Here is a 56,867-nt window from a genome sequence, read left to right on the forward strand (position 1 = left end):
GTAGCGGCCCTTGCGGAATGCGGCGTCGTCGAGCACCCGCCGGACGAACGGGATGGTGGTGTGCACGCCCGGCCCCGCGATGTCGAACTCGTCGAGGGCGCGCTCCAGCCGGTTGAGGGCCAGCTCCCGGTCGGGCGCCCAGACGATCACCTTCGCCAGCAGCGAGTCGTACCAGGGGCCGACCAGGTAGCCGGCGCTGGCGTGGGTGTCCACCCGGGTGAACGGTCCACCGGGTGGGGTGAAACGCTCCAAGCGGCCGGGAGTGGGAGCGAAACCGCGCTCGGGGTCCTCGGTGTTGACCCGACACTCCACAGCGACACCGTGCAGGCGGATCTCCTCCTGCCGCCAGCGCAGCGGCACCCCGGCGGCGATGTGCAGCTGCTCGTGCACCAGGTCGATCCCGGTGACCATCTCGGTGACCGGATGCTCCACCTGGATCCGGCAGTTGATCTCCAGGAAGTGGAACCGTTCCTCGGCGTCGACCAGGAACTCCAACGTGCCAGCGCCGACGAAGCCGACCTCGAGGGCACCCCGCAGCGCCGTCTCGGCGATGGTGTCGAGAACGGCGGCGGGCAGCGCCGGGGCGGGTGCCTCCTCCACCAGCTTCTGGTGCCGGCGTTGCACCGAGCAGTCCCGGGTGCCCAGGTGCACGCCGTTGCCGTGGGAGTCGCAGAGCACCTGCACCTCGACGTGCCGCGCCTCGGTGAGGTACCGCTCGACGTACACCCGGTCGTCGCCGAAGGCGGCCTGGGCGGCGGCCCGGGTCCGGGTGTAGGCCCGACGCAGCTCGCCCGGGGTGTGCACCACCGTCATCCCCCGGCCACCACCCCCGGCGGCGGCCTTCACGATCACCGGGTAACCGACCGCCTCGGCCACCTCGGCCGCGGCTGCGGCGTTCGGCACCGGCGCGATGCTGCCCGGCGACAGGGGCAGACCGGCGCGGCTCATCAGCGCCCGCGCCGAGGACTTGTCGGCCAATGCGGCCATCACCGCCGGCGGCGGGCCGATGAAGACCAACCCGTTGTCCGCGCAGATCTCGGCAAAGTCGGCGTCCTCGGACAGGAACCCGTAGCCCGGGTGCACGGCCTGCGCGCCCACCTGCCGGGCCGCCTCCACTATCGCCGCGGCGTTGAGGTAGCTGCGTCGACTCGACGCCGGCCCGATCCGGATGGCCTGGTCGGCGAGTCGGACCGCCGCCGAGTCGGCGTCCGCGGCGGAGTAGACCACCGCCGTCCGTACGCCCAGCTCCTTGCAGGCGCGCAGCACCCGCAGCGCGATCTCGCCCCGGTTGGCGATCAGGACGGTCTCGAACATGCTCAACCACCCCGCGCCGTCATGCCGGGTCCAGTTCGACCAGCGGCTGGTCGTACTCCACCGGCTGACCGTCCTCGACGAGGACCGCGACCACCCGGCCGGCGCGGTCGGCGGTCACCTCGTTCATCAGCTTCATCGCCTCGACGATGGCGACCGGCTGGCCCGGGCGGACCAGGTCACCCACCGCGACGAACGGCCTCGCGCCGGGCTCCGGCGAGCGGTAGAAGGTGCCGACGATCGGCGCCCGCACCACGGCGCGCCCGGGCACCGACGGCCGGATCAGGGCCGCCGGTGGGCCGGGTGCCGGCGCGACCGGCAGCGCCGCCGCCTGAACCGGAGCAGGGAGTACGTCCGGTCGGGTCGCCTCTTCGGGGTGCCATTCGATTTCGAGCACCGCCGGCCCGCTGCGCAGCCGGACCCGGCGCACCGGGCCGGCCAACTCGGCGATCAGGTGCTGTGCCTGCCGGCGCAGCCCGGCCAGTGCCTCCTCGCCGCCCACCTCGGTGTCGTCGGGCGCCTCGACTGTCGACACCGCCCCGTCGCCGGCGGTCACCGGACACCTGCCCGGTTGACGCCACGGGTGGTCCCGAACCGTCGGAAGCGCTGCCGACGGAGGCGGACCAGCATGGCGGGCGGCACGTCCAGCAGCGGCAGCAGGTTGGCCAGCAGGGCGGCCCGCAACCGGTGGGCGGTCTCCGCCGGGTCGTCGTGCGCGGCGGCCGACGGCTCCGGCACGACCTCGTCGACCACGCCGAGCCGGCACAGGTCGGGCGCGGTCAGTCGCAGCGCGCGGGCGGCCTGCGGCGCCGCGGACCGGTCCGGCCAGAGGATGGCGGCGCAGCCCTCGGGGCTGATCACCGAGTAGACGGCGTTCTCCAGCATCAGCACCCGGTCGGCGACCGCCAACGCCAGGGCGCCGCCACTGCCGCCCTCTCCCGTGATGACCGCCAGCACGGGGGTGGGCAGCACGGTGAGGGTCAGGATGTTCTCCGCGATGGCCGCTGCCTGGCCCTGCTCCTCGGCGCTCACGCCGGGGTCGGCGCCGGGGGTGTCCACGAGGGTCACCACGGGCAGGCCGAGTCGGGCGGCCAGGCGCATCAGCCGCAACGCCTTGCGGTGCCCGGCCGGGCTGGCCATGCCGAAGTTGCGGGCGACCAGTTCGGCGGTGGTGTGCCCCTTCTGGTGGCCGATGACCATGACGTGCCGGCCGGCCAGCCGGGCCACACCGCCCACGATGGCCGGGCAGTCCCCGCCGAGGCGGTCACCGTGCAGTTCCACGAACCCGTCGAAGACCGAGTCGAGGTAGTCCAGTGTGGTCGGTCGAGCGGGGTGACGCGCCATCCGGACGGTGTCCCAGGCGTCGCGTACCGCCGGCGTCTGGCCCGCCCCCGGAGTGGGTGACGGCGCCACGGCCGCCGGCGGGCCCGCTGGCCGCGCCAGGGCGGCATCGTCGTCGGCGAGGCGCTCGCGGCGCGACGCCGGCTCTTGCCGGGGTACGGGCGGGTGGCCGGCGCGGGCCGCACGTCCGGCGCGGGTCGCGGCCAGCAGCGCCACCAGCCGCCCGCGCAGCGACCGACGTTGCACCACCATGTCGACCTGTCCGTGCCGGAGCAGGAAGTCGGCGGTCTGGAAACCCTCCGGCAGCGCCCGACCGGTGACCTGACGGATCACCCGGGGGCCGGCGAAGCCCATCCGCGCGCCGCTCTCGGCGAGCACCAGGTCGGTGTTGGTGGCGAACGACGCGGCCACCCCACCGTAGGTCGGATCGGTGAGGACGCTCACGGTGAGCAGACCCGCTTCCCGCAGCGCGGCGATGGCCTGGCTGACGGTGGCCATCTGCATCAACGACAGCGCGCCCTCCTGCATCCGCGCCCCGCCCGAGGCGGTGACCAGGACGAGCGGGATGCGGTCGTCCAGCGCCCGCTCGGCGGTCCGGGTGATCAGCTCACCCACCGCGCAGCCCAGGCTGCCACCGAGGAAACGGAAGTCCATCACGGCCAGGGCGACCGGGTGCCCGCCGATGGTGGCCGTGGCACAGACGACCGCCTCGGCCAGGCCGGTGCTGGCCCGCGCGGCGGTGAGCCGGTGCGGGTACGGCAGCACGTCGACGAAGTCGATCGGGTCCGCCTCCGGCAGCAGGTCGGACAGGGGGCGCAACGATCCCGGGTCGACGAGTTGGCGCAGCCGTTCCGGTGCGCCGAGTCGGGCGTGCTCCCCGCACTCGGGGCAGACGTCCAGGTTGCGGCGCAACCGTTTGCGGTAGAGCAGGCTCGCGCAGCCCGCGCAGCGGGACCAGAGCTGCTCCTCGCGGCGCGCGATGGCCGTCACGACCGCCGTCCGGGGTCCGGGGCGTCGAAGCGGTAGAAGCACTGCGCCATGGCGTCGCGCGGCGAACGCCAGGTCGGCAGGTACGGCGAGACGTACGGGCGCAGGCGGTCGCTGACCCGGATGAACTCGGGGTGGCCACGGGCGGACTCCACCGCACCCTCCGCCGGCTGCTCGGTTTCGAGCAGGTGCACGTAGAGGTCGTGCAGGCGGTACAGCGAACGGTGCCGGACGCCGACCAGGCGCGGCAGCTCCGTAGCGTCCGACTCGGCGAAGATCTCGGCGACCCGCTCCTCGGCGGTCGGATCCACCTTCGCGACGATCAGCGATCGGTCCATACTGGGCCTCCCCCCACGGCGTCCGGCCGGCGACGGGTCGCCCCCGGACGCGCTGGACGACTGCCCACACGATGCGGCAATCCTCGTCACGGCGGCGTCACCGTGAAGGGATGATCAGCTACGCATGACGGTGACGCTGCGTTGACGCAACCTGTGTATCAGCTATGCGTCGAGCGCGCCCGGGACGACGGATCGATCAGATGTTTGCCCAGTTCAGAACCGATCTCAGGTTGACTGTCGCGAATAGAAGGCCCACGTCGGCGTTGACTCACCGTGACCGCTATTGATAATCTTCACGGTGGTCAGCCCGGCGGCCTCAGCGGGCGGGGCCGCGCCCGGCCCCGCCGTCAGCGGTGAGGTCGACAGTGGCGTCACGGGCAACCGATCCGGGACACAGCAGACAGTCGGGACATGCGTCCCGCAGGGGGTGCCGCCGTGACCGCTGATCCGTCCGTGCCGACCGCCGGAGAACCGCCCGAGGAGGGCGTCTCACTCCACCTGCTCGGCGGCTTCCGCCTGCTGCGCGACGCCGTACCGGTCGTGGTGCCGCGCGGGCTGCAACGGGTGATCGCGCTGATCGGGCTGCGCCCCGGCGCCACCCGCAGCCAGCTCGCGGGGCTGCTCTGGCCCGACGCCTCCGAGGAACGCGCGCTGTCCTCCCTGCGCACGGCGCTGTGGCGACTCCGTCAGGACCCGTGCTGCCCGATGACGATGGCCAGCGACACCGTACGACTCGGCACGGCGGTCCGGCTCGACGTGGACGACCTGGTCGGCACCGCCGCCCGGGTCCGCGACGGCGACGACCCCCGCACCGCCGCCGGGGCGCTCGCCGCCGGACGACACGACCTGCTCCCCGGATGGTACGACGACTGGGTGTTGCTGGACCGGGAGAGACTGCGCCAACTGCGCCTGCACATGCTCGAACAGGTCGCCGGGCACCACCTGACCGCGGGGCGACACGGCGAGGCCCTCGAAGCCGCGCTGGAGGCGATGGCCGCCGAACCGTTACGCGAGACACCGCACCGGCTGGTCGTCCGCATCCACCTCGCCGAGGGCAACGCCTTCGAAGCCGTCCACGCCTTCTACGTCTACCGGGACCTGCTGCGCAGGGAGTTGCGCCTGGAGCCGAGCCCGGCGATGTGCGCCCTGCTCGACGACACGCTCGCCCCGATCCGCCAGGCCAGCCGGGACGCCGTCACCGATCGCCCGTCACCGGCCGGCAGACGTACGTGACGGTGACGTGACAGGCCCTGCGGCACGGTGGGCGCACAGAGCACGTGGCGCCGGTCCGAGGGTCGGAAAGCCACCGGCGGAAGGGGTCCCATGAGTCGTCTACTGATCGTCAGCCGGATCATCCCGGGCGCGGAGGGGCGGGTCGCGCAGATCTTCGCCGAATCCGACGCCACCGAACTGCCCGGTCTGACCGGCGTCACACACCGATCCCTGTACTGCCTGCACGACCTGTGCGTACACCTGCTGGAGACCTCGGACGTCGACCCGGACGCCCTCGCGGCGGCCCGCAACCACCCGCTCTTCCAGCAGGTCAACGAGCGGCTCTCCGCGCACACGTCGCCGTACCTGCCGACCTGGCGCTCCCCCCGCGACGCCATCGCCAGCTGCTTCTACCGGTGGGACGCCACCGACGCGCCCGCCGCGCGCCCGACCAGCGCAGACGCGCCCGCAGCACGCCCAGCCAGCACCGACGCGCCCGCAGCACGCCCAGCCAGCGCCGGCGCTCCCGCAGCGCGCCCGGCCAGCACCGACACACCTGCCGCGCACCCGGCTGGCTGAGATGTCCGCCGCCCCACCACACGTACTGATCATCGGCGCCGGCACCGGCGGACTGTGCCTGGCGCACGGCCTGCGCCGGGCCGGGATCACCGTCGCCGTCTACGAACGGCACCGCGACCGCACCGACGGGCTGCTCGGTTACCGCGTCGGCATCGGCCCGACCGGTAGCCGGGCACTGCGCGAGTGCCTGCCGCCGGAACTGTTCGCCACCTTCCTGGCCACCTGCGCGCGGCCACCGCACTACTTCAACGTGGTCACCCAGGGACTGCGCCAGACCGCGTCGTTCGCGCTACGGCCCAGCGCCGACCCGGTGCACACCGAACACTCGGTGGCCCGGATGGTGCTGCGCCACGTGCTGCTGACCGGCCTGGACGACGTGGTGCACTTCGACAAGACCTTCACCCGGTACGAGCAGCGCGACGACGGCACGGTCACGGCGTACTTCGCCGACGGCACCAGCGCCACCGGCGACCTGCTGGTCGGGGCGGACGGCACACACTCGGCGGTACGCCGGCAGTACCTGCCGCACGCCGTCACCCGCGACGCCGGCACCATCAACATCGCCACCCGCATCCCACTGACCGCACACACCCGCGACCTCGTCCCGGAACGCGTCCGCCAGGGCATCTCACTGATCTTCGGCATCGGCGGGATAATGGGCGTGCTGCACGTCATGGACTTCAAGTGGGACGCCGAACGGGCGATCAAGCCCGGCGTCAGCGACGCGGACGCCGGGCTGCTGCGGCAGTGGCCCGGCCTGTCCGACGACACCACCACCGACAACATCAACCTGATCATCTGGAGTGCCGCCCGCCGGTTCCCCGCCGACGTGATGGAACGACGAGGCGAGGACCTCGTACGGGTCGCCCTGGAACTCACCACCAACTGGCACCCGAACCTGCGGGAGCTGCTCACCCGCGCGGACCCGGCCAGCGTCCTCCCGATCAACGTGTCGACGTCCGAACCGGTGCCTCCCTGGAAGAGCAGCACCGTCACCATGCTCGGGGACGCCATCCACACCATGACCCCCGGTCGCGGTGTCGGCGCGAACACCGCCCTGCGCGACGCCCGCCTGCTCTGCGAGCAGCTCACCCGGGCGACCACCGGAGACAAGACGCTGCTCCAGGCTGTGGCGGACTACGAGGCCGCCATGGCGCCGTACGGCTTCGCGCGGGTCGCCGAATCGTTGAACCGCAGCGGCACCAGCGGGGACGACCGGATGTACCGACCGGTGGTGGGCCGGCTCGCGCTGCTCGGGGCACGCGGCTACTTCGGAGTGACCAGCCGGGTGCCGCGACTGCGCCGCCGGTTCGTCGACGACTTCCACACCTACGAGGGCGATCAGGACTGACCCGGGCAACAGCCCGGCGACCCGGGTTCGGCGTTCCGCGCCGGGCCCGGGTCTCGTCGTGTCCGTGCTGATCTCGTCGAGTCGCTGGCTTTCGTCGCGGCGCTGGCTTCGTCCGCGTCGCCGGCTCCCGTCGAGCCTGGCTTTTTGTGCTGCTTGAGGCGACGCTGTGTCACTCGGCGGGCACCGGCTGAGGTGGTCGCCCCACGCACAACGCCCCTGGCCGATCCTGTCTGTCGCCCGCAATACGCGTGTGCGAAGCTGCGGCGAGTTTTTCTCGTGACTTATCCAACGAGCTGAGAGGGAGGTTCGCCGTGGCGTGGTCTATCGGACACTCGCTGATAGTGGTACTGGCACTGTTGCTGGGACTGGCCGCCGGATGGTTGCTGCGCGGCCGGCGGGGCGTGCAAGGCAACTCGATTGTGGAAGGTGACCCCGTCGCCGGCCTGGCCGTGATCTCCACGCCGACGCCGGCGGCCACCACCGACGAGGTCCAGCCCGCAGCCGCCGTCGACCCGGCCCCGACCGCCGTCGCGGACGAGCCGGTGCCGGTGGACACGGTCAGCGCACCAGCCGCAGTGACCGCTACGGACGGTCCCACCCCGGTTCCCGTCCCGACCGAAACCCCGAGCACTATCGACCCGGCCGACATGGCGCTGACCGAGCCCCCGCCGCCCGTACCGGCCGCCGAGCAGCCCGACCCGGCCGAGCTGCGGTCGGAGCCCGTTGTGGAGTCGACCCCCGAACCGGTCGCGGTCGATGAGCAGCCCGCCCCGGCGGCCGTGGTCGCCCCCCGTAAGCCTGCGGACGACCTCCCGTCCGTTGACAGCGCGCCGCTCGACAGCACCCCGGCCGACGAGCCGGTCGCGGCCACGCCGGCCGACGATGCGGTCGCGACCGCCCCGGCCGACGATGCGGTCGCGGCCAGCCCGGCCGACGAGCCCGTCGCGGCCGAGGATGCGGAGACCAAGGCCACGGTGGCCGATCCGGCGGAGGCTCCGGTGACCACCGACGCGGTGGACGTGGACCCGGTGGACGCTCACCGGGTGGACGCGGAGCCGGCGGACGCGGACGCGGTGCACACCAACGCCGTGAACACCGACGCTGACGCTGAGTCGGTGCGGGCGCCGGTGGCCACGCCTCCGGTCCGGCCGACCGTGAGCGCGACCCCTCCGGTCCGTTCGACCGCCGACACCGCGATCAGCACCTACGAGGGCGACCCGACGGGCCCCGCCGACGACTTCCGCCGCATCCAGGGGATCGGCCCGAAGATGGCGGCGGCGTTGCAGGACGCCGGCGTGCGCACGTACGGCCAGCTCGGCGATTTGGACGAGCCGGCACTGCGCGACCTGATCCGTGCCGCCGGTCTGCGCGCCGCGCCCGGGCTGGCCAGCTGGCCGCAGCAGGCCCGTGTGCTCGCCGGAGCTGGTGAGGAGATGGCCGCGGTGTTGCCGAGCAGCAACCAGGCCTGACGCCCGAGACCGAGCCCTCGGCCCACCGTCCAACGCGACGGTAGGCCGGGGGCTCGTCCGCGCGGGTCGGAACACCGCAGGGCCGCACGCCGAACCGACGGACAAGGCGCACGGTGATCGACTCGCCTTGCAGGAAACCGCGCCAACGAACCCGCCCGGACACCCCGACTTACAGGAACCCGAGTCGATCAGCCCCGGTTGGGGGAAGGGCCGGCCAATTCGGGGCCGTGCCGTCGACCGATCGTTACCGTCCGGGGAGGTGGACCGGACGGGTCCGTCGAGTCGACCGGTTCCGCAGGAGAATCCCGTGAACCTCGCCGCGCCGGAGCCCGGGTCACCTGGGCCCCGCCGCCCTCCGGTGCGTGATCCGGCGGCCCCGCGCCGGGTGACACTTCTCGAACTCTTCTTCGACCTTGTGTACGTGGTCGCGTTGGCCCTCATCTCCCGCGGACTGGTCGACCAGCTCGACTGGCACCGGGCAGGTCAGGCACTGATCATGCTGGCCGCCGTCTGGTGGACCTGGGTGATCACCACCCTGGTCACCGACCTGTACAACCCGGAACGCACCGAGATCAAGCTGCTGATCAGCGCCGTGATGTTCGGCGCGCTGCTGATGACCACGGCGATCCCGGAGGCGTTCAAGGACCGCGGGCTCGTCTTCGCCGGCACCTACGTGGCGATCCACCTGGGGCGCGGGCTGTTCCTGATGCCGGCGGTACGCCGAGAACCGCAGACCCAGCGTCGGGCGGTACGCATCTTCATCTGGTTCGCGGTGTCCGCGATCCCGTGGATCATCGGCGGGTTCGTCAGCGACGACGCCCGGCTGGTGTGCTGGGCCATCGCGCTCGCCATCGACTACATCGGTTTCCGCCTCGCGTACCCGGTGCCCGGGCTCGGGATGGTGCCGGAACCCCAGCGCAACGTGACGGCGGAGCACCTCTCCGAGCGCTACCAGCAGTTCTTCATCATCGCCCTCGGCGACGCGATCCTGATTATCGGCACCATGTTCAGCGCTCAGCACAGCGAGACGGAGAACATCGGCGCGTTCGCGGTGGCGTTCCTGACCACCCTGCTGCTCTGGCGAATCTACGTGCACAAGTCCGGTCAGCTCCTACCGATGGCCATCAAGGGATCGGCGTCGCCGAGCAAGTTCCTGTTCACCGCGCCGTACACCCATCTGTTGATGGTCGCCGGGGTGGTGACCACGGCCTCCGGGTTCCACCTCGTGCTGCTCGAACCGAGCGGCCGGACGCCACCGGCCTGGGCGGCGGTGATCCTCGGCGGTCCGGCACTCTTCCTGGCCGGACGGGCCTCCTTCGAGTACGAGGTGTTCAGCCGGGTGTCGTGGTCCCGCCCCGGCGGGGTGCTGGCGCTGCTCACCATCGCGCCCGCCGTGCTGTACCTGCCACCGGTGTTCGCCTCCCTCGGCGCCCTCCTGGTGCTGGCCGGCGTGGCGTATGCGGACTTCCGACGCAGTTACGGCAAGCCGCCGGAGGCTCCCAGCCCACCGCACTGAACCGGCCCACCGCGGTGTCGGCGGGTCAGCGGGCCGTCCCGGCCAGCAGGAGGCCGGCGTCCGGCACGTACGGCTCGACGCCCAGACCGCTCAGCAGTTGGTGCACCGTGGCGGTGGCCGCGGTGAGCACCGGGCGGCCGAGGCGGGCCTCCACCTGCGGCACCGCCGCCAACGACGGCAGCTGCACGCAGGCGGAGAGAACCACAGCGTCCACGTCGGTCACGTCCAGCCGGTCGGCCAGCTCCACCAGACGGGACGTGGGGATGCGTCCCACCGCCACGTTGTCCGGCTCGCTCAGGCTCACCGCGTCGGTCACCTGCACGCCGTGCGCGGCAAGGTAGGCGGCGACGGTCGCGGTCAACGGCGGCAGGTACGGCGCGATCAGGGCCACCCGGCGGGCACCCAACGCCCGCAGCCCGGTGACCAACGCGCCCGCGCTGGTCACCACCGGCATGTCGTGCCCGGCACGACCGGCCGCGCGGCCCAACCGCCGCTCGGCCCGCTCGTGCGCCCCGGCGCCCTCGCACATCACCGCCACCAGGCAGGCGTACGCGAGGACGTCGCAGCGGGCGTCGGCCAGCTCGGCGGCGCACCGGACGGCGGAGCGGTTCATCCGGGCCAGTTCGTCGAGGGTCACCTGGCGCAGCCGTACGCGGCTGGAGTGCGTGGTGAAGCGGACCGTCGGGTCGACGATCTCGCGTCGGCGCAGCATCGCCGGGATCTCGGTCTCCATGGTGGTGTTCGAACTGGGCACCACCAGGCCGACCCGGTAGTCGCTCACACCAGCGCCCCGGCGTACCCCCGGACCTGCAACCGCTGCCGGGCGGTGCCGCCGAGGCGCACCTGCAGGCCGAGCGGCGCGGCCGCGCGGCGGACGTCGTCGAGGTGCAGCGACCCGTGCCGGTCCACGGTGAGCACGGGCGGTTCCTCCAGCTCACCCTCCGGCGCGTGGAAGGAGAGCAGGGTGACCGAGGTGGTGAGGTAGCCCGGGTACGCCGCGCGGGCCGCCGCCTCGTTCCGGTGCAGGAGCACCACCAGGTCGTCGAGGTGGGCGAAGTCGGCGGCGAGGCCCCCGGCCTTCCAGTGCGCCGGTTCCTCGGCCGTGCCGGTGAGATGGCGGGACCGGTTCGCCGAGGTGATGTAGAGGTGGTCCGACCCGGTCTCGGCGAGCGCTCGCTCGAAGAAGGCGTTGGACGGGCAGGTCAGGCCCGGGGCGATCACCTGGGTGGTTCGTATTCCCTGGTCGACCTGGACGAGGTGCTCGGGGAGCCGTTCCGCCGCCGGGCCCCGGAAGCCGAACGGCCCGGCGCCGTAGAGGGCGTCCATCAACGCCCGCACCCGACCGACCGGCAACCGGGGCGAGATCCGGGTCCAGTCGAACATCCCCGGGATCCGTCCGATCGCGGTGGTGATGCTGCCGACCTGGTTGACCGGACGCCCCTTGGCGAGGTTGACCCGGCCGACGGTGTCCGCGTCGGGACGCGTGACGATGACGTAGAAGTTGGCGAACGCCGCCGCGACGACCGCGCCGCCAGCCAGCGCGCGGGCCGCGACCGCGACGTCCTCGGGGCGGTCGATGTACAGGGGCGGTGACGGGGCGTCCATGAGTCCTCCTCGGCGGGGCGCTGAGGCAGTTCTACGTCCACCGGCCCGTACGACGGCGAGGTCGGTCGGCGATCCGATAGCCGATTCGCGTGACCCGGTGCGGGTGGCCGATGCGCGGGCGGTACTCAACGGCGGACGGCATCGGCCGGACGGACGATCCCCCGGGGGTCGTGGCGGGCAACCGTTAGCCGCGTGACCCGATTGGGTACAACGCCTGCACCTCAGATCCACCACATTCCCCCAGGAGGCAGCGATGCGCGGCACCTCGATACTCGGAGTCATCGTCGTGATCTGGTTGGTGATCGGCGCAATCGCCGGTGGCCAGCGAGGCTATTACAGCGGCGACGACACCAACTGCGCCGAGGCCGGCACCATCCTGGTCACCATCGTGGCCGGGCCCTTGAACTACATCGGCGCCAACCCCAAGGTCGACTGCAAGCTGCCCGAACCCTCTAAGTAGGTAGAACGCACTCCGGCCCGTGCCCCCTGACCGGGGGCACGGGCCGGTGCACGTTCGGTAGGAACGGCTCAGTTGTTGTAGACAACCGAGTCGCAACGGCCGTTGTAGTCCTCGGGCCTCGCGTAGCCCATGCAGACGAAGACCTCAGTCCAGCGATACGAGGTGCCCGCGCCGGATTCCCACCGCAGCCGCACGCTTCCGGCGTTGCTGGTGTCGTCGACGGCGATCGCACCGGTGTACTGCTGTGCCCAGTAGACGTACACGCGCGCGGCGTACCCGTCGGCATTCTTGTCGGTGACCGTGTTGGTGCGGTTCGTGTCCAGCCAGGCGTAGCCGGCGCTGTTGACGCAGAGGGTTGCCGTCGCGCTGGCTCCCGCCCCGCCCGTCGGGCTCGGCACGTTGCCGGTGCCGGTGAGGCAGCCCTCCGCGTGGGCCGGTGACGCGGCGGCGAGGGCTGCGCCGCCCCCGAGGACGGCAGCCACCGCGAGGGCGCTGGCTCGGCGAGACAGTCGGTTGGTCATTCCCCTACCTCCAGGAGCTCAGTGTCGCGACCGGTCCGGCCGCCAACATCGATCGGGTACCTGTTCCGCCCAGCCGCTGGTCCCCCGTCGCACCGCGGTGGGTGAGGTCGCGCCGAGGTGCACGCGCCCTGTACCGACAGAAGTCTCGGGGCCCGACGGCGACCGACGAAAGAGATGACACCGGTTCCGAACAGGCGATCGATGGTTCGACCTGGTCACCGGCGTGTTCGGAGTTGTTCGACGGACGGTTCGCCCGCCCTCGCGCCGACGTCGTGACGCGCGGGCTCCGAACGCTGATCGACTCGAGTTCCTGGAAGTCGCGGTGTCCGAGGCTCGGCGACAGCCCGATTTTCCGAAAGCCCGACTGGATCACGGGCCGAGGTTGACCACACACCCCGTAAGCCGTCCTAGGAGGCTGGTTTGCAGGCCTGGGCGGCGTTTGTCGACGCCGAGGGCGGGAAGCCGACCCGGCGTCGACCGGCGGACGGAATCGGAGCGTGCCATGCAGATCGGCTACAAGCTGGCCTCGGAGGGCTACGGCCCCCAAGAGATCATCCGGCAGGCCGTCATGGCCGAGCAGGCCGGTTTCGACTTCGTCGAGATGAGCGACCACTTCCACCCCTGGCTCGACACGCAGGGCCACTCGTCGTTCACCTGGAGCGTGCTCGGCGCCATCGCGGCCAGGACCAGCACGCTACGGCTGGCCACCGGCGTCACCTGCCCGACCGTGCGCTACCATCCGGCGATCATCGCGCAGGCCGCGGCGACCATGGCACTGGTCTCCGACGGGCGGTTCACCCTCGGAGTGGGCGCCGGCGAGCGACTCAACGAGCACGTCGTCGGCCAGGGATTCCCCAGCGTGCGGGGCCGACACGAACGGCTACGCGAGGCACTGGAAATCATCCGGCTGCTCTGGCAGGGCGGATACCAGTCGTACGAGGGCCGGCACCTGCAACTGGAGGACGCCCGGATCTTCGATCTGCCGGACACCCCACCGGTGATCGCGGTCGCGGCCAGCGGCGAGGCGTCGGCCCGGCTGGCCGCCGAACTCGGCGACGGGTTGTTCGCCACCGAGCCGGAGGCGTCCATCGTCGAGCACTACCGACGTGCGAACGGGTCAGGCCCACGCTACGCCGAGGTTCCGCTGGCCTGGGCCACCGACGAGCAGCAGGCGGTGCAGGCGGTGTTGCAGACCAGCCGGTGGATGGTCACCGGCTGGAAGGTGATGAGCGAGCTGCCGAACCCGGTCAACTTCGACGCGGCCAGCGCGTACGTCGAGGAGAAGCACATCCGCCAACTCTTCGCCATCGGCCCCGACCCGGAGCCGCACGTCGCCAAGGTCCGGTCGTACGTCGAAGCCGGCTTCGACCACATCGTGCTGCAGAACGCCGGCCCCGACCCGGACGGCTTCCTCGACTTCTTCGCCGGCGACCTCGCCGGCCGTCTCCGGGCGATGAGCTGACGGCCGCCGCACCTGACACCACGACCGCTCCGAGCGCCGCACGGCCCGAGCGGGACGCGCCGAGCCGCCCCGACTGATCGTCGGGGCGGCCGGTTGCGCGGGTCCGCTCAGCGCGGGTCGTGCGCAGGTCCGCTCAGCGGAAGCAGTGCGCGATCGGCGCCTGGCTGCCCTCGCAGTTGGTCGGCTCGTTCTCGACGACCACGCTCTCATCGTCGATCTTGACCTGGGCGTGCGAGGCGAAGATTCCACCGGGCTTCACCGTCGACGCGTTGTGGGTGACCTTGCTGGTGTAGATGGCCACCGAACCCGCCGTCGCGTAGATGCCGCCCCCCTTGGAGGCGGCGCCGACGGCCTCGTTGCGGGTCACGTCGCTGCCGCGTACCAGCAGGTTCGCCTTCTCGGCGTAGATGCCGGCGCCGAGGCCGTGGGTGGTGTTGCCCTCGACCACGCTGTCGTCGAGTGGCGTCAGGCCCTTCACGGTCGAGATGCCGCCACCGTTGACGGTGGACGTGTTGCCGCGGATGGTCATCGTGCGCATCACCAGCACCGCGTCGGAGTTCGCGGCACCGCCGCCGACCTGCGCGGTGTTGTTCAGCAGCTCGGTGTCGGAGACCTTGGTCCGGGCCGAGAAGCTGGCCAGCCCACCGCCCTGGCTGGCGCTGTTCTGGGTGAACGAGACGCTCTCCACGTCGGCCGCGCCACGGTAGTTGCCGAGCCCGCCGCCGTACCCGTTGGCGCTGTTGCGGTGGAACTCGGATCGCTTCAGCGTCAGCACGCCACCGTTGAGCAGGCCCCCGCCCTTGCCCGCGGCGCCGGATGCGCTGTTGCCGATGAACGTGGAGTCGGTGACCACCATGTTGCCGTCGTTGAAGATGCCTCCGCCGCCGCCCTCGGGGGACAGCGAGGTGCTCTGGGTGACGGTGACCCGCTCCACCACCGCTGTCGCGCCGTGCACCACGTGCACGCTGCCGCCCTCGATGGCCGAGCGGCCGTTGTGCAGTTCCACGTCGCGCAGGGTCAGCTCGCCGCCGTCGCGGACGGTGAAGAACCGGAACGCGGCGGCCTGGGCGTCCCGGGCGATGGTGGCTCCGGCGCCGTCGATCGTGATGGGCTGGTAGATCACCGGCAGGCCGGCGGTGTCGTCGGCCGGGTTGTGCGGCGGCGCCTCGGCGTCACCGGGGGTCTCCGCGGCGTCGGCCGCTTCCCGTGCGTCGCGGATTCCACCGTCGTACTGGTCGGTCTCGTGGAACGCCTCGGTGAGGGTGTAGCGGCACTTGGGCGCGAGCCGGAGTTCCGCGCCGCCCTCGGCGTTGGCCGTCACCAGCGCCGCCACCAGCTTCGCGGCGTCGCAGGGCACCGACACCACACCGCGCTTGCCGGTGCCCGGGGTGGCCGGACGGCCCCGCTCGGCACCGTCCTTGTCGCGCCCCTCCCCACGCTGGTCGTCGGCCCGGCGGTCGTCGTCGCTTCCGGCCGTCGCGCTCAGTCGGCCCAGACCGGGGAGGGAGAGGGCGCGGTCCGCGGCGGCGGCCACGCCGGCAACGCCGGCCGCTCCCACGACCAGGCTCCCCGCCAGGAAGCCGCTGGCGAGGAACCATCGGGACCGCCGTCTGGGTCGGGTCGCGCGGTCTCCTCCTGGGTACGTGGACATCAAGAATGCCTACCTTCCTGCCTGCCTACCGTGACCGCGCGCCGATCCGGGCGCGGGGCGCTCGACGTACCGTCGACCACCAGACGTCACGATAAGTCCGCAATACGGACAAGAAGGTGTGAACGTGAATAGTGCCCTTATTCATCTTTGGAACCCACCAAAAGGGCAGCCGCTCACCCGCCGACGTGGATCCCCGGCCGACGCAGCGGGTCCCGCTCGGTCCGACGGATGATCTCCCGTACCACCGGCGGGGTGTCTCCGCGGCCGAGGATGAGATAGCGCGCCAGGTGCGCGATCGGGCTCCCCTCCGACCACTCGAAGTGCGCGTGCGGACGTACCCCGGTGGCGTCGCGCAGGGCCAGCAGGATCGCGGCGATCGCGTTGGGCGCGGCCGGGCTGCTGGCCCGCAGCACACGAAAGCCCCCCACCTCGATCCCGTGCACCTGCAGCACCTGGCTGAACCCCGACGGGTCGACCACATCGATCTCCAGGAACAGCACGTCCGCGGCCCCGGGCACCGGGTTCATCCCCCGCTGCGCCCGTTCCTTGACCGTGTACTCCTTCACCGAGCCCTGCTGCCGCTTGTTCGCGATCAGGTGCAGCTGCCCGTCGTGGGCAAGCGAGTCGGTGATGAACCGACGGGCCGGCTCATCGAACTCGATCCGCTCGGCACGCAACTCGGTGGTCCGGGTGACCCGGGAGACCAGCGAGACCACGATGATGCCGAGGATGAACAGCGCGGAGATGGTGATCCCGTCCGGCTGCTCGACGACGTTCTCCAGCAGCGCGTACAGCAGCACCAGGGTCAGCACCGTGAAGCCGATCGCGGCGGCGCGCTGGTGCCGTCGGGCCGCCGAGATCGTCACCGCCACCGCGCCGGAGACCATCATCGCCAGGATGCCGGTGGCGTACGCCCCGGCCTGGGCGTTGACGTCGGCCCGGAAGGCGATGGTGATGGCCACGCTGACCACCGTGTAGACGATCACCACCGGGCGCACCGCCCGCGCCCATTCCGGTGCCATTCCGTACGAGGGCAGGTAGCGCGGCACGATGTTGATCAGCCCGGCCATCGCCGAGGCGCCGGCGAACCAGAGGATGAGCACGCTGCTCACGTCGTAGACGGTGCCGAACGCCTCCCCCAGGTAGGTGTGGGCCAGGAACGCCAGCGCCCGCCCGTTCGCGGCGCCGCCCGGGCGGAACTCCTCCTCCGGGATGAGCGCCGTGGTCACGAAGGTCGTCGAGATCAGGTACACCGACATGATCAGGGCGGCGGTGGTGAGCAGCCGACGGGTGTTGCGGATCCGGGCGGCGAGTCGGGCCTGCTTGTCCGGACCGTCGGCCGAGATCAGGGGCATCATGCTGACCCCGGTCTCGAAACCGGACAGCCCCAGCACCAGCAGCGGGAACGCCAGCACGGCGGTGAGCAGCACACCGCCGGGCCCGCCACCGGTCTCGGTCAACGCGGCGGTCCAGTCCGACACGATGTTCGGGTCGCCGACGATCCGGACCACCGCGACCACGACGATCACCGCGTTGAGCACCAGGAAGACCGCGACCAGCGGGATGGCGACAACCACCGCCTCGCGGAACCCGAGCAGGAACACCCCGCCGAGGATGAGCAGCAACGCGACGGTCACGACGACCGGCACGAGGGGGCCGTGCATGGCGTCGGGCAGGTACGGGTTCTCCAGCAGGTGCACTGTGGCGTCGGCCGAGGAGAGGGTGATCGTGATGATCCAGGAGGTGGCCACGAAGCCCAGCAGCACCAGGACGAAGATCTTGCCCCGCCAGAACGGCAGCAGCCGTTCCAGCATCGCCACCGACCCCTGGCCGTGCGGGCTCTCGTGGGCCACCCGCCGGTACATCGGCAGCATGCCGAACAGGGTGAGCGCGACGATCAGGAGGGTCGCCAGCGGGGAGAGCGCGCCGGCCGCCACCGCCGCGATGCCCGGCAGGTACGACAGGGTGGAGAAGTAGTCCACGCCGGTCAGGCACATCACCTGCCACCAGGCGTGCCTGCGCTCCTGCCCCTCGGTCGCCTCCGGGCCGGGTGGCTGCACCTGATGCTGGAAGAGCCACCGGCGCAGTCGGCTCGCCGGTGGCCCCGAACGGACCGGCGTGGGCACGCGTTCGGGCACCACGACGCCGTGCCGGCCGCTCCGGTGCGGGCGGGCCGGGTCGCGGGCCGCCCGCAGCGCCGGGTCCGGCCCGTTCGGCGTGTGCCGGCGTCCACTCCAGCGTCGTGGTTTCGCCCGGTGCTCGTCACCCATCGTCCGTCCCACCCTCACAGGTCCTGATCCGACGGTAGGCGGTGGCCGGGGGCCCGGCCTGCGGAAACGGGGACGTGGACGGCCTGCTCAGGACCGGTCCGGGACGGCGAGCAGCCGGGCCAGCGCCGGCGGGTCGGTGACGGTCATCGTGGCCGCCGGGTGCCGTGGGCGACCGCCGGGTACCAGGGCCGGCACCGGTTCACCGAAGCGCAGACAGATCCCGCCGGCCGTGCTGGTGCCGAAGCTCGCGCCCCCGTCGGCCAACGACAGGTGCGGCCCGATCACCCGCCACCAGCGGTACGGGCCACTCAACTCGACGGCGGTCACGTTGTCCCGGCGGGTCCGCAGCCGCCACGGCCCGTACCGGATCGTCAGGTCCCGGTCGGTCACGGCCACCCAGGCGGTCGCCGGGCGGACCCCCAGCAGCGCCAGCACCGGGCGGAACGCCGGATCGAAGCGGAACGGAAACCGCGTCGCGGCCTCGGTCATCGCGCACCGGGCCGGGCGGTGGGCCGCGACACCGGGCCACCCGGCCGCAGGGGCCCGGGCCGCGCCGGCCGGGGTCGGGCGGCGGGACGGTGCCGGGCCAGGACGGTCATGGCGCGGGCGTACCCGTTGCGCGCCCGCCGACACCACCTAATCCCGCGCCGTTGCCGCCCTCCCCCACCGCCGGCCGGCACCCCCCGGGCCGGCCGACGGTGGCAGACGGTCGACACCCCCCGGGCCGACCGGCTGTTCTCCCCGGGGGCCGACCGAACGTCGGGCGACCACGCGGGGTGGGTGGAGCTGGTGGGACGCACCCCCGCGCTCCGCCGCCCCCCACGGGGCGGAGCGCGGGGGCCCCCCGTCCCGACTACTGCAGGAACGCCCCGAGGGGCGAGAGCAGCAGCCGGCCGAGCGCCGCGGCGTTGTCGTCCAACCGCATGCGCTCACACTCGCGGGCGTCCGGGTCGTGCCGGCACCGCCAGATCTTCTGCGCGTTACGCCAGGCGACATCGCGGGTGTACTCGACCAGTTCCCCCTGGTACCAGTCGTCGATGTCGCCGTTGAGCATGTCGATGAGCAGCTGCCACCGCTCCAGATAGCCGCGGCGCAGGCCGGGGATCTTGTCCGCGAAGATCTTGTTGATCTCCAGGTAGTCGTGGTGCTGGTCGCTGCCATCGACCGGCTCCGACTCCAGGTGGTCGAACGTGGTCACCAGGGCGAACGGCAGGTCGAAGTTGATGTGCGCGTTCACCCCGGCCGCCGCCGAGGGCAACGGGCGGGCGTCCGGCCCACGCATCCGCTCGAAGAGACACGACCACGCCTTCGGCGTGCCCGGGCTGGAGTCGGTCCACAGCCGCATCGCGTCGAAATACCGCGCCGCGAACTCGACGTCGAGCCGGGAGAGGAACGCCGGGTCGACGAAGCGGTCGTCGTACAGCCCGTCCAGCACACTGCTGGTGATGGTCAGGTAGAGCCTGTTGAAGTCGGCCAGTGGGCAGCTGGCCTCCAACGGAGGCAACCGCACCAGCATGTCCTGAAGCTTGGTGAGGTGATCGACCACGGCCGGCACGTCCGCGGGATGGTCGGCCAGCAGGTCGACGATGTCCCGGTGCACGGGCCCCCAGACCGGTTCGGTCATCTCTCCTCCATCGTGGTCGGCGGCCTCCCCCGTGCCGTCGTCGACGCGGCCCAGCCTCTCAGCCGACACCCGTGCGCCGGATCAGTAGAACGACGTATCCCGGCGCGCGCACGGGCCTACGTACGGCGGGGGCGATCAGCCCCGGTGGTTGCGCAGCTGGATCGCGCTGGCCTGGACGCGGGTGCGGACCTGGAGCTTGTCGAAGATGTGCGACACGTGCACCCCGATGGTCCGCTCGCTGATGAACAGACGCTGACCGATCTCTTTGTTGGTCAGCCCCTCGGCGACCAGCGCGAGCACTTCCCGCTCCCGTGCGGTGAGCGCGGCCAACTCGTCGTCGGACTCCTCGGTGGGCACCCCGCGGGTGGCGCCGTTGGGCTCCCGCTGCTCCAGCGGCACCCGGGCCCGCCCGGCCAGCTCGCGGATCTCCGAGGTCAACGGCACCGCGCCCAGCCCCTGCGCCACGTGGTACGCCTCCCGCAACAGCTTGCCGGCGGTGGCCACCCGGCTGCGACGAGCCAGCAGCGCCTCGGCCTGCCGCAGCCGGGAGTACGCCGCCGGGTAGGGGTGATTGCGTCGGTCCCACTCGGCGGCCGACACGGCCCACAGCTCCGGGTCGCTGCCGTCGAGGCGGCTCACCTCGGCGGCGCAGAGCGCCAGGAAGCCCTCCACCACCGAGCGCACCGGTCGGGCCGCGCCGGCGCTCTTGCGGGCCACCCGGTCGGCGACGTCCCGCAACCGGCGTACGGCGGTCGGGTCCACGTCCACGGTGCGGCTGGCGTGCGCCTCCGCCTCGGCGCGCAGCCCGTGCCAGACCAGGGCGGACAGGATCATCACGTCGTCGGAGCGACTCTCGGTGAGGCCGCGCTGGACCGCCAGCCGCGCCACGTCGTGCCGGCCCTCCCACATGGCCAGCCCGGACCGCAGGGTGAGCAGCGGGATGACGTGGCGCGCCCCACCGCCGGCGAGCAGGGTCGCCACCGCGTCGAGGTCCCGACCGGCGGCCTCGATGTCCCCGTAGCCCACCGAGAGCCGGCACCGGGCGAGCAGCAACTCGACGGCGTCCGCGCCGGAGGGTCGGTGCCGCAGGGCCGCAGCGACCACCTTCTCCGCCTCGGCCCACTGCCCCACCCGGAACAGCCCGTTGATGGCGATGGCCAGCAGCCGGGTGCCCCAGGTGCGGCCCAGCCCCAGCTCGGCCACCCGCTCGGCGCCGCGCCGCGCCACCACCACGCCCTCTTCGAGGATGTTCAGCGGGCCGGTCAGCAGCTCCGCCAGGTGCAGGTAGGCGCAGGCCACGTCCTCGGGTTGGCCGGCGCGCTCGGCGGTGTCGAGGGCGTCGCGCATGACCGCCAGGCCTGCGTCCGGGTCTTCGAGACAGGCGTCGCTGAAGCCCAGCGCCGAGCTGGCCAGCACGACCTCGGTGGCGGAGCCCTCCACGTTCTCGGCCAGCGCCAGCGCCTCGCGTGCCCGCTCGCCGGCGTCGGCGTAGCGGCCCAGGTGCAGCAGCAGCTCGGCCAGGCGCGCGGCCGCGGCGGCGCGGTCGCGCGGGGAACAGTCCGCCGCCTTCAGCGCCCGCTGGTATTCCTCCTCGGCCAGCGCCGAGCGGCCGGCGGCGGCCAGGTAACGGGCCCGACGGATGTGCAGCGCGCAGCTCGGCTCGCCGCCCCGCAGCGCGGCCAATTCCTCCAGCAGGGCCAACGCGCGGGCGTGCTCCCCGCAGTGGTGGGCAGCCTCGGCGGCGTTCTCCAGCAGCTCGACGCGGTCCACCGTCAGCGGGCCCGGGTCGGCGGCCAGTTGCAGCGCCGCCGACCAGTGCCGGTGCGCCTCGGCGTAACCGTGCAGCCGCTCGGCCTCCTGCGCGGCGGCCACCGCCGCCGGCAACGCGCGCGCCGGTTCACCGGCCAGCCGCCAGTGGTGTGCCAGTCGCGCCTGGTGCAGCTCACCCGGCGCGGCGGTCAGCGCCTCGGCGTAGCGGCGGTGCAGCCCGGAACGCTCGGCCGGCAGCAACTCGTGCGCCAGCACCTCGGCGACGAGGCGGTGCCGCAGGCGGTAGCCGTCGTCGGCGCCGACCAGCAGCCGGTGTGCCACAGCGGCGCGGGCCGCGTCGATCAGCTCGTCCTCCGGCAGGCGCAGCACCTGGGCCAGCAGCCAGTGCTGCACCGGCTCGACACCGGCGGACACCGCGTGCACCACCGCGTGCGCGTGCTGGGGCAGCGCGTCGACCCGGTCGAGGAAGATCTCCCGCAGCGTCTCGGACAGACCGTCGCGGCCGTCGCGCAGGTCGCGGGCCAGCTCCTCGATGACGAACGGGTTGCCGCCGCTGCGCTGCCACACCTGCTCGGCCGCCTCGGCGGACAGCGTCCGGCCGACCACGGCGGCGGCGAGCTCCTCGGTGTCGGCCCGGCCCAGCGGCGCCAGGTCGAGCACCCGCACCGTGCGCAGCCGGCGCAGCTCGGTCAGCACCCGGCGCAGCGGGTGCGCGCCCTGCAACGACTCGGCGCGCACCGCCGCCAGCACCGAGAGCTGGAGGTCACCGAGCCCGGCCAACAGATAGAGCAGCAGCTGCCGGGTGCTGCGGTCGACCCACTGCAGGTCGTCGAGGATCAGCACCAGCGGTCGGCCCTCGGCGATCAGGTGCAGCCCGCGTGAGACCCGCTCCAGCAGCGCTCCCGCGCCGTCCGGGCCGGCGGTCTCGTCGGCGAACATCTGCAACAGCCCTCGCACCGCCGAGGAGGTGCGGGCACGCGTGGACAGGTCGGCGTCGAAGCGCCTCAGCGCCTGCAACAGCGGGTGCAGAGGCGACGCGTCGCCGATGTCCAGACAACTGCCGGTGAGCACCACGGCGCCCTGCTCACGCAGCCGGTCGCCGATCTCGCCCAGCAGCCGGGTCTTGCCCACGCCGCTCTCGCCGGTCAGGAAGACGGCGGCGGTCTGCCCGAGCGCACCGTCACCGAGCAACGCGGACCGAACCGTCTGCACCAGCTCGGCCCGACCCACGAGCGGTGCGGTGTCCACATCGCTGGCCATGGCACGCAGCCTAATCACAGGGCCCCTCACCGTTCTACGGCCACACGTCGCTTGTGGTACTCCTCGCGTCGACTTTGCGACTAAAGGTTGCGGGTGGCCGACATACGTCGTTCGGCAGATCCCCCGTGAGCCCAGGAGTGCCAATCTCCGGAGGTCATCAGGCATGAGCGGGGAGAAGGGCCGGTGCGATACCCATGACCACCATCATCGTCGACGCGCAGCGGACCTCGACCCCGCACTGGCCGGTGCCCCAGGAGAGACGCACAGTCACTGTGCTCTTCGCCGACATCGTCGGCTCCACGGCGTTGGTGGACCGACTCGACCCGGAGGACGTCCGCGCGCTGCAACGGGCCTACTTCGACACCGTGGCCGGTGTGCTGCACCGCTGGCAGGGGGTGGTGGAGAAGTACGTCGGCGACGCGGTGATGGCGCTCTTCGGCGCCCGGCACTCGGACGGCTTCGACGCGTACCGGGCGGTGCGCGCCGGGCTTGAGATCCAGGCCGCGCTGGACCGCCGCCCGATGGTCGGCGACAGCAGACTGCGGGTCCGCGTCGGTGTCGCCACCGGCGAGGTCGTGGTCGACCTGGGCAGTGCCGTCAGTGGTGGGCACGGCGTGGCCAGCGGCGCGGTGATCACCACCGCAGCCCGCCTGCAGGAGTACGCGCCACCCGGCGCCGTCGCGCTCTGCGCGGCCACCGCCCGGGCCACCGCCGGCCTGATCACCCAGCGTCAGCTGACGCCGGTGTCGGTCGCCGGCCGGGTGCCGCCGATGCCGGTCTGGCACGCCGTCGGTCCGGTCCGTCCGGGCACCGACCGGCACGACGGCCCACTGATCGGTCGCCGCCGCGAGCTGGCCACGATCCGCGACCAGTTGAGCCGGGCCATCCGCGAGCAGGACCCGCGCTGGATCTCCCTGGTCGGCCCCACCGGCAGTGGGCGAAGCCGGCTGCTGCACGAGTTGACCCGTGGGCTGACCACGGTGGACGGGATGCCGGTGCGCTGGTGTGTGGCGACCTGCCAGCCGTACCCCGATCAGGTCATGGCGCCGGCCGCCGAGCTGCTCCGCGGCCTCGCCGGGGTGCGGCACGGCGACGGCCCGGCGGTGGTCCACGACCGGTTGGTGGCCGCCCTGGCGTCGCTGTTTCCGCCGGAGCGCGTCGCGGCGGCGATCCCGGCCCTGCAGCGGTTCCTGACCACCCCGGACGGCTCCTCGGCGGCGCTGGCGGGGGCGGCGATCTGCCGGGACGTCCTGCTGCGTCTGGCCGCGCACCAGCCGCTGATCGTCGCCGTGGACGACGTGGACCGGGCGGCGCCGGCAATGAGCCGTTTCCTGCACGCGCTGTTCAGCACGGCGACGGCGCGCGGATTGCCACTGGCCCTGATCACCCTGCACCAGCCGCAGTGGGCCGACACCCGGCCCAGCCCGGCCCGACGGGTGACGATCGGGCCGCTGGCCACGGTGCAGTCCGGGCGGCTGCTGCGCCACCTGCTCACCCGCGCCGGGCAACCGGTGACCCTCGCCGACCGGCTGCTGCACCTGGTGGGGGGCCGACCCGGGCACGCGGCCGCGTACGTGCGGTCGATCATGGACGGTGCCGACCGGATGACGCTCCCGCTGCCCGAGGCGGTCCGCCGGGCCGTCTGCGCGGAGCTGGACCACCTCGACGGTGAACGGCGGGCGGTGCTGATGGCCGCTGCCACCATCGGCGGTGTGATCTCCGGCGGTGCCGTCGACCGGGCCCTCAGTTGGGCACCCGGCCGGTCCGCGCCGGCCCTACGAGGGTTGGTCGCGGCCGGGCTGCTGCTCCCCCGGCGTGCCGACGGGTACGCGTTCGTCGCGCCCGCGCTGCGCCAGGTCGCCGCCGAACGCTTGCCCCGCGCGTTGCGGGCCGTCTTCGGCCGCCGGGCCGCCGAAGCGCGGCCCCTAGACACCGTCCGCCCAGACGCCGCCCTTCCCCGTGACCACGCCGCGGCCGACCGTGCTGGGTCCGGCCGTGCTGCGGCCGAGCGGGCTGGGTCCGACCGCGCTGGGTCCGATCGGGCTGCCGTCAGCGGCTCGGGCGTGCGGCGCGCCGAGGTCGTGCCCCTCGACGTCGTTCGGGCCCGGGACGGCCGCCTCGACGTCGTCCTCGCGGTGCCGCCCTCCGGCCCCACCGACCCGCTGCGCCGAGGCCTCCCCAGCTCGACAATGGCCACCTCACCGACCGCGCCGACCGGCGGAGCCAACCGATCGTCGGGCTTCCGCCGGCTCCGGGCCGTTGCCTCGGCTGGCGACGTGCCTCCGACCCGAGTGTCCGCGACACCGAACAACGCGGGCGGTCACTGGCCTGCGGCCCCCGACCGGTCCCCGGCAACGATCCGCGCGGTGCCTGCCGTGCCGGGGCCGGCCGGACGCACAGCGGCTGCCGCTGTCGGGGCTCCGCCGGACGTGGTGCGCACCGGACCGCGCCCGCCGTTGATCCGCTGGCCGACCGGCCTGGCCGCCTCCGCCTGAGGGACCGGCGTCGTTGACGTTGGCAGCTGAGCAACTCGACACGCCGAGCACCCGTCTGCTGAGCTGCCACTGATCGGCACGACCGTCCCGAGCAGGTCTCGGGAGCGAGTCAGGACGGACGCCCGCCGAACTGCCAGCGGTGCACCTCGACGTCGGCGTACCGGTCCACGGTCAGGATGGCGCGCGCCGCGTCCGGGGTGGGTGCGCGGAGCAGCGCGGCGGTGCCGAGCCAGGTGTCGCCGTCGTCGGACAGCAGCGGCCCGTACGCGATCAGCTCGTCCGGGTCGCGCGGCACGGCCAGGTCGACGGCCGGCCCCGCGCCGAGGCCGAGCACCAGGTACCGATCACCGCCCGTCCGACCACCGGGGAAGTCCCACATCGTGCGGCCCAGCGTGTTGCGCCACCGGCGCAGCAGCACATCCCGGTACACGCCGGCCTGGTAGTTCGGCTCGTCGAAGGCGAACGCCCGTGCGGCGGCCGGACCGGGCACGTCGACGATGTGCACGCTGCCGGTGGCCGTGTCACCGGACAGTGTCGGGCCGCGGGCGATCATCTCCGCCGCGTACCGGTCCATGTAGGTCCAGTGCTCGGCCAGCAACTCGTCGCGCAACGCGGCCGAGTCGGGCCGGTCGCGGTGATAGCACAGGAACTCCATGCCGCACATTGTCGACGCCGTGCCCGATCCACTGCCGGCCGGGCGCAGGCGAGTCGTCCTACGGCACGGACCCCGAGGCCAGCAGCGCCGCAGTGGGGAGCGCGAGCAGGCCGTCCGGGTCGCGGTAGGGGGCGGTCAGCTCGTCGTACGCGGCACGGATCCGCACGATCATGGCCGCCGGTTGGGTCTCCATCAGCAGGCCCGGCCTGCTTATGCCGTTGGCGGGGCCGCTCCACCACGCCTCGGGGTCGGTGCGATGCGCCCAGGTGATCGTGTCGCAGCGCACGTCGACGAGGCCGGCGGCGTCGAGCAACCCGGCGAACCCCTCGGGGGTACGGGGAAAGTCCCTCTCGGCGTCCACCCTCGGCACCGACGTCGGACGGTCGACCCCGGCGGCGTCGAAGACCTCGCCCCAGAGGCTCTGCGCCTCGGGCGGCGGGGCGGGCCAGATCGTCACCGCGATCCGACCGGCCGGCCGGACGACCCGTCGGAGCTCACCGATCGCGGCCAGCGGGTCACCCACGTGATTGATCACGAAGTTCGCCACGGCCGCATCGAAGGACCCGGAGGAGAACGGCAGGCGGGGCAGCGCGGCGAGGCGGACCTCCTCGGCGGACGAGACGCGGCTGCGTGCCAACTCCACCATGCTGGGCTCGGCGTCGACGGCCACGACCCTGGCACCGCGAGCGCTCGCCAACCTGGCCACCGTCCCGGAGCCGGTGCCGGCGTCCAACACCCGGGTGCCCGCGCCGACGTTCGCGGCGTCCAACAGCGACGGGGCGGGATGGGCACAGAGCGCGGCGAGGCTGCGGTCGTACGCCGCCGCGCGCCCCGCCCAGCGCGACCGCTCATGATCGCCGAACGCCGTCGTCGTCATCGCCACACCCCGCTCAAGGATCTTGATGTGGCGCCACGATATCGAACAGGGTGCGTCCGGGGCGGCGCGCTCGCACAACCCTCAGGGAACGGCTCAGGGCCTCATCGCTGCGGAGGAATGGCGGCCCTGTCGCCCGCCGAGATCGTCGTCTCGGCGTCGGCGTCGGGCTTGGGGCGAACCCCTCCCCCGACGCTGGCGCGAGGCGGCCGCCACCGGACTTTGTGCCCCGTGACGAGGGGATGGGCCTGCGGTGCGCCGGCGCGGATCTGCTGCTGAAGCAGGTGCAGCGTCGGCCACCACTCGGGGTGGCTCTCCACCACCTCGTCGAGGATCGGGCTGTGTCGCAGCATCTCGGCCGGCCAGTGATGCCACGAGTGGGCGAAGTTGAAGGCGGGCAGCAGCGAGGCCATCTGAAGATTGCACTCAAGCACGTCGCCGAGCAGTTCCGCGAAGGTCAACAGCTTCGGCCGCTCCACGTCGTCTGGCGTGCAGGGCTTCCCGTCGAAGAAGTACGGCCGCGCCGACGGGTCCTGGAGCAGACGTTCGTGCCAGGAGCGAATGAGGTTGTTGACCTCGACAAGCGCGGTAGCCGAACCGATGCCGTTGTTGATGCGGCTCTGCCTGGCCACCTCCCGTGTCTGTAGCGCGGAGAAACACAGCGAGACCGCGACCAGCACCAGACCAATGACGCTCAGGACCGTTTCGTTCACGCCGGCAGCCCTTCGATTGCGAGAGTCCGTCTGTCCTCACGCTACGGTGGCGGCACAACCACTGACCGTGGCTGGACCTGACGCTCAGCAGGCGGCCAGGAAGGCCAGCACCCGCGGCCAGGTCGCCGCGGTGGCGTCCGGGGAGTGCTCGGCCAGGCCCGGGTCGGTGAACAGGTGCCCCACCCCGGGGTAGCGGAAGACCGTCAGGTCGGCACCGGCGTCGGTGAGCGCCTGCTGCCACTCGTCGACCTCGTCCGGCGCGTCGTACGGGTCGGGGTCGGCGAGGTGCAGCTGCACCGGCAACCCGGCCCGGACCGCGTCGGGCGCGCCGCCGGTGCCGTGCAGCAGGAGCAGACCCGCGGCGTCGGGGCGCTCGGCCAGCAGCGCCCCGGCCACACCGGCGCCCATCGAGAAGCCGGCGAGCACCGTCTCCGGTGGGAGGTCGCGCAGCGCTGCCCGGGCCCGGTCGAGCACCACCTCCTGGCCAATCTTGTCGAGCAGCGCGAAGCCCTCCTCGACGGTGTCGGTGGCCGGTACGGCGTACAGGTCGGGGGTGGTGACCTGATGGCCGGCGGCGCCCAACCGGTCGGCGGCGGCGCGCACGGCGGGTCGCAGGCCGTACACGGAATGGAACAGCACGACGTGTCGCATCACGTCATCCTGCCGCAGCCGACCGCGCGCCCGGCGCGGCCACGCGGGGCGAGCCTCAGACGAGTGCCGCCAGGCGCGTGACGAGGTCGGTGGGCGGCGGCATCGCGGTGATCTCCTGGCTGACCTGCCCGGCGGCGGCCCGCAGGCCGTCGTCGGTGAGCAGCCGGGTCAGCGCGTGCGCGGTGATGTGCCGGGGGCGCAGGGCCAGGCCGGCGCCCCGACGGGCCACCAGCTCGGCGTTGTGCCGCCGGTCCCCCGGGCCCACTGTGGCCAGTTGGGGCAGGCCGGCGGCGAGGGCTCCGAGGGCGCTGCCCGCCCCGCCGTGGTGGACCAGCGCCGCGCTCGCCGGCAGCGCCTCGTCGAGCGGAATCCAGTCGACCACCCGCACGTTCGCGGGCAGCGAGCGCGCCGACCGCTCGTCCGGGCGGACGAGCACGATCTCGGCGTCCACGTCGGCGGCGGCGGCCACCACGGCGGGCATCGGCCCCCGGTCACCGGGGCCGGTCAGGGTGCTGCGGGTGACCAGGATCCGGGGCCGGTCCCCCGGCTCGCGCAGCCAGGCCGGCAGCTCGCCACCGCCGACGTAGGACGTGTAGCGCATCGGCCAACCGCCCTGCACGGCCACGCTGGGCGGGGCCACGGCGAGGGCGGCGACGGGTTGCGGCAGCTCACTCAGGCCGTGCCGGCGCAGCGCGCCGCCGAGTCGGGCCACTGTGGCGCGGACCAGGTCCCGTCCGTCGAACAGGGCGTTCTCCTGGCGTACGGCAGGCACGTCGAGCCGCGCGGCGGCCACCGCGCCGGCCACCGCGAACGGTTCGTGCAGCACCAGATCCGGCCGCCACCGGGTGGCAAGCGCGACCACCGGGTCGGTGAGCCGGTCGTTGAGCGCACCGAACAGCAGGCCGGCGCCCCGGGTGTCGGCGGTGCCGGCCAGCTCGGCGCGCGCGATCAGCGGATGGCGGGGGAAGACCCGCAGCGCGATCCGGCCGAAGTCGAAGCCGGGTGCGATGTCGTGCACGGGCAGACCGGCGCCGGCGGCGGCCAGGCCACCGCCCCCGGTGGCCAGCAGCACGTCGTGGCCGGCGTCGCGCAACGCGACGGCGAGCGGCACCAGCGGAAAGACATGCCCGACCAGGGGCGCGGAGACCACCAGCACACGCATGAGCAGGATCCTATGTCGACGACGCACCGGGAGTCAGGACTCTCGACGCCCTCGACCAACCAGTTGCCCCACAACCGGGGCAGCTCTACAGGAGACAGACCTGCGGACCGGTCCAGGACGGGACCGGGTGTCGGCCGTGGGTCAGCCGGCCGCCCGCTGGTCGACGATGCGGCGCATCTTGCCCATCGACCGCTCCACGGCGTCCGGGGCGAGCACGTCGACCGCCACGCTCACACCGATGGTGTTCTTCACCAGCTGGACCAGCGTCGCACCGGCCCGTTCGGCGGCGTCCACACCAACCCCGGCCCGTCGTTCCACCCGCACGGTCAGCGTGTCCAACCGGCCCTGCCGATCGAGTACGCACTGGAAGTGCGGCGACAACGGCGGGGTCCGCAGGATCAGCTCCTCGATCTGGGTGGGGAAGATGTTCACCCCGCGCACGATCATCATGTCGTCCGTCCGACCGGTGATCTTCTCGATCCGGCGCATCGGGCGGGCGGTGCCGGGCAGCAGCCGGGTCAGGTCGCGGGTGCGGTAGCGCACGACCGGCATCGCCTCCTTGGTCAGCGAGGTCAGCACCAGCTCACCCCGCTCACCGTCGGGCAGCACGGCCCCGGTGACCGGGTCGATGATCTCGGGGTAGAAGTGGTCCTCCCAGACGTGCAGCCCGTCCTTGGTCTCGACGCACTCGGTGGCCACGCCGGGACCCATCACCTCGGAGAGCCCGTAGATGTCCACCGCGTGGATGTCCAGTCGCTGTTCCATCTCCCGGCGCATGTCCTCGGTCCACGGCTCCGCCCCGAAGATGCCCACCCGCAGCGAGGTGGCGCGCGGGTCGACGCCCTGGTGCTGCATCTCGTCCACGATGGCGAGCATGTAGCTGGGCGTGACCATGATGACCTCAGGTTCGAAGTCGCGGATCAGCATGACTTGACGCTCGGTCATGCCGCCGGAGACCGGGATGACGGTGCAGCCCAGTTCCTCGGCGCCGTAGTGCGCGCCCAGGCCCCCGGTGAAGAGCCCGTAGCCGTACGCGACGTGCACCCGGTCGCCGGGACGGCCGCCGGAGGCGCGGATCGACCGGGCCATCAGTCGCGCCCAGGTGCGCAGGTCCTCGCGGGTGTAGCCGACCACCGTCGGTCGGCCGGTGGTGCCGGAGGAGGCGTGCAACCGGGACACCCGCTCCCGGGGGACGGCGAACATGCCGAACGGGTAGTTCTCCCGCAGCTCCGCCTTGCTGGTGAACGGGAAGCGGGCCAGGTCGTCGAGGTCCCGGCAGTCGTCGGGGTGCACCCCGGCCGCGTCGAACGCCCGGCGGTAGTGCGGCACGTTGTCGTACGCGTGCCGCAACGACCAGCGCAGACGTTCGCGTTGCAGGCCACGCAGCTCGTCGATGCCGGCGCGCTCGATCGGCTCCAGCTCCTCCGCACGAGGGGTGCGGTCCTGCATTGCGTGCCTCCTTGGCGCGGGGGTCCCGGTGGGGCTGCGGGTACCGTACGCCGCCGTCGCCCGGTCTGGCGGGGCGGTCAGCGGGCGGCCGGCAGCCGGTGCAGGGCGTCGACCAGCGGGGCCAGCTCGGGGGTCGCCTCGGCTTCGGCGAGCGCTTCGCTGAGCACCCGGTCGTGGGTGGGCCGGGTCTGGCTGAGCAGCTCGGACCCGGCCGGGGTCAGTTCGGTGTAGATGCCACGTCGGTCGTCGGCGCAGAGGATGCGGGTGAGCAGACCGCGCTGCTCCAGTCGGGTGACCAGGCGGGTGGTGGCGCTGCCGGAGAGCGCGGCGGCGCGGGCGAGCTGACTCATCCGCATGTGCCAGCCGTGCTGGCGGGAGAGCGCGTCGAGCACCGTGTATTCGACGACGGACAGGTCGTGGCCGGCCTGCAGAGCCCGCTCCAGGGACGTCTCGATCAGCCCGTGCAGGGCGGCGAGGGTGCGCCAGCCCTGAGCGCGGATCTCGACCGCGTCGTCGGCGATGCCCATGCCGGCCCTCCTCGGGTGTGATCTGACCTGCCCCAGGCTACCACGCTTGCGCCGATATAAGGCGCGTGCAAGTATTTCGTTGCTGACGCGCGTAGTTGCACGCGCCGCACATCTGTCCCCTCCCCGATGGGAAGACCATGTCCGTACGCCAAAAGTCCCTGCCACCCGGCCTGATCGCGCTGGCCATCGGCGCCTTCGGCATCGGGCTCACCGAATTCGTGATCATGGGGCTGCTGCCCGAGGTGGCCGCCGACTTCGCCGTCACCGAGCCGGTGGCCGGCTGGCTGATCTCCGGCTACGCGCTCAGCGTGGCCGTCGGCGGGGTCGCCCTCACCGCGGCGGTCACCCGACTGCCGCGCAAGCCGGTGCTGCTCGGCCTGATGGTGCTGTTCATCATCGGCAACCTGCTCTCCGCCGTCGCCGGCGACTACGCCGTGATGATGGCCGGCCGGATCGTCGCCGCGCTCTGCCACGGCGCGTTCTTCGGCATCGGCGCCGTGGTGGCAGCTGGCCTGGTCGCACCGGCCCGCCGGGCGGGCGCCATCGCCATGATGTTCGCCGGCCTGACCATCGCCAACGTGCTCGGCGTCCCCTTCGGCACCTTCCTCGGGCAGCACTTCGGCTGGCGGTCGACGTTCTGGGCGATCACCGCCATCGGGGTGGTCGCGCTGATCGGCCTGGCCCTGCTCATCCCGGGCCGCGCCGCCGCCACCGCCGACCGCCCGAGCACCGGCCTGCGCGGCGAGTTGCGTGCCTTCACGCACTCGCAGGTCTGGCTCTCCCTGGTCATCACGGTCCTGGGCTTCGGCGGGATGTTCGGCGCGTTCACCTACATCGCCTACACGCTCACCGAGGTCAGCGGCTTCGCCAGCAGCACCGTCCCGTGGCTGCTCGTCCTCTTCGGAGTGGGGCTGTTCGCTGGCAACCTGCTCGGCGGTCGGGCGGCGGACCGGTCGCTGTCACGCACCCTCGTCACCGTCCTGGCGGTGCTCACCGTGGTCCTCGTCGGTTTCGCGCTGACGGCGACAAGCCCGGTGCTGACCATCATCGCGCTGGTGCTGATGGGCGGGTTCGGGTTCGCCACCGTGCCGCCGTTGCAGATGCGGATCATGCAGTACGCCCACCAGGCGCCGACGCTGGCGTCCGGGGCGAACATCGCCGCGTTCAACCTCGGTAACGCGCTGGGCGCCTGGATCGGCGGGGTGACAATCGCCGCCGGGTTCGGCTACACCTCGCCGATCTGGGCCGGCGCCGCGCTCACCCTGGCCGGGCTGGGGGTCCTGTTGGCGGCGCTGCGGCTGGCCCGCCGTCAGGAGCCGGCGAAGACCGACGCCGCCCTGGTCGAGACCGCGGCCTGACCCGCTGACACGAGGACGCCGGGCCGGGCGGATGCCCGACCTGGCGTCACCCTGATCATCGCCCTGCCATCCTCTCGCAATTGCAAGTTATGTGCAACAAGGCCTGGACAGTGCGCCCGAACGGTAACTAGCCTTCCCATCATGAGTCCTTACATCACGGATGCATGGGCCTGGCAGGAGAGCTGGGACCGTCAGCAGGAGGCCTACCTACCGGACCGGGAACACCGGTTCACCGCCATGCTCGACACCGTCGACGCGGTCCTCGACGGTCGGCCGCCACGAGTGCTCGACCTGGCCGGCGGCACCGGCAGCATCTCGCTGCGCACGCTGGCCCGCTTCCCCGGCGCCGAGGCGACCCTGCTGGATCTCGACCCGGCGCTGCTCGCCATCGCCCGCTCGTCGCTGGCCGACCGGGCCACCATCGTCACGGCCGACCTCGGCACCCCCGACTGGCGCGACGCGCTCCCCCACCGCGAGTACGACGCCGTCCTCACCGCCACCGCCCTGCACTGGCTGCCGGCCGAACGGCTCGGGCAGCTCTACGCCGAACTGCGGGACGTGCTGCGACCGGGCGGGGTCTTCGTCAACGCCGACCACATGCCGGACGACAGCCTGCCGGAGCTGACCAAGCGGCTGATGGACCGGGCGAGGGACCGGCGCAACGCCCGGTACGCGGCCGGCTCGTTGCTGTCCTGGTCGGACTGGTGGAAGCAGGCCGGGGCGGACCCGGTGCTGGCGCCTCTGGTCACCCAGCGGCAGGACATCTACCCGACCGGGCACAGCCCGGAGTGGAACCCGCCGGTCTCCTGGCACCTCGCCGCGCTCACCGCCGCCGGTTTCAGCGAGGTCGGCACGGTGTGGCGCGGTGGCGCTGACGCCGTCGTTGCGGCAGTGCGCTGACGCCGTCGTCGCCGGCACTACGCTGAAGAGCCGTGCCAGAGCCATCCGAGCCGCGTAGCGACCCCGACGTCGACCTGCGTGTCCCCGCCGACCGCCGCGAGCTGACCGTGCGCCCCACGACGGTCCTCGCCGCGATCGCGGCCGGCGGGGTGCTCGGTGCGCTGGCCCGGGCCGGTCTGCAACACACCGCCCCGCACCCGCCGACCGGCTTCGGTTGGGCGACGTTCGCCATCAACACGTCCGGCTGCCTGCTGATCGGCGTGCTGATGGCGGTGCTCGGGCACCTCGGCGGCGGGCACCCCCTGGCTCGCCCGTTCCTCGGGGTCGGGGTGCTCGGTGGGTTCACCACGTTCTCCGCCTATGCGGTCGACATCCAGCAGGCACTGGCCGCGGGCGCGCCGGGCACCGCGCTGGCGTACCTGGCGGCGACGGTGCTCGGGGCACTCGTCGCGGTCGCGCTGGGTGACGCCGTCACGGCGTCGCTGCTGAGGCGGCGGGCGGCCCGATGACCGTGCTGCTCATCGCCCTGGGCGCGGCCGTTGGCGCGCCGTTGCGTTACCTCACCGACCGGGCGGTCCAGACCCGGCACGACTCGGCGTTCCCCTGGGGCACGTTCACCGTCAACGTGGTCGGCTCACTGCTGCTCGGCGTGCTCGTCGGGTGGCCGGCCGGCCCGGCGCTCACCGCGCTGCTCGGCACCGGGTTCTGCGGCGCGCTGACCACCTACTCCACCTTCAGCTACGAGACGTTGCGGCTGGCGCAGGGCGGTCACCGGCTCCTCGCGCTGGCCAACGTCGTGGGCAGCGTCGCCGTGGGGCTCGCCGCGGCCGCCGCCGGCTACGCCCTGGCCCGCGTCCTGCTGGGCTGACCTCCGGAAATTGCGCCCCGACCGGGGGACCCTCCGAGAACACACCGAGGGTATATACGCGAGGTATACCCTCGGTGTATTCTCCTCCCATGAGCGTGCCACTGACCCTTCTCGGCCTCCTCGAACGAGAGCCCAGCCACGGCTACGACCTGAAGCGCGACTACGACGCCTTCTTCGGCCGGGGCAAGCCACTGCCGTTCGGCCAGGTCTACTCCACCCTCAGCCGGCTGGCCCGCGACGGCAAGGTGGTGATCAGCGACGTCGCTCCCGGCTCCGGCCCCGACCGCAAGCGCTACGTCATCACCGACGTCGGCGCGACGGAGGTCGAGCAGTGGCTGACCCAGCCGGTCGACCCGGAACCGCACCTGCAGACGGTGCTCTTCGCCAAGGTCGTGCTCGCGCTGATGCTGGACCGGCCGGCCGCCGAATACCTCGACACCCAGCGCAGCGCGCACCTGCACCGGATGCGTGAGCTGACCGAGATCAAGCGCGCCGGCGGCCTGGTCGACGCGCTGCTCGCCGACCACGGTCTCTACCACCTGGAGGCGGACCTCCGGTGGATCGAGATGACCGGCGCCCGGCTGGACGCCCTGCGGAAAGAGGTGCGGCCATGAGCGTCGTGATCGAAGCACGGGACGTGGCGTTCTCCTTCGGCCAGACGCCCGCCCTGCGCGGCGCGAGCGTCGCCGTTGACGCGGGCGAGATTGTCGCCATCATGGGCCCCAGCGGCTCGGGCAAGTCCACCCTGCTGCACTGCCTGGCCGGCATCCTCGTGCCCGACTCCGGCGAGATCCTCTTCGACGGAGCGCGGGTCGACGCCATGGCCGAGACCCAGCGCAGCAGCCTGCGCAGGGACCGCTTCGGCTTCGTGTTCCAGTTCGGCCAGCTCGTCCCCGAGCTGACCGCCGTGGAGAACGTCGCGCTGCCGCTGCTGCTCAGCGGCGTACACCGGAAGCAGGCGCTGCCGAAGGCGAGAGCCTGGTTCGCGCGCCTCGGCCTGGACGGCCTGGAGCAGCGGCGCTCGGGTGAGTTGTCCGGCGGGCAGGCACAACGGGTGGCCCTGGCCCGCGGCCTGGTCGCCGAACCGCAGGTGCTCTTCGCCGACGAGCCGACCGGCGCGCTCGACTCGCTGACCGGCGAGCAGGTGATGGACCTGCTGGTCGGCGCCGCCCGCGAGCAGGGCACCAGTGTCATCCTGGTGACCCACGAACCCCGGATCGCCGCGTACGCCGACCGTGAGGTCATGGTCCGCGACGGGCGCGTGAACGCGCCGGACCGGATCGCCTCATGATCCGCTTCGGGCTCCGCCTCGCTGTGGCCGGCGGTCGGGAGGCGCTCACCCGCCTGCTCGTCATCGCCGCCGCCGTCGCGGTCGGCAGCGGGCTGCTGCTGACCACCCTCGCCGGAGTCAACGCGGTCAACGCCCAGCTCACCCGGTACGCGTCGGTCTATCCCAACGCCTCGACGGGCGGCGACGCCGATCCCCTGTGGTGGTCGACGCGCGAGGACTACTTCCACGGCAAGCAGATCATCCGGATCGACGTTGCCCCGACCGGCCCGGACGCGCCCACCCCGACCGGCGTCCCGAGCACGCCGGGGCCCGGGGAGTACTACGCCTCGCCCGCGTTACGGAAGCTGCTGGCCGCTCACCCCGCCGACCAACTGGCTGACCGTTACCCGGGGCGCGACATCGGCACCGTCGGTCCGGCCGGATTGACCTCACCGGACACCCTGCTCGTCATCCGGGGCGGCACCCCCGACGAGGTGGCCACATTGCCCCTTGCCAGGCAGCTCACCACCGTCGGCGACACTCCCGCGCTGCCCGAGACGACGGTGAACCTCATCCTGAGCGTGATCGCAGGCGGGCTGCTGTTCCCGTTGCTGATCTTCGTCGGCACCGCCACCCGGCTCAACGCGGCCCGCCGGGAGCAGCGCTTCGCCGCGATGCGCCTGGTCGGCGCGACCCCGAAGCAGATCTCGGTGGTCGCGGCGGTGGAGGCGACCACCGCGGCCGTCGTCGGCACCGCCGTCGGCTTCGGCCTGTTCTACGCCTTCCGCGGCCCGATGGCGGGCATCCCGTTCACGGGCATGCCGTTCTTCCCCAACGACATGTCGCTGGGCGTGCTGGACACCCTGCTGGTGGCGCTCGGCGTCCCGGCCGGCGCGGCGGTGGCGGCCCAGGTCTCGCTGCGCCGGGTACGGATCTCGCCGCTGGGCGTGACCCGCCGGGTCACTCCCCGCGCCCCGCGGGCGTACCGGCTGATCCCGATCCTGCTCGGTGTCGCCGTGCTGTTCTTCGCCATCGGGTTCCGGCCCCCGACATCCGATGGCCAGGCCGCGGTGTTCCTTCCCGGCCTGCTGCTCATCATGGCCGGCCTGATCCTCGCCGGCCCGTGGCTGACGATGGTCGGCGCCCGGGTGATGGCCCGGTTCGCCAACCGCCCCGCCACCCTCATCGCCGCGCGACGCCTCGCCGACAACCCGAAGGCCGGCTTCCGGGCGATCAGCGGCATCATGCTCGCGCTCTTCGTGACGAGCGTGGCCGTCGGCGTGATCACCACGATCGTCGCCAACCGCGGCCCGGCACCGGTCGGCTCGACCGAGGCGGGACAGGTGTCGCTCTACCTTCCTGAGGATGCACCGGCGACGCCTGACTCGCTCTTCACCGACCTACGCTCGATCACCGGCGTGCGGTCCGCGTTCGCGGTGCGCGAGAACCCGGATTGGATGAGCGCCAGCGAGCCCGGCCTGATCGCGTGCGCCGAGATCCCGAGCGCGTACGGCCGGTGCGCCGGGGGCGCCACCGTCGCCGAGGTGGCGACGGGTCTCATCCCCTTCCGGGAGTCGGCGTCGTCCACCAGGGTCTGGCCCGCCGCATCGGTTCCACTCGGCGAACTCCAACAGCTGCCGGTGATGTCGATCCTCGTCGACACTGACGGTTCCGCCGCCACCATCGAGCGCTCGCGCACCGCGCTCGAGACCGCCCTGCCGGCCTTCCGGGTGGCGCCGAACGTGCCCGGTGACTTCGAGTCGGAGTTCGCCAACACGCTGCGCGGCTGGGAGCAACTGGCCAACGTCATCATCATCGCCAGCCTCGCGCTCGGCGGGTGCAGCCTCGCGGTCAGCGTGATCGGCGGGCTCACCGAGCGCAGACGCCCGTTCAGCCTGCTGCGTCTCAGCGGCGCGCCGGTGCGGGTCCTGCGTCGGGTGGTGGCGTTGGAGAGCGCCGTGCCGATGCTCGCCGTCGCCGCCGTCGCCATCGGGATGGGCCTCCTCGCCGCCCACCTGTTCCTGCGGGCACAGATGGGCTACACGCTGATCGCGCCGGAGCCACGCTTCTACGTGATCGTCGTCGTCGGGTTGGCCGCCTGCCTCGGTGTCATCGCCTCCACCCTGCCGCTGCTGGAACGGATCACCGGTCCGGAGACCGCCCGCAGCGAGTAGTCAGTCCGTGCGCCCGGTGGTCGCGAGAGCGACCACCGGGCCGAGGACGAAGACGGCGGGCGGACGAATGTCCTCCCGGGTGGCTACCGCGCCGATCTCGTCCAGCCGGGCGGGCACCGACCGCTGGTCGGCCTGCCCGGCGTCCTGCACGGCGAGCACCGGAGTCTCCGGGGCACGGCCGTGCTCGATCAGCACCGACGCGATCTTGGCGATGGTATCGACGGCCATCAGCAACACGACGGTGCCCCGGGCCCGCGCCAGCGCTGCCCAGTCGACAAGCGAGTCGGGGTGCCCGGGCGGCAGGTGTCCGGACACGACGGTGACGTCGTGCGCCACGCCGCGGTGCGTCACCGGCACGCCGGCCAGTGCCGGTGCGGCGAAGGCGCTGCTCACCCCGGGGACCACTGTCACCGGCACACCGGCCGCCGTGCAGGCCTGCACCTCCTCGTGGCCGCGTCCGAAGACGTACGGGTCGCCGCCCTTGAGCCGGACCACCCGCCGGCCGGCGCGGGCGTGCGACACCAGGGCCGCGTTGATCGCCTCCTGGGCCATCGACGGGCCACGGGGCACCTTGGCGGCGTCGACCACCAGCACGTCGGGGCGCAGTCCGGCGAGCAGCCCCTGCGGGGCCAACCGGTCGACCACCACCACGTCCGCCGCGTCGAGCAACGCCTTACCGCGTACCGTGATCAGGTCGTCGGGTCCGGGCCCGCCGCCGACCACAGCGACCGAGCCGTGGTCGTGAGCGTGCCCGTGGTCGTGCCCGTGGTGATGGTGGTGGCCGACCGGGTCGTCGGGGTGGTCGTGCGGGCGTTGCGGGCGACCCACCTTGTCGGCGAAGCCGGGCATCAGCACCCGGTACGCGCAGGTGTCGCAGTTCATCCGGATGTCGCCGCCCAGCGCCTCCGCGTAGCGTTCCCGCACCAGATCGGCGAGGGCGTCGCAGTCGCCGATCACCTCGGCCACCCGCACGTCGAGGTCGGGGTGGGCGGCGGCGAACTCCGCCGACTGGGCGACGATCCGGTCCGGCAGCACCCCGGCGAACAGGAAGTACGGCGCGACGACGATCCGCCGCGCGCCGAGGCGGCGCAACCGCTCCAGCACCGCCGGCACCGACGGAGACGCGAGGGAGACGAAGCCGGGCTCGACGCCCGCGTAGCCGCGACCCTCCCAGAGCAGCCGGGCGACCTTCGCGACCTCGGCGTTGGCGTCCGGGTCGGTGGAACCCCGCCCGATCAACGCGACCCACGTGCCGGCCCGGTCGACCGTGTCGGCCAGCCCCGTGCCGGCCGGGTGGGCACCGGCCAGCGCCGCGTCGATGCGCTCTTCGAGGGCCTCGTGCAGCAGCGGGTGCGGGCCGAGTGGGCGGCCGTAGCGGTAGCTCAGCCCGGGGTGACGTTCCTGCTCGCGGGCCATCGCGGCTGGGATGTCGCCCTTGCCGTGTCCGGCGGCGGTGAGCACCAGAGGCAGCGCCACCAGCGCCCGGTGCCCGCGCGCCACGAGCGCGCCGACCGCGTCGGTCAGCGGCGGGCGGGACAGCTCGATGAAGCCGCCCTCGACGTCGCCGACGTCACCGCGACGGCGGACCCGCTCGACGAGAGCGGCGAACTGGTCGACCCCGGCCGCACTGCGCGTACCGTGCCCGACGATGACCAACCCGGTCATGACTTCTCCTCGACGTAGAGCAGGGCGTTGAGGGCGGCGGCGGCGACCGCCGACCCGCCCTTCTCCCCCACGTTGGACACCCCGGGCAGGCCGCTGGCCCGCAGCGCCGCCTTCGACTCGGCGGCACCCACGAAGCCGACCGGCAGGCCGACGACCAGCGCCGGCGCGGCGTCCACTGTGAGTAGTTCGACAAGCGCGGTCGGCGCGCAGCCGACCACCCAGACCGCGCCCGGGCCGACCCGGGTCAGTGCGATCCGCACGGCCGCCGCCGAGCGGGTGATTCCGGCCGAGCGGCCCAGCTCGGCGGCGGCCGGCTCGGCGACCGGGCAGACCAGCTCCAGGCCGGCCCGGGTGATGCCGGCGGCGACCATCGCCACGTCGGTGACCACGGGCGCCCCGGCGCGCAGCGCTGCCAGGCCCGACTCCAGCGCCGCCTCGTCGCAGATCAGCTCGTCGACGTACGCGAGGTCGGCGCTGGCGTGCACCACCCGTTCGGTGACCGCTCGGCAGAGCGGCGGCAGGTGCGACAGGTCGACCCGCTCGCGCAGGATGCGGTACGACTCGACCTCGATGGGATGCACCACCCGGCTCATCGGGCTCCTTCGCAGGGGTCGGGCTCGACGACGCGGATCGCGTCAGAGTCAGCGACGACGCGGATCGCGTCAGGGTCAGCGACGACGCGGATCGCGTCGACCGGGCAGATCTCCAGGCACTCCAGGCAGCCGGTGCAGCGGTCGGCGCGGACGGTCAGGCCGCCGGGGACGGGCCGGATCGCGTGCGTGGGGCAGGTGAGCAGGCAGGCGCCGCACCCCTGGCAGGCGCCGATCGTCACGATCGCCACCGGTACCCCCGGGGTGTGACCATCCGGCCGGCGACCAGCCTCGTATCGCTGTTGCCGACCACGACGACGCTGTACATGTCGACCGCAGTCGGGTCCACCGTGGTCAGGGTGGCCAGGTGCACCCGCTCGCCGGGGCGGCTGGCGTTGCGTACCACCCCGACCGGGGTGTCCGGTGGCCGGTGCGCGGCGAGGATGCCGAGCGCCTTGCCGAGCTGCCAGTCGCGTGCCCGGCTGCGCGGGTTGTAGAACACCGTCACGAAGTCGCCCTCGGCGGCGGCAGTCACCCGCCGCTCGATGACGTCCCACGGCGTGTGCAGATCGGACAGGCTCACATAGGCGTGGTCGTGGCCGAGGGGCGCGCCGAGCAGTGCCCCGGCGGCGAGGGCGGCGGTCACCCCGGGCACACCCACCACGTCGATCCGCTCGTCGGCGTACTCCAGGGCGGGGCTGGCCATCGCGTACACCCCGGCGTCGCCGGACCCGACCAGCGCGACCGCCCGGCCGGCGACGGCCTCGGCGACGGCGGCGCGGGCCCGCTCCTCCTCCGCGCCCAGCCCGCTGGACAGCACCCGGGTGCCCGGGCGGAGCACGTCGCGGACCTGGTCGAGGTACTGGTCCAGGCCGACCACCACGGCCGCGCGCCGCAGCTCGGCCACCGCGCGAGGGGTGCGCAGGTCGGCCGCGCCCGGCCCGAGCCCGACCACGGCGAGCCGGCCGCGCGGCGCGTGCCGGGCCACCGCCACTGTGGCCATCGCCGTCGCGGTCTTTCCCACCAGCAGCGTGGCGTCGTCCGGTCGGCCCGCCGGGCCGAGCAGCGCCGCCGCCTCCGACACGCTCGGCGTGCCGACCGCGGCGCGGACCACCTCGCTGGGATGCGGCACGTCGACGGTGGCCAGCCGCGTCGCCGGCCAGGTCACCAGGGGTACGCCGAGCGCGTCGGCGGTGCTCAGGATGCCCACCTCGTCGGCTTTGACGTCGGCGCTGGCCAGACAGCGTAGGCTCGCCGGGTCGAGGCCGGCCTCGGCCAGCACCCGGTGCAGCAGCTCCCCCACCTCGGCGGCCGGTACGCCCCGACTCGCGCCCATGCCGGCGACCAGCGACGGTGGCCGCAGCACGGCGGTCCGCTCGTCGAGCGGCACCACCCGGTCGGTGACCAGCAGCCGGTAACCGCCGTCCCCGGCGTCCTCGTCGGTGGTCTGGACGTTCGGGGGCAGGGCGGGCAGCGGCCAGTCGGCGTCGGCGACCAGTCGGACCGGCTCGCCGTCCAGGATGGCCCGGGACACCGCGGCAACCGCGCCCTGCACGGGCCAGCCGAGGGTGTCCAGCCCCGGCAGGTCGACCGCGTCGGTGGCGGTGGTGATCACCGGTCGGGCGTCCAGCACCGCGCCGACCTGCTCGGCGAGGTCGTTGCCGCCGCCGGCGTGCCCGCCGAGCAGCGCCACGGCGTGCCGGGCGGCCTCGTCGACGACCACAACGGCCGGGTCTCTGCGCTTGTCGGTGAGCAGCGGCGCGAGGATCCGCACCACCGCGCCGGTGGCCAGGAACGCGACAACCGCGTCGCACTCGGCCCAGGCGCCGCGCAGCGCGTCGGCCGCGCTCTCCCCCTCGACCAGTCGGGCGTGCGGCCAGGCGGTGGCCAGGGTGTCGGCGTGCCGGCGGCCGGCGGCGGTGGCCGCCACCAGACCGATCCGGGCGGGCGGGTTCTGGTCGGTCACGGGCGCTCCCCGGTGAGGACGACCACCGGGTTGGTGGCCGCGAGGCGGATCGACCCGCCGGGCAGGTCGGCGAGGCGGGCGGCGGAGAGCTGACTGCCCTCGACCGTGTAGCCGGCGGCGCGCAGCAGACCCACGGCGGGCGCGACCCGGTCCAGGGCGGCCAGGGTCAGCACCACCCGCTCGGGTTGGCGGGCCACCACGGCGGTGAGGGTGTCGGCGCCGCCACCTCCGACGAAGACCGCGTCCGGTTCGGGCAGGCCGGCCAGCGCCTGCGGGGCTCGGCCGGTGACGAGCCGGACGTGCACGGCGTGCGCGGTCGCGTTGGCCCGGATGGTCGCGCCGGCCCCGGGGTCCTGTTCGACGGCGAGCACTGCCGCGCCGAGCAGCGCGCACTCGATGCCGACCGAGCCGCTGCCCGCGCCGACGTCCCAGACCAGCCGGCCCAGTCGGGGTCGCAGCCGGGCGATGACGAGGGCGCGCACCTCCGACTTGGTGATCATGGAGTCGCGGTGTGCGTACCGGGTTTCCGGCAGCGCCCACCCGCCGGCCGGGGCGGCAGCCGGCTGGTTGTCGGAGCGCATCCCGCCGGGTGCGACCCGATCGGGCGCGGCGTCGGTGGTCGCGACGGGTGCGACGTCGGCGATGCTGAGCAGGACGTGCGGGTCGGCCCAGGTCTCGGCGGCGGCCTGCTCGGGGGTCACCGCGCGGATCCGTTCCGCGGCGGTGCCCAGGTGCTCGGCCACCAGCAGGCGGCGGGACCATCCGACCAGGCCGGCGCCCAGTTCGGCCGCACCGGCGCCGGGTGCGGTGAGCACCGCGACCAGCGGCAGCGCGCGGCAGGCGTTCAGGGCCGGTCGCGGGTCACGGCCGTGCGCGGTGACCACGGCGGCGCCGTCCCAGGGCAGGCCGGCACTGGCGAACGCGGCGGCCACACTGGACACCGCCGGCACCACCCGCAGCGGCAGTCCGGCCGCGCGCAGCCGCCGGACGATGCCGAACAGGCCGGGATCTCCGCTGGCCAGCACGACGGCCGGCACCCCGGCGGCGACGGCCTCGGCCAGCCGGTGTACAGCGGGGGCGAGCGGCCCGAGGGTGACGGTGTCCGCGCCGGGCGGTACGGGCACCGCGGCCAGGTGCCGGGCGGCCCCGACGACCAGCCCGGCGGCGGCCAGCAGCGGCGCGAGCGCCGGGTGCGGTGGGGCGCCGGCGGCGTCCAGGCCGACCACTGTCACGCCGGTCGCCTGCGCCGTCCGCGTCATCGGGGCCACCGGCCGGACGAGGCGACGACGTGTGAGCCTGCGAAGTCGACCATCGCCACGTCCACGGTGACCGTCGGCCCACCGAAGCGCCGCAGCACCTGGCGGACCCGCTGGCAGAGCAGGTCACCGGCCGGGGCGAGCAGTCCGGCGGCCTCCCACAGCTCGTACGCGTGCCGCCCGGTGTTGGCCTCGGTAACGGCGGCGACGAGCGACGCGTCGCCACCGGCCTCGGCGGTCACGGCCCCGAGCAGGGAGAGGTCCACCTTGGAGCGCGTGTAGTGCGTCATCAGCACCCCGGCGGCGAGTTTGGCCAGCTTGCCGGCCATGCCGACGAAGACCACGCCGGTCATGCCGTCCTCCACAGCGGCGGTCACCGCGGCCCCGGTGAAGTCGCCGACCTCGACGAAGCAGACCTCGGGCAGGTCGGGCAGCAGCGCGCGGGCGGCCCGCTCGGTACGCCCGCCGGTGCACAGCACCACAGTCGGCTCGCCCTGGGCGGCCATCACGTGCACGGCCTGCACGACGCTGGCCCGCCAGGACGCGGTGGAGAACGGGCGCACAATGCCGGTGGTGCCGAGGATCGAGATGCCACCGAGGATGCCGAGCCGCCGGTTGGTGGTCTTGCGGGCCATGATCTCGCCCCGCGGCACGCTGATCACCACGCGTACGCCGACCTCGTTGAGGTCGACCACCTCGGCCACCGCGTCGCCGATCATCCGGCGGGGGGTGTCGTTGATCGCCGGGCCGCCCACGGTAAGCCCCAGACCGGGTTTGGTGACAGTGCCGACGCCGGCACCACCGGCGAGCCGCAGACCGGGGACGTCGGTCCAGTCCACTGTGGCGGTCAGCTCGGCCCCGTGGGTGACGTCCGGGTCGTCGCCGGCGTCCTTGACCACCACCGCTTCGGCGCGCACCGGTGGCGTGCCGGTCACCTCGCAGCGCTCGACCGGGAAGCGCACCCGCCGCCCGGCGGGCAGGCCGATCTCCACGTCCGGCTGGATCTCCCCGGTGACCAGCGCGGTGACCGCGGCCTTGGCCGCCGCCGTCGCGCAGGCCCCGGTGGTCCAGCCGGTACGCAGCGCGGTGGGCCGCACCTTCGCGGTCCGCGGCAGGTCCGGCTCACGCAGCGGCGGTTCGGCGTACGTCATGGTGTGTGCCCCGGTGTGGCTGTCCCCCCGGTGCGGTCGCCGGCCTGGCGGCGCAGCTCGGCACGGGCGGCCGGCTCGGCCTTGCGGAAGGTGTGGAAGTGCCCGGGGTGGTACAGGTGCGAGCGGGTGCCCTCGGCGGCGAGGGCCGGCCCGACGAGGAACAGGGTGTGCTTCCACAGCTTGTGCTGCTTGACCGTCGCCTCCAGGGTGCCGACAGTGCAGCGCACCACCAGCTCGTCGGGCCAGGTCGCCTGGTACGCGACCACGGCCGGGGTGTCCTCCGGGTAGCCGCCGGCCAGCAGCTCGGCCTGCACCTGCCCGGAACGGGCAGCGGAGAGGAACAGCGCCATCGTGGTGCCGTGCCGGGCGAAGTCCCGCACCCGCTCGCCGGGCGGCATCGGGGTCTTGCCACCCTCCAGGCGGGTGAGGATCACCGACTGGGCCACCTCGGGCACTGTCAGCTCCCGCCCGACGATCGCCGCGACGGCGGTGAACGAGGAGACCCCGGGCACGATCTCCACGGCGAGGCCGAGCGCCCGGCACAGCTCCAGTTGCTCCTGCACCGCGCCCCACAGCGCCGGGTCGCCGGAGTGGATCCGCGCCACGGTCAGCCCCTGCTCGGCGGCACGCTGGTAGAGCGGCAGCACGCCCTCGATGGGCAGCTGCGACGAGTCGATCACCTCCGCGCCGGGGCGGGCGTGGTCGAGCACGTCGGCGTGCACCAGGCTGGCCGCCCAGATCACGATGTCCGCCTCGGCGATCACCCGGGCGGCCCGCACTGTCAGCAGGTCCGCCGCCCCCGGCCCGGCTCCGACGAACCACACCTTGCCGTCGCTGGTCACAGCTTTCCTCCTCGGTGGTCGCGGCGGGCCGGCACCAGCAGCGTCGACAGGTACGGCAGGTCGTGCTGGGCGTCGTCGACCGGGCCGATCCGTTCACCGGGCAGACCCAGGCTGCGCCCGAGCACCGCGTCGGGGAGCCGGCCCTGTCGGCGCAGCTCGGCGAGCAGTTCGGGGTGCCGCCGCCAGCCCTTGTAGGCGACCACGGTGCCCGGCCCGGCGAGGGCGTCGGCGAACAACGCCAGACCCGCGGTGGCGGGCAGCAGGGTCAGCGGTTCGCGTCCCTCACAGAGCGGGGTGCCGCTGCGCGCAGCGAGCTCCTGCATGGCGGTGACGCCCGGAACGGTGGTCACCCGCAGGCCCGGGCGCAGGGCGCGGACGCTCTGCGCCAGGTAACCGAAGGTGGAGTAGATGTTGGGGTCGCCGATGGTGGCGAACGCGAGGGACCGCGCCCCGGCGTCGACCGTCTCGACCACCACCCGGGCGGCGTCGTCCCAGGCGGCCGCCCGGCGGGCGGTCACCCCGCCCCGATCGTCCAGGGCGAACGGCAGTCGGCGCAGCCGGTCCACCGCGACGTGGGGCCGCACTGTCGCCTCGGCCCGCCCGGCATCCGCACCCGCCGGCGTCGCGGCGGCAGTCACCGTGGGTTCGACAGGGTCCGCCATCACGGGTACGAAGACGACGTCGGCCTCGCGCAGCACCCGCACCGCCTTGACGGTGAGCAGTTCCGGGTCGCCGGGTCCGACACCGACCCCGGTCAGCGTGGCGTCGGCGCTCATCGGCACGCCTCGACGAGCCGGCGGGCCGCGTCCGGGTGACCGGCCCAGTGGGTGTGCAGGTAGGAGGCGTGCACCCGACCGCTCACGAAGCCGTGCTCCGCGTCGTTCCAGCGCCACGCCGGCCGGTCGCCGTGCCCCGGGTCGGTGGTGGTGCGGTGGAACTCGTGGCCGCGTACCGGCTCGCCGGCACGGGCCACCGGGGAGTCGGTGACCGCCACGGCCTCGCGGTAGCCGAGGGTGAGCCGGCCGGTCATCCGGGCGGTGAGGTCCAGCCGCCCGCACATCGGTACGTCGTCCAGGGACCGCCCGAGGTAGAGCAGCCCTGCGCACTCGGCCACGATCGGCCCGTCGAAGTCGGCCAGCTCGGCGCGCAGCGTGGTGTTGCCGGCCAGCGCCTGGGCGTACGCCTCGGGGAAGCCGCCGCCGATGACCACCGCGCGGGTGCCGGCGGGCAGTGCCGGGTCGCGCAGCGGGTCGACGGTGAGCACGTCCGCGCCGGCGGCGGTGAGCAGTTCGGCGGTCTCCGCGTACGAGAAGGTGAAGGCCGGACCACCGGCGAGCGCGACCACTGGCCGCTCGGCGCCGGCCGGCCCGCCGACGGCGGTGACCGGGTCCCACGCGGGGGTGGTCAGCGGTGCGGCGGTGCGGGCCAGGTCGAGCACGGCGTCGAGGTCCACTGTGGCTTCGACCAGCTCGGCGAGCGCGGTGACGATCGCCAGGGACTCGGGGGCCCGCTCGGCGACCGGGACCAGCCCGAGGTGCCGGGCCGGCGCGGCCACCTCGGCGGCGCGGGTGACGGCTCCGAGCACCGGCACGCCCACCTCGGCGAGGGCGTCGCGCAGCAGGGTTTCGTGCCGGGGCGAGCCGACGCGGTTGAGGATCACCCCGCCGATGCGCACGGCCGGGTCGAAGGCGGCCATGCCGAGGGTGAGCGCGGCGGCCGAGCGGCCCTGGGCCGTGGTGTCCAGCACCAGCAGCACGGGCGCCTCGATCAGCCGGGCGACGTGTGCGGTGGAGGCGTAGTCGCGGCGGCCGACGGCGCCGTCGTGCAGGCCCATGACGCCCTCCACCACGGCGATGTCGGCGGGTGTGGGGACGCTCGCGCCGTGGCGCAGCAGACCGGCGATCCGTTCCGCCCCGACCAGGAACGGGTCGAGGTTGCGCCCGGGCCGGCCGGCGGCGAGGGCGTGGTAGCCGGGGTCGATGTAGTCGGGGCCGACCTTGTGCGGGCTGACCGTCAGGCCGCGACGGCGCAGTGCGGCGAGCAGCCCGGTGGCGATGGTCGTCTTGCCGTGGCCGCTGGCCGGTGCGGCGACGACGACCCGGGGCAGCGGCCACGGGTCGGTGGTCGTGGTCACCACTCGATGCCCTTCTGGCCCTTCTGGCCGGCGTCCATCGGGTGCTTGACCTTGGTCAGCTCGGCGACCAGGTCGGCGGCGGCGACCAGGCGCGGGTCGGCGTCCCGTCCGGTGATGACGACGTGCTGGAATCCGGGCCGGTCGGCCAGTGTGGCGACCACCTCGTCGACGTCCACCCAGCCCCACTTCATCGGGTAGGTGAACTCGTCCAGCACGTACAGCCCGTAGCGCTCGGCGGCCAGGTCGCGCTGGATCTGCCGCCAGCCCTCCAGGGCGTCGGCGGCGTGGTCGGCGTCGCCGCCGCGCTGGATCCAGGACCAGCCCTCACCCATCTTGTGCCAGGCGACCGGCGCGCCCTGGCCGGTGCGCTCGTGCACCTCGCCGAGCGCCCGGAAGGCGTTCTCCTCCCCCACCCGCCACTTGGCGCTCTTGACGAACTGGAACACGCCGATCGGCAGACCGGCCGTCCAGGCGCGCAACGCCAGGCCGAAGGCGGCTGTCGACTTTCCCTTCATCTGTCCGGTGTGGACGATCAGCAGCGGTCGGTGCCGTCGCTGCCGGGTCGTCAACCCGTCGGCGGGCACCACGCTCGGTTGTCCCTGTGGCATCAGCACGCTCCCCTTCGGGCGATCCTGCGGTTGCGGTCGGTCATCGGTGCCCGTCGTCACGCCGCGACGGGAAGCGCGCTGCCGCGGGTGTCGGGGTGGGTGAGGGCGGCCAGCGGGTGGTGGGGGGCACCCAACTGGGTGGCCAGTCGACGCGCCAGGTTGAGGCGTACCGGGCCGGTCTCGCAGTCGACGACGACGCAGGGTGCACCGGTCGCCGCGAGCACCGCCGCGGCTGCCGCGGCGCGGTCCAGCGGGCGGTTGCCCGCCGTGGCCCGGCCGTCGGTGACGACGAGGACGAGCGGACGCCTCGACGGGTCGCGCAGGCGCTCCACCCGCAGCAGGTCGGCGGCCGCGAGCAGCCCCTCGGCCAGCGGCGTCCGCCCACCGGTGGGCAACTCGGCCAGCCGGGTCGAGGCGGCCAGCACCGACGAGGTGGCCGGCAGCAACGTCTGCGCCTCGGCGCCCCGGAAGGCGATCACCGCTACCTTGTCCCGCCGCTGGTAGGCGTCGGTGAGCAGGGCGAGCACCGCGTCCTTCACGGTGGTCATCCGCTGCCGGGCACCCATCGAGCCGCTGGCGTCCACCACGAACAGCACCAGGTTGCCCTCCCGCCCCTCCCGGACCGCCTCCCGCACGTCGTCCGGGCGCAACCGCAGCGGGCCGCTCAGCCGTCCCCGGGATGCCTGGTGCGGCGCGGCGGCGCGGACCGTCGCCGGCAGGTGCAGCGCCCCGAACCGGCCGGTCGGGACCCGGGCCCCAGTGGTGCGCCCCCGCCCGGTGCGGGCCCGCGAACGCCGGCCCGGCACGCCGTCACCGACACCGGGCGCGGTGAGCGCCCGTGCCTTCAGACCACCCCGCGGTACGGCCACCGACTGCTCGTCCGCGCCGCCGTTGCGCCCCTGGTCCGGGTCGTCTCCACCGTCCGCGGTGTGCCGGTCGCCGGGCTGAGCGTGCCCGCCGGGGTCGTCCGTCGGGCGCTGCGACGAGCCGCCGTCGTCAGCTCCGCTCGGCACCTCGGTCCGCCCGTCCGGGCCGGCGTCACCCTCGGCGGGCGCACTCTCGGCCGGGCCGGGTACACGCTGGTCGACCACGTCGCCGCCGCTCCCCCCACCGCCGGCCGGGCCGCCACCGCCTGATGGGCCGCCACCACCCGGGCTGTCGTCGTCCGGGCCCGGGTCGTCCGGGTCGTCGGGGTGGGCGTCCTGGGCACGCTGCAACGCCTCGTCCAGGCGCTTCTCGTCCAGCCCGGGGGTGTCGAACGGGTCGCGGCGGCGGCGGTGCGGCAGGGCCAGTCGGGCGGCCACCCGGACGTCGTCGATGCTCACCCGGTCCCGGCCGTGCCAGGCGGCGTGGGCCAGCGCGGTACGGGCGGTGACGATGTCGGCGCGCATCCCGTCCACGTCGAACGCGGCGCACACCTCGGCGATCTGCCGCAGCGCGGCGTCCGGAAGTCGTACCCCGGGAAGCCGGCGTCGGGCGTCGGCCACCTGACCGGCGATCTCCGCGTCGGCGTCGGCCCAACGGGCGGCGAAACCGGCCGGGTCGGCGTCGGCGGCGAGCCGGCGGCGGACCACCTCGACCCGGACCTCCGGGTCCCGACTGGCGCCCACCTCGACGGTGAGCCCGAACCGGTCGAGCAGCTGCGGACGCAACTCCCCCTCCTCCGGGTTCATCGTGCCGACCAGCAGGAACCGGGCCGCGTGGCTGACCGAGACGCCTTCGCGCTCGACGTGGCTGCGGCCCATCGCGGCCGCGTCCAGCAGCAGGTCCACGAGGTGGTCGTGCAACAGGTTGACCTCGTCGACGTAGAGCACCCCCCGGTGGGCGGCGGCGAGCAGACCCGGCTCGAAGGCGCGTACGCCCTCGCCGAGGGCCTTCTCCAGGTCCAGCGAGCCGACCACCCGGTCCTCGGCGGCGCCGACCGGCAGCTCCACCAGCCGGGCCGGACGCGTCTCGACGGCGGCACCGACCGGATGCGGCCCGTCCGGGCAGCCCGGGTCCGGCTCGGCCGGGTCACAACCGAAGCGGCAGCCGGCAACCCGGCGGACCGGCGGCAGCAGCGCGGCGAGGGCCCGAACGGCTGTGGACTTGGCGGTCCCCTTCTCACCCCGGACCAGCACACCGCCGATCGCCGGGGACACCGCGTTGAGCAGCAGCGCCAGCCGCATGTCGGCCATGCCAAGCACCGCACTGAACGGATAATTGACGATCACTGTGCCTTCCTTCGATCGCGACTGCGGGGCTCGCAAAACCGGCTCACTCCTCGCGCTCACACCCGGTCCTCCAGGTCGCCCTCACTGGCCAGGTACGTGTCGCGCAGCCGGTCCAGGGTGGCCGGCTCGGGTTTGGCCCACAGCCCCCGGTCGGCGGCCTCCAACAGGCGTTCGGTGATGCCCCGCAAAGCCCACGGGTTGGACTGCTCCAGGAACTCGCGGGTGGTGTCGTCGAACAGGTACGCGGCGGCCAGGTGCTCGTACATCCAGTCGTCGACCACGCCGGCGGTGGCGTCGTAGCCGAACAGGTAGTCCACTGTGGCGGTCAGCTCGAACGCGCCCTTGTAGCCGTGCCGGCGCATCGCGGCGATCCACTTCGGGTTGACCACCCGGGCCCGGAACACCCGCCGGGTCTCCTCGCCCAGCGTGCGGGTGCGCACGTCGTGCGGCATCGCCGAGTCACCCACGTACGCCTGCGGTGACGTGCCGGTGAGGTGACGGACCATCGCCACCATCCCGCCGTGGTACTGGAAGTAGTCGTCCGAGTCGACGATGTCGTGCTCGCGGGTGTCCTGGTTCTTCACCGCCACCGCGATCCGGGCGAAGGAGCGTTCCATGTCGGCGCGCGCCTCCCGTCCGTCCAGGCCCCGGCCGTAGGCGTAGCCGCCCCACACCGCGTACACCTCGGCCAGGTCCGCGTCGCTGCGCCAGGTCCGCGCGTCGATCAGGGGCAGCAGGCCCGCGCCGTACGCCCCGGGCTTCGAGCCGAAGATCCGGGCGGTCGCGCGCCGCTCGTCACCGTGCTCGGCGAGGTCCGCGGCGACGTGCGCCCGCAGGTAGTTCTCCTCGTCCGGCTCGTCCAGGGCGGCGACCCGCCGCACGGCATCGTCGAGCAGCGCCACCACGTGCGGAAACGCGTCGCGGAAGAACCCGGAGATGCGCACTGTCACGTCGATGCGCGGCCGGCCCAACTCGGCGGTCGGCACCACCTCGATGCCGGTGACGCGCCGGGACCGCTCGTCCCACACCGGCCGGCAACCCAGCAACGCGAGCACCTCGGCGATGTCGTCGCCCTGGGTGCGCATCGCGCTGGTGCCCCACACGGTCAAACCCACCGAGCGGGGGTACGCCCCGGTGTCGGCGAGGTGCCGGGCGAGCAGCGAGTCCGCGAGGGCCACCCCGACGTCCCAGGCGTTGCGGCTGGGGATGGCCTTGGGGTCGACGGAGTAGAAGTTGCGGCCGGTGGGCAGCACGTTGACCAGGCCCCGGGTGGGTGAACCGGACGGGCCGGGCGGCACGAACCGGCCGTCGAGCGCGCCGAGGGTGTTGGTCAGCTCGTCGGTGGTCCGGTCCAGCCGGGGCACCAGCTCGGTGGCGGCGAAGTGCAGCACGGCGGCGACGTCCGGGATCGGCTGGCCGGTCACCTCCGCCACCACCGCGTCGACGGCCTCGGCGTCCCAGCCGAGCGTCTCCATCTCGATGACCAACCGCCGGGCGAGGGCCTCGATCAGGTCGACGGCGTCGGCGGCGGTGCCGGCCGGCCCGTCCACCACGTCGGTCAGCGCCACCGGGAGGGCGATCCGCTGCCCGGGCGACGCGAGCAGCGCCTGCTCGTCAAGCCCGTACGCGACGGCGAGCGCCTGCCGCAGGCCGGGCAGGGCGCGGGCGCCACCCCAGATCTGGGGGGCGCGCAGCACAGCGAGGACCAGGTTGACCCGGGGTTCACCGGTGGGTGCGTCGGCGAGGACGTGCAGACCGTCGCGGATCTGCACGTCCTTGACCTCGCAGAGGTACCCGTCCAGGTGCAGCACGAACTCGTCGAAGTCGTCCTCGTCGGGCATCGCCTCGGCGTGCAGGTCGTGGTGCAGCTCGGCGGCGCGTACGAGGTCCCAGATCTGCGCCCGCACGGTGGGCACCTTGGCCGGGTCGAGGGCCTGCACTGTGGCGTACTCGTCGAGCAGTTGTTCCAGTTTGGCCAGGTCGCCGTAGGTCTCGGCGCGGGCCATTGGCGGCACCAGGTGGTCGATCACCACGGCGTGCGCCCGGCGCTTGGCCTGGGTGCCCTCGCCGGGGTCGTTGACGATGAACGGGTAGACCAGCGGCAGGTCGGCGAGGACCGCGTCGGGCGCGCAGTCGGCGGCCAGTCCGAGGCCCTTGCCGGGCAGCCATTCGAGGGTGCCGTGTTTGCCCAGGTGCACCACGGCGTCCGCGCCGAAGCCGCCGTCGGCGACCGGGGCCGCCAGCCAGCGGTACGCGGCCAGATAGTGGTGACTCGGCGGCAGGTCCGGGTCGTGGTAGATGGCGATCGGGTTCTCCCCGAAGCCGCGGGGCGGCTGGATGAGCAGCACCACGTTGCCGAAGCGCAGCCCGGCGAGCACGATGTCGCCGCTCTCGGTGTAGAGCTGGCCGGGCGGCTCACCCCAGTGTTCCCGCATCCGTTCGCGCAGCTCGGTCGGGACCTGGTCGAACCAGCGCCGGTACGTCGGCCCCGGTATCCGGGCCTCGGCGGCGGCCAACTGCTCCGGGGTGAGCCATTCCACGTCGTGACCGCCGGCGGCGATCAGCGCGTGGATCAGCGCGTCGCCGTCCTCGGGCGGTGGAGCGTCACCCAGGTCGTAACCCGCCTCGGCTAGTGCGGCGAACAGGCGGACCGCCGAGACCGGGGTGTCCAGCCCGACGGCGTTGCCGACCCGGGAGTGCTTGGTCGGGTACGAGCTGAGGACGACGGCGACCCGCTTGTCGGCGTTGGGCACGTACCGTATCCGGGCGTGGCGCACGGCGATCCCGGCGACCCGGGCGGCCCGCTCGGCGTCGGCGGCATAGACCGAGAGCCCGTCGGCGTCGATCCGCTTGAACGAGAACGGCACGCTGACGATCCGGCCGTCGAACTCGGGGATGGCCACCTGCATCGCCGCGTCCAACGGGGACAGTCCGGCGTCGCTGCCGGCCCACTGCTCACGGGTGCTGGTCAGGCAGAGCGCCTGGATGATCGGCACGTCCAGGGCGGCCAGGGCGCCCACGTCCCAGGCGTCCTCGTCGCCGCCCCCGGACGCGTCCGCGGCGACCGCGCCGCCGGCCGCGAGCACGGTGACCAGCAGCGCGTCGCAGCGGGCGAAGAGCCCGAGCGGGCCCGCGCCCGTGGTCAGGCCCCGCAGCGAGCCGCAGAAGATCGGCAGCGGGTTGCCGCCGGCTTTGTGGACCGCGTCCGCGAGCACGTCGACGAAACCGGTGTTGCCGGCGAGCGCGTGCGCCCGGTAGAAGACGATCCCCACTGTGGGCCGGTCCGGGTCGGCGGGGTGTTCGCCGTGCACGCCGTACGCCGGGGTCGGTGCGGGCGGGGCGAACCCCTCGCCGGTGAGCAGCACCGTGTCGGAGAGGAACCGGGCCAACTGCGCGAGGTTGTCCGGGCCGCCCTCCACCAGGTAGGCCAGCGCCTGGGTGACGACCCCGGACGGCACTGTGGAGATGGCCATCAGCTCCGCGTCGGGCAGCGTCTCGCCGCCCAGCACGACCGTCGGCACGCCGGTGGCGAGCACCGCGGCGAGGCCGTCCGGCCAGGCCTGTCGGCCGCCGAGCAGGCGTACGACGACGAGGTCGACCCCGTTGAGCAGGGCGGGCACCTCGTCGGCGGCGACCCGGGCGGGGTTGGCCAGCAGGTAGTCGGCGCCGCTGGCGCGGGCGGCCAGCAGATCGGTGTCGGCGGTGGAGAGCAGCAGGATGCGCACGGCAGGCTCCGGAGAGTGACGCCCTGGCCGCCACGGAGGCGACCTGGACGAAGCGGGTGGGTGCGGCGTCAGCCGGCACGACGGCGCGGCCGGCTCGCCGACGCGGACGTCGGGGCCGGTCAGCGCCGGGCGCTCAGCTCAGCGGGCCCGGTGGTCGACGCGGGCGACCTGGAGCACGCCGACGAGGCCGGCCCGGAGCATGCTGGTCCGGCCGGTCGTGGGTGCGGTGTGGCGTCCGCGATGCGGGTCATGACGATGATCGTCGATGAATGAGACGCCGTGCGCCATCGGGTCCTCCTCGGGTGTCCACGCCCTGGGGTACGTCCCGACGGCCGAAGTATCCTGGCTTCCGGATCGACGCTCTCCCCCGGCCTTCCAACCGCAGACACACGGCCGTGACTCACGAGGGGGGATCGCTCCCCGGTGACAGTGGCGGGACCGCGTCGGAATCGCACCGACTTCCTTCACTGCCGTCAGGCCGCGAATGCTGCCACACCGCCGCGCCGCCGGTCAACGCCGACCCCGGCGCTGTCAAGCGGGTGCCAATCATCGGTTTCCACCGATTGGTGCGACCTCGAATCCGCACGCCGTAATGCCCCGGGTCAATGCGCGACGCCCTTTGCTCTGCTTACCTATGTGCACCAGTGACGCTCCGTGTCTGGTGCAGATAGGTAAGCAGAGCAAAGGGAGGTAGCACCTACCCTGGCCTGCGCCGATCGTCCGAGGGTGCGGTGGCATGCGGCACCCTCACCTAGGATCGGCGACCACCGGAGCAGCGTCCGCGATCAATCCCGGGAGTCGATCACCATCGTCGCCATGCGATTCCACCACCTCGCCGGCCGTGTCTGGTTCTGCCCAGGCGATCCGGACCCGGAGGCGGTCCAGGCCGGCGTCGCCGTCGTGGCCGACGAGCGCGGCAGTGTGATGATCGACGCCGAGTCGATGACGCTTGAGCAGGCCCGCTCAGCCGTCGAGGCCGCCTGAACAGACGAGCCTCAGCGGGCGTGCCGTTCCGGGTGGGCCCGGCTCCAGGTGCGCATCCGTTCCGGGTAGCCGGTGCGCGCCGCCTCGTACAGCGGCACCGCGTGCTTGCGGGCGATGGACCCCGCCGCCCGCGGCGTGCCGGTACGACGACGGATCCACTCGCCGTCGTGGGCGATCGCCACCACTGTGGTGTCCGTCGCGGTGGTCTCCGGCTCCAGGTAGAACTCCACCCCCCGCCGGCTGGCGACGAACTCCTCCAGCGCCGCGAGATCCTCGCGGGTCGCCTCCCGGTCCAGCTTCGTCGGGGTCGCCTCGGCACCCCGCGACCGGCGGTTGAACCAGCTCATGACCAGCTCCTCTCCTCGACGCCCCTCCAGTGCAGCACCGAATCCTGGCAATACGCTGCACGCCGGATGGGAGACAGCTGGCCCGCGTCGAAAGAGACGGGTGGAACCACCGGGGCGTACGCGGTGTCATGAGTGTGATCCGAACGGAGGCCTCCCCCTGGACGACGACGCTCTCGTCACCCGCGCTCGGGCCGGTGACCTGGAGGCGTACGACCTCCTGGTCGCCCGGCACACCGCGTCCGCACACCGGACGGCGGTGCTGCTCGGCGCGGGATCGGACTCCGAGGACGTCATCCAGGAGGCGTTCGTGAAGGCGTACCGCAAGCTGTCCCGTTACCGGGGCGAGTCGTCCTTCCGGTCGTGGCTACTCGCGATCGTCGCCAACGAGACCCGCAACCTGCACCGGTCCCGCGGCCGGCGGGACGGGCTCGTCCTGCGGGCCGCGGCGGCGGATCCGACGGCCGAGATCGCCGAGGACGGGGCGGTCGACGCCGTCCTCGCCGGGGAGCGCCGCGCCTCACTGGTGCAGGCCCTGCGTCAACTACCGGTACGCGACCGCGAGGTGATCGTCTGCCGGTTCTTCCTCGACCTCAGCGAGGAGGAGACGGTGGCGGCACTGGGCTGGCCCCGGGGCACTGTGAAGTCGCGCACTTCCCGGGCGCTGGCGAAGCTTCGCGGCCTGCTCGACCGTGAGGAGGTCCGGCATGGGTGACCTCGAACGGGAGCTGCGCGACCTCTCCGCCTGGCTGGAGACACCCGACGCGCCGGACGTGACCGCTCGCGTCCGCGTACGCCTCGACAGGCCGGCGCGCCGGTGGCGTCCGCTTGCCGCGGCGGCGCTCGTCGCCGTGGTCGTGGCGGTGGTGCCCCCGACCCGCGCCGCCGTCGCCGACGCTGTCACGGGGCTGCTGCGCTTCGCCGGTGTCAGCATCGCCACCACGCCCGCCCGCACGCTGCCCGGCGGCACGCCGTCGCCGTTGCCCGGCCAGCGGTCCATCACCCTGGACGAGGCCCAACGGGCGGTGCGGTTCCCGATCCGTCAACCAGCGAAGCTGGGCCCACCCGAGCGGGTGCTGGTCGCCGACCCCGACGCCACGGGCACCTGTCGGGTGGCGACGTTGCTCTACGACCGGGGCGCGCTGCGCGTCGACGCGTTCGACGGTCGTCTCAATCTGGCCTTCCACAAGGAGGTCACCCCGCCGGGAGCGGACTGGGTTCAGGTCAACGGCGACTTCGCGATCTGGGTGGACGGGCCACACGTGCTGTCGTACGTGGACCGCGCGGGTGAGGTCCGCCAGGAGACCGCCCGACTGGCCGCCTCGACCCTGATCTGGCAGGAGGGCGACGTGAGCTACCGGCTGGAGGGTGCCGTCGGCAAGGCGGAGGCGATCGAGATCGCCCGCTCGCTGCGCTAGGTGTTTCCAGGGAACCTGGCGGGCGCGGCCGGTGTCATGACGGTGCGACGAGTCGTCGACGCGTACCGGAAGGGGCGAGATGGTTTCCTGGGGCAGATGGGTGCTGGCATCATCGGTGGTCCTGCTGGCGGGGTGCACGACCACGACC

Annotated in this window: 51 protein-coding genes, 1 pseudogene and 1 riboswitch (2 of these 53 cut by a window edge); of the genes and pseudogenes, 19 read left to right on the top strand and 33 right to left on the bottom strand. The window is 73.3% G+C overall.

Features of this window, described 5'->3' with window-relative positions:
• The 4 genes in view from KBX34_RS08725 to KBX34_RS08740 are tightly spaced (at most 19 nt apart) and all read right to left on the bottom strand, a layout consistent with a single transcriptional unit that may run on beyond the window.
• Positions 1-1,314, bottom strand: partial view of an acetyl/propionyl/methylcrotonyl-CoA carboxylase subunit alpha gene (locus KBX34_RS08725; protein WP_210789509.1) — the 5' portion only. Its footprint begins 129 nt before the window's first position; only the first 1,314 of its 1,443 coding nucleotides appear in the window; it begins with the start codon at positions 1,312-1,314; its stop codon lies beyond the left edge, outside the window.
• A gap of 19 nt (positions 1,315-1,333) precedes the next feature.
• The gene (gene accB / locus KBX34_RS08730; RefSeq protein ID WP_231927472.1) at positions 1,334-1,846 is read right to left on the bottom strand and encodes an acetyl-CoA carboxylase biotin carboxyl carrier protein; all 513 of its coding nucleotides are present in this window, start codon (positions 1,844-1,846) and stop codon (positions 1,334-1,336) included.
• A 17-nt stretch (positions 1,847-1,863) separates the two neighbouring features.
• Complete coding sequence (locus tag KBX34_RS08735) at positions 1,864-3,642, bottom strand: acetyl-CoA carboxylase carboxyltransferase subunit alpha (RefSeq protein WP_210924317.1); 1,779 nt, start codon at positions 3,640-3,642, stop codon at positions 1,864-1,866.
• Entirely contained in the window at positions 3,639-3,977 is a 339-nt protein-coding gene (locus KBX34_RS08740; protein ID WP_088948360.1) for a TcmI family type II polyketide cyclase, read from the bottom strand. The genes KBX34_RS08735 and KBX34_RS08740 overlap by 4 nt, the downstream gene beginning before the upstream one ends.
• Before the next feature lie 435 nt (positions 3,978-4,412).
• Here KBX34_RS08740 and KBX34_RS08745 point away from each other — a divergent pair, with 435 nt between their 5' ends.
• The 3 genes and pseudogenes from KBX34_RS08745 (at position 4,413) to KBX34_RS08755 (ending at position 7,119) form a co-directional block, all read left to right on the top strand.
• Complete coding sequence (locus KBX34_RS08745) at positions 4,413-5,210, top strand: BTAD domain-containing putative transcriptional regulator (protein ID WP_210789517.1); 798 nt, start codon at positions 4,413-4,415, stop codon at positions 5,208-5,210.
• Positions 5,211-5,300: 90 nt separating this feature from the next.
• Positions 5,301-5,630, top strand: a pseudogene (locus tag KBX34_RS08750) (TcmI family type II polyketide cyclase); the annotation flags it as partial.
• Between the two features lie 139 nt (positions 5,631-5,769).
• The gene (locus tag KBX34_RS08755) at positions 5,770-7,119 is read left to right on the top strand and encodes an NAD(P)/FAD-dependent oxidoreductase (protein WP_210789526.1); all 1,350 of its coding nucleotides are present in this window, start codon (positions 5,770-5,772) and stop codon (positions 7,117-7,119) included.
• Between the two features lie 281 nt (positions 7,120-7,400).
• Here KBX34_RS08755 and KBX34_RS34405 read toward each other — a convergent pair whose 3' ends face one another.
• Entirely contained in the window at positions 7,401-8,663 is a 1,263-nt protein-coding gene (locus tag KBX34_RS34405) for a hypothetical protein (protein WP_374223671.1), read from the bottom strand.
• Positions 8,664-8,895: 232 nt separating this feature from the next.
• On the opposite strand from KBX34_RS34405, the gene KBX34_RS08770 reads away from it, so the two are divergent.
• On the top strand, positions 8,896-10,104 hold the full coding sequence (locus KBX34_RS08770) for a low temperature requirement protein A (RefSeq protein ID WP_210924323.1): 1,209 nt from the start codon (positions 8,896-8,898) through the stop codon (positions 10,102-10,104).
• Positions 10,105-10,129: 25 nt separating this feature from the next.
• Here KBX34_RS08770 and KBX34_RS08775 read toward each other — a convergent pair whose 3' ends face one another.
• Entirely contained in the window at positions 10,130-10,885 is a 756-nt protein-coding gene (locus KBX34_RS08775; RefSeq protein ID WP_210924325.1) for an aspartate/glutamate racemase family protein, read from the bottom strand.
• On the bottom strand, positions 10,882-11,709 hold the full coding sequence (locus KBX34_RS08780) for a hypothetical protein (protein WP_210924327.1): 828 nt from the start codon (positions 11,707-11,709) through the stop codon (positions 10,882-10,884). The genes KBX34_RS08775 and KBX34_RS08780 overlap by 4 nt, the downstream gene beginning before the upstream one ends.
• 253 nt (positions 11,710-11,962) lie before the next feature.
• Here KBX34_RS08780 and KBX34_RS08785 point away from each other — a divergent pair, with 253 nt between their 5' ends.
• A complete protein-coding gene (locus tag KBX34_RS08785; RefSeq protein WP_007460667.1) occupies positions 11,963-12,169 on the top strand; it encodes a hypothetical protein in 207 nt (68 codons plus the stop codon).
• 68 nt (positions 12,170-12,237) lie between these two features.
• Here the strand turns inward: KBX34_RS08785 and KBX34_RS08790 are convergent, their stop codons facing one another.
• Positions 12,238-12,690 carry a hypothetical protein gene (locus tag KBX34_RS08790; protein WP_210924329.1) on the bottom strand — a complete coding sequence of 151 codons (453 nt, stop codon included), beginning with the start codon at positions 12,688-12,690 and terminating at the stop codon, positions 12,238-12,240.
• Between the two features lie 502 nt (positions 12,691-13,192).
• Here KBX34_RS08790 and KBX34_RS08795 point away from each other — a divergent pair.
• Positions 13,193-14,152 carry a TIGR03557 family F420-dependent LLM class oxidoreductase gene (locus tag KBX34_RS08795; RefSeq protein WP_088948367.1) on the top strand — a complete coding sequence of 320 codons (960 nt, stop codon included), beginning with the start codon at positions 13,193-13,195 and terminating at the stop codon, positions 14,150-14,152.
• 133 nt (positions 14,153-14,285) lie between these two features.
• Here the strand turns inward: KBX34_RS08795 and KBX34_RS08800 are convergent, their stop codons facing one another.
• The 5 genes from KBX34_RS08800 to KBX34_RS08820 all read right to left on the bottom strand — a co-directional run bounded on the left by KBX34_RS08800 (position 14,286) and on the right by KBX34_RS08820 (position 22,727).
• Entirely contained in the window at positions 14,286-15,803 is a 1,518-nt protein-coding gene (locus KBX34_RS08800) for a hypothetical protein (RefSeq protein WP_088948368.1), read from the bottom strand.
• 173 nt (positions 15,804-15,976) lie between these two features.
• The gene (locus KBX34_RS08805) at positions 15,977-18,073 is read right to left on the bottom strand and encodes an APC family permease (protein WP_210924330.1); all 2,097 of its coding nucleotides are present in this window, start codon (positions 18,071-18,073) and stop codon (positions 15,977-15,979) included.
• Positions 18,074-18,160: 87 nt separating this feature from the next.
• On the bottom strand, positions 18,161-18,562 hold the full coding sequence (locus tag KBX34_RS08810; RefSeq protein WP_210924331.1) for a hypothetical protein: 402 nt from the start codon (positions 18,560-18,562) through the stop codon (positions 18,161-18,163).
• A 364-nt stretch (positions 18,563-18,926) separates the two neighbouring features.
• The gene (locus KBX34_RS08815) at positions 18,927-19,697 is read right to left on the bottom strand and encodes a DUF5995 family protein (RefSeq protein WP_099857509.1); all 771 of its coding nucleotides are present in this window, start codon (positions 19,695-19,697) and stop codon (positions 18,927-18,929) included.
• 135 nt (positions 19,698-19,832) lie between these two features.
• Positions 19,833-22,727 (bottom strand): LuxR family transcriptional regulator, encoded by a 2,895-nt coding sequence (locus KBX34_RS08820; RefSeq protein WP_210924332.1) that lies wholly within the window; start codon positions 22,725-22,727, stop codon positions 19,833-19,835.
• Between the two features lie 194 nt (positions 22,728-22,921).
• Between KBX34_RS08820 and KBX34_RS08825 the strand changes: the two genes are divergently transcribed.
• Positions 22,922-25,222, top strand: a complete 2,301-nt coding sequence (locus KBX34_RS08825) for an adenylate/guanylate cyclase domain-containing protein (protein WP_210924333.1) — start codon at positions 22,922-22,924, stop codon at positions 25,220-25,222.
• A gap of 109 nt (positions 25,223-25,331) precedes the next feature.
• On the opposite strand, the gene KBX34_RS08830 is transcribed toward KBX34_RS08825, so the two are convergent.
• The 7 genes from KBX34_RS08830 to KBX34_RS08860 all read right to left on the bottom strand — a co-directional run bounded on the left by KBX34_RS08830 (position 25,332) and on the right by KBX34_RS08860 (position 31,253).
• Complete coding sequence (locus KBX34_RS08830) at positions 25,332-25,877, bottom strand: YciI family protein (protein ID WP_210789547.1); 546 nt, start codon at positions 25,875-25,877, stop codon at positions 25,332-25,334.
• A gap of 58 nt (positions 25,878-25,935) precedes the next feature.
• Positions 25,936-26,754, bottom strand: a complete 819-nt coding sequence (locus KBX34_RS08835; RefSeq protein WP_210924334.1) for a class I SAM-dependent methyltransferase — start codon at positions 26,752-26,754, stop codon at positions 25,936-25,938.
• Between the two features lie 101 nt (positions 26,755-26,855).
• Positions 26,856-27,464, bottom strand: coding sequence for a hypothetical protein (locus KBX34_RS08840; RefSeq protein ID WP_210924335.1), 609 nt, complete (start codon positions 27,462-27,464; stop codon positions 26,856-26,858).
• An 84-nt stretch (positions 27,465-27,548) separates the two neighbouring features.
• Complete coding sequence (locus tag KBX34_RS08845; protein WP_210924336.1) at positions 27,549-28,115, bottom strand: dienelactone hydrolase family protein; 567 nt, start codon at positions 28,113-28,115, stop codon at positions 27,549-27,551.
• A gap of 55 nt (positions 28,116-28,170) precedes the next feature.
• Positions 28,171-29,277 carry a nucleotide disphospho-sugar-binding domain-containing protein gene (locus tag KBX34_RS08850; RefSeq protein WP_210924337.1) on the bottom strand — a complete coding sequence of 369 codons (1,107 nt, stop codon included), beginning with the start codon at positions 29,275-29,277 and terminating at the stop codon, positions 28,171-28,173.
• A gap of 141 nt (positions 29,278-29,418) precedes the next feature.
• Positions 29,419-30,726 (bottom strand): phenylacetate--CoA ligase PaaK, encoded by a 1,308-nt coding sequence (gene paaK / locus KBX34_RS08855; RefSeq protein ID WP_210924339.1) that lies wholly within the window; start codon positions 30,724-30,726, stop codon positions 29,419-29,421.
• 77 nt (positions 30,727-30,803) lie between these two features.
• Positions 30,804-31,253 (bottom strand): MarR family winged helix-turn-helix transcriptional regulator, encoded by a 450-nt coding sequence (locus KBX34_RS08860; RefSeq protein WP_088948378.1) that lies wholly within the window; start codon positions 31,251-31,253, stop codon positions 30,804-30,806.
• A gap of 137 nt (positions 31,254-31,390) precedes the next feature.
• Between KBX34_RS08860 and KBX34_RS08865 the strand changes: the two genes are divergently transcribed.
• From KBX34_RS08865 to KBX34_RS08895, 7 genes are all read left to right on the top strand, one after another.
• Complete coding sequence (locus tag KBX34_RS08865) at positions 31,391-32,611, top strand: MFS transporter (RefSeq protein WP_247671605.1); 1,221 nt, start codon at positions 31,391-31,393, stop codon at positions 32,609-32,611.
• Between the two features lie 141 nt (positions 32,612-32,752).
• Positions 32,753-33,511: a trans-aconitate 2-methyltransferase gene (locus KBX34_RS08870; protein ID WP_210924341.1), complete on the top strand. Its 759-nt coding sequence runs from the start codon at positions 32,753-32,755 to the stop codon at positions 33,509-33,511.
• Between the two features lie 32 nt (positions 33,512-33,543).
• Positions 33,544-34,020 carry a CrcB family protein gene (locus KBX34_RS08875; protein ID WP_210924344.1) on the top strand — a complete coding sequence of 159 codons (477 nt, stop codon included), beginning with the start codon at positions 33,544-33,546 and terminating at the stop codon, positions 34,018-34,020.
• Positions 34,017-34,379 (top strand): fluoride efflux transporter CrcB, encoded by a 363-nt coding sequence (crcB, locus tag KBX34_RS08880; protein ID WP_141909578.1) that lies wholly within the window; start codon positions 34,017-34,019, stop codon positions 34,377-34,379. The genes KBX34_RS08875 and crcB overlap by 4 nt, the downstream gene beginning before the upstream one ends.
• Positions 34,380-34,468: 89 nt before the next feature.
• Entirely contained in the window at positions 34,469-34,993 is a 525-nt protein-coding gene (locus KBX34_RS08885; protein ID WP_210924346.1) for a PadR family transcriptional regulator, read from the top strand.
• Positions 34,990-35,670 carry an ABC transporter ATP-binding protein gene (locus KBX34_RS08890; protein WP_210924348.1) on the top strand — a complete coding sequence of 227 codons (681 nt, stop codon included), beginning with the start codon at positions 34,990-34,992 and terminating at the stop codon, positions 35,668-35,670. The genes KBX34_RS08885 and KBX34_RS08890 overlap by 4 nt, the downstream gene beginning before the upstream one ends.
• Positions 35,667-37,823, top strand: coding sequence for an FtsX-like permease family protein (locus KBX34_RS08895; RefSeq protein WP_210924350.1), 2,157 nt, complete (start codon positions 35,667-35,669; stop codon positions 37,821-37,823). The genes KBX34_RS08890 and KBX34_RS08895 overlap by 4 nt, the downstream gene beginning before the upstream one ends.
• Here KBX34_RS08895 and cobA read toward each other — a convergent pair whose 3' ends face one another.
• From cobA to cobN, 12 genes are read right to left on the bottom strand one after another with little or no spacing between them, the layout of a single operon-like run.
• A complete protein-coding gene (gene cobA, locus KBX34_RS08900; protein ID WP_210924351.1) occupies positions 37,824-39,488 on the bottom strand; it encodes a uroporphyrinogen-III C-methyltransferase in 1,665 nt (554 codons plus the stop codon). It lies immediately after the preceding gene.
• Positions 39,485-40,081: a precorrin-8X methylmutase gene (locus tag KBX34_RS08905; RefSeq protein ID WP_210924353.1), complete on the bottom strand. Its 597-nt coding sequence runs from the start codon at positions 40,079-40,081 to the stop codon at positions 39,485-39,487. Before KBX34_RS08905 ends, cobA begins: the two co-directional genes overlap by 4 nt.
• Positions 40,078-40,329: a 4Fe-4S dicluster domain-containing protein gene (locus tag KBX34_RS33465; RefSeq protein WP_307871356.1), complete on the bottom strand. Its 252-nt coding sequence runs from the start codon at positions 40,327-40,329 to the stop codon at positions 40,078-40,080. The genes KBX34_RS08905 and KBX34_RS33465 overlap by 4 nt, the downstream gene beginning before the upstream one ends.
• Entirely contained in the window at positions 40,317-42,044 is a 1,728-nt protein-coding gene (gene cobJ / locus KBX34_RS08915) for a precorrin-3B C(17)-methyltransferase (RefSeq protein ID WP_210924355.1), read from the bottom strand. Before cobJ ends, KBX34_RS33465 begins: the two co-directional genes overlap by 13 nt.
• Complete coding sequence (gene cbiE, locus KBX34_RS08920) at positions 42,041-43,303, bottom strand: precorrin-6y C5,15-methyltransferase (decarboxylating) subunit CbiE (RefSeq protein WP_210924356.1); 1,263 nt, start codon at positions 43,301-43,303, stop codon at positions 42,041-42,043. Before cbiE ends, cobJ begins: the two co-directional genes overlap by 4 nt.
• On the bottom strand, positions 43,300-44,451 hold the full coding sequence (locus KBX34_RS08925) for a cobalt-precorrin-5B (C(1))-methyltransferase (RefSeq protein WP_210924357.1): 1,152 nt from the start codon (positions 44,449-44,451) through the stop codon (positions 43,300-43,302). The genes cbiE and KBX34_RS08925 overlap by 4 nt, the downstream gene beginning before the upstream one ends.
• The gene (gene cobM, locus KBX34_RS08930) at positions 44,448-45,293 is read right to left on the bottom strand and encodes a precorrin-4 C(11)-methyltransferase (protein WP_210789593.1); all 846 of its coding nucleotides are present in this window, start codon (positions 45,291-45,293) and stop codon (positions 44,448-44,450) included. Before cobM ends, KBX34_RS08925 begins: the two co-directional genes overlap by 4 nt.
• Complete coding sequence (cobI, locus tag KBX34_RS08935) at positions 45,290-46,069, bottom strand: precorrin-2 C(20)-methyltransferase (RefSeq protein ID WP_210924358.1); 780 nt, start codon at positions 46,067-46,069, stop codon at positions 45,290-45,292. The genes cobM and cobI overlap by 4 nt, the downstream gene beginning before the upstream one ends.
• Entirely contained in the window at positions 46,066-47,427 is a 1,362-nt protein-coding gene (locus tag KBX34_RS08940; protein WP_210924359.1) for a cobyrinate a,c-diamide synthase, read from the bottom strand. The genes cobI and KBX34_RS08940 overlap by 4 nt, the downstream gene beginning before the upstream one ends.
• A complete protein-coding gene (gene cobO, locus KBX34_RS08945; RefSeq protein WP_088951783.1) occupies positions 47,424-48,035 on the bottom strand; it encodes a cob(I)yrinic acid a,c-diamide adenosyltransferase in 612 nt (203 codons plus the stop codon). The genes KBX34_RS08940 and cobO overlap by 4 nt, the downstream gene beginning before the upstream one ends.
• Positions 48,036-48,091: 56 nt before the next feature.
• Positions 48,092-50,308, bottom strand: coding sequence for a magnesium chelatase subunit D family protein (locus KBX34_RS08950; RefSeq protein ID WP_374223670.1), 2,217 nt, complete (start codon positions 50,306-50,308; stop codon positions 48,092-48,094).
• Positions 50,305-53,973, bottom strand: coding sequence for a cobaltochelatase subunit CobN (gene cobN / locus KBX34_RS08955; RefSeq protein ID WP_210924361.1), 3,669 nt, complete (start codon positions 53,971-53,973; stop codon positions 50,305-50,307). The genes KBX34_RS08950 and cobN overlap by 4 nt, the downstream gene beginning before the upstream one ends.
• 60 nt (positions 53,974-54,033) lie before the next feature.
• On the opposite strand from cobN, the gene KBX34_RS08960 reads away from it, so the two are divergent.
• Positions 54,034-54,246: a hypothetical protein gene (locus KBX34_RS08960; protein ID WP_210924362.1), complete on the top strand. Its 213-nt coding sequence runs from the start codon at positions 54,034-54,036 to the stop codon at positions 54,244-54,246.
• 62 nt (positions 54,247-54,308) lie between these two features.
• Positions 54,309-54,438: riboswitch (cobalamin riboswitch) on the bottom strand.
• Between the two features lie 351 nt (positions 54,439-54,789).
• The gene (locus tag KBX34_RS08965; protein WP_210924363.1) at positions 54,790-54,957 is read left to right on the top strand and encodes a hypothetical protein; all 168 of its coding nucleotides are present in this window, start codon (positions 54,790-54,792) and stop codon (positions 54,955-54,957) included.
• 11 nt (positions 54,958-54,968) lie between these two features.
• On the opposite strand, the gene KBX34_RS08970 is transcribed toward KBX34_RS08965, so the two are convergent.
• A complete protein-coding gene (locus KBX34_RS08970) occupies positions 54,969-55,304 on the bottom strand; it encodes a hypothetical protein (protein WP_179779303.1) in 336 nt (111 codons plus the stop codon).
• Positions 55,305-55,404: 100 nt separating this feature from the next.
• On the opposite strand from KBX34_RS08970, the gene KBX34_RS08975 reads away from it, so the two are divergent.
• The 3 genes from KBX34_RS08975 to KBX34_RS08985 form a co-directional block, all read left to right on the top strand.
• Complete coding sequence (locus tag KBX34_RS08975) at positions 55,405-56,016, top strand: RNA polymerase sigma factor (RefSeq protein WP_355162223.1); 612 nt, start codon at positions 55,405-55,407, stop codon at positions 56,014-56,016.
• Positions 56,009-56,719, top strand: coding sequence for a hypothetical protein (locus KBX34_RS08980; RefSeq protein WP_210924365.1), 711 nt, complete (start codon positions 56,009-56,011; stop codon positions 56,717-56,719). The genes KBX34_RS08975 and KBX34_RS08980 overlap by 8 nt, the downstream gene beginning before the upstream one ends.
• 100 nt (positions 56,720-56,819) lie before the next feature.
• Positions 56,820-56,867 carry the start of a hypothetical protein gene (locus tag KBX34_RS08985; protein WP_307871357.1) on the top strand. The gene runs 486 nt beyond the window's last position, so 48 of the gene's 534 nt are visible here — the first part of the coding sequence; the start codon lies at positions 56,820-56,822; its stop codon lies beyond the right edge, outside the window.

It is taken from the genome of Micromonospora sp. M61 (assembly GCF_018070245.1).
Lineage (GTDB): Bacteria > Actinomycetota > Actinomycetes > Mycobacteriales > Micromonosporaceae > Micromonospora > Micromonospora zamorensis.

What these genes read in the sequence shown, in the direction of transcription:
- KBX34_RS08965 (WP_210924363.1), top strand. Translation starts at nt 54,790, where the DNA reads ATGCGATTCCACCACCTCGCCGGCCGTGTCTGGTTCTGCCCAGGCGAT.
- KBX34_RS08845 (WP_210924336.1), bottom strand. Translation starts at nt 28,115, where the DNA reads ATGCGACACGTCGTGCTGTTCCATTCCGTGTACGGCCTGCGACCCGCC.
- KBX34_RS08795 (WP_088948367.1), top strand. Translation starts at nt 13,193, where the DNA reads ATGCAGATCGGCTACAAGCTGGCCTCGGAGGGCTACGGCCCCCAAGAG.
- KBX34_RS08740 (WP_088948360.1), bottom strand. Translation starts at nt 3,977, where the DNA reads ATGGACCGATCGCTGATCGTCGCGAAGGTGGATCCGACCGCCGAGGAG.
- KBX34_RS08970 (WP_179779303.1), bottom strand. Translation starts at nt 55,304, where the DNA reads ATGAGCTGGTTCAACCGCCGGTCGCGGGGTGCCGAGGCGACCCCGACG.
- cobA (WP_210924351.1), bottom strand. Translation starts at nt 39,488, where the DNA reads ATGACCGGGTTGGTCATCGTCGGGCACGGTACGCGCAGTGCGGCCGGG.
- KBX34_RS08885 (WP_210924346.1), top strand. Translation starts at nt 34,469, where the DNA reads ATGAGCGTGCCACTGACCCTTCTCGGCCTCCTCGAACGAGAGCCCAGC.
- KBX34_RS08805 (WP_210924330.1), bottom strand. Translation starts at nt 18,073, where the DNA reads ATGGGTGACGAGCACCGGGCGAAACCACGACGCTGGAGTGGACGCCGG.
- KBX34_RS08865 (WP_247671605.1), top strand. Translation starts at nt 31,391, where the DNA reads ATGTCCGTACGCCAAAAGTCCCTGCCACCCGGCCTGATCGCGCTGGCC.
- cobO (WP_088951783.1), bottom strand. Translation starts at nt 48,035, where the DNA reads ATGCCACAGGGACAACCGAGCGTGGTGCCCGCCGACGGGTTGACGACC.
- KBX34_RS08890 (WP_210924348.1), top strand. Translation starts at nt 34,990, where the DNA reads ATGAGCGTCGTGATCGAAGCACGGGACGTGGCGTTCTCCTTCGGCCAG.
- paaK (WP_210924339.1), bottom strand. Translation starts at nt 30,726, where the DNA reads ATGCAGGACCGCACCCCTCGTGCGGAGGAGCTGGAGCCGATCGAGCGC.
- crcB (WP_141909578.1), top strand. Translation starts at nt 34,017, where the DNA reads ATGACCGTGCTGCTCATCGCCCTGGGCGCGGCCGTTGGCGCGCCGTTG.
- KBX34_RS08830 (WP_210789547.1), bottom strand. Translation starts at nt 25,877, where the DNA reads ATGGAGTTCCTGTGCTATCACCGCGACCGGCCCGACTCGGCCGCGTTG.
- KBX34_RS08820 (WP_210924332.1), bottom strand. Translation starts at nt 22,727, where the DNA reads ATGGCCAGCGATGTGGACACCGCACCGCTCGTGGGTCGGGCCGAGCTG.
- KBX34_RS08785 (WP_007460667.1), top strand. Translation starts at nt 11,963, where the DNA reads ATGCGCGGCACCTCGATACTCGGAGTCATCGTCGTGATCTGGTTGGTG.
- cbiE (WP_210924356.1), bottom strand. Translation starts at nt 43,303, where the DNA reads ATGACGCGGACGGCGCAGGCGACCGGCGTGACAGTGGTCGGCCTGGAC.
- KBX34_RS08980 (WP_210924365.1), top strand. Translation starts at nt 56,009, where the DNA reads ATGGGTGACCTCGAACGGGAGCTGCGCGACCTCTCCGCCTGGCTGGAG.
- KBX34_RS08925 (WP_210924357.1), bottom strand. Translation starts at nt 44,451, where the DNA reads ATGACGTACGCCGAACCGCCGCTGCGTGAGCCGGACCTGCCGCGGACC.
- KBX34_RS08870 (WP_210924341.1), top strand. Translation starts at nt 32,753, where the DNA reads ATGAGTCCTTACATCACGGATGCATGGGCCTGGCAGGAGAGCTGGGAC.
- cobI (WP_210924358.1), bottom strand. Translation starts at nt 46,069, where the DNA reads ATGAGCGCCGACGCCACGCTGACCGGGGTCGGTGTCGGACCCGGCGAC.
- KBX34_RS08800 (WP_088948368.1), bottom strand. Translation starts at nt 15,803, where the DNA reads ATGTCCACGTACCCAGGAGGAGACCGCGCGACCCGACCCAGACGGCGG.
- KBX34_RS08835 (WP_210924334.1), bottom strand. Translation starts at nt 26,754, where the DNA reads ATGACGACGACGGCGTTCGGCGATCATGAGCGGTCGCGCTGGGCGGGG.
- KBX34_RS08780 (WP_210924327.1), bottom strand. Translation starts at nt 11,709, where the DNA reads ATGGACGCCCCGTCACCGCCCCTGTACATCGACCGCCCCGAGGACGTC.
- KBX34_RS08895 (WP_210924350.1), top strand. Translation starts at nt 35,667, where the DNA reads ATGATCCGCTTCGGGCTCCGCCTCGCTGTGGCCGGCGGTCGGGAGGCG.
- KBX34_RS08825 (WP_210924333.1), top strand. Translation starts at nt 22,922, where the DNA reads ATGACCACCATCATCGTCGACGCGCAGCGGACCTCGACCCCGCACTGG.
- KBX34_RS08905 (WP_210924353.1), bottom strand. Translation starts at nt 40,081, where the DNA reads ATGAGCCGGGTGGTGCATCCCATCGAGGTCGAGTCGTACCGCATCCTG.
- KBX34_RS08810 (WP_210924331.1), bottom strand. Translation starts at nt 18,562, where the DNA reads ATGACCGAGGCCGCGACGCGGTTTCCGTTCCGCTTCGATCCGGCGTTC.
- KBX34_RS08815 (WP_099857509.1), bottom strand. Translation starts at nt 19,697, where the DNA reads ATGACCGAACCGGTCTGGGGGCCCGTGCACCGGGACATCGTCGACCTG.
- KBX34_RS08850 (WP_210924337.1), bottom strand. Translation starts at nt 29,277, where the DNA reads ATGCGTGTGCTGGTGGTCTCCGCGCCCCTGGTCGGGCATGTCTTTCCG.
- KBX34_RS08755 (WP_210789526.1), top strand. Translation starts at nt 5,770, where the DNA reads ATGTCCGCCGCCCCACCACACGTACTGATCATCGGCGCCGGCACCGGC.
- KBX34_RS08860 (WP_088948378.1), bottom strand. Translation starts at nt 31,253, where the DNA reads ATGGGCATCGCCGACGACGCGGTCGAGATCCGCGCTCAGGGCTGGCGC.
- KBX34_RS08790 (WP_210924329.1), bottom strand. Translation starts at nt 12,690, where the DNA reads ATGACCAACCGACTGTCTCGCCGAGCCAGCGCCCTCGCGGTGGCTGCC.